43 protein-coding genes (2 of these 43 only partly in view) are annotated in these 57,671 nt (G+C 65.7%); 22 read left to right on the top strand and 21 right to left on the bottom strand.

Features of this window, described 5'->3' with window-relative positions:
• Positions 1-1,703, bottom strand: the beginning of a protein-coding gene (recB, locus tag ACYVGS_RS06500) for an exodeoxyribonuclease V subunit beta (protein WP_460587856.1). It extends 2,116 nt beyond the left edge of the window; only the first 1,703 of its 3,819 coding nucleotides appear in the window; its start codon is at positions 1,701-1,703; its stop codon lies beyond the left edge, outside the window.
• Entirely contained in the window at positions 1,700-5,290 is a 3,591-nt protein-coding gene (recC, locus tag ACYVGS_RS06495) for an exodeoxyribonuclease V subunit gamma (protein WP_460587855.1), read from the bottom strand. The genes recB and recC overlap by 4 nt, the downstream gene beginning before the upstream one ends.
• Positions 5,291-5,528: 238 nt before the next feature.
• On the opposite strand from recC, the gene ACYVGS_RS06490 reads away from it, so the two are divergent.
• The 4 genes from ACYVGS_RS06490 to ACYVGS_RS06475 all read left to right on the top strand — a co-directional run bounded on the left by ACYVGS_RS06490 (position 5,529) and on the right by ACYVGS_RS06475 (position 10,064).
• On the top strand, positions 5,529-6,494 hold the full coding sequence (locus ACYVGS_RS06490; RefSeq protein WP_460587854.1) for a GIY-YIG nuclease family protein: 966 nt from the start codon (positions 5,529-5,531) through the stop codon (positions 6,492-6,494).
• Positions 6,495-6,549: 55 nt separating this feature from the next.
• Positions 6,550-6,978: a host attachment protein gene (locus ACYVGS_RS06485; RefSeq protein WP_460587853.1), complete on the top strand. Its 429-nt coding sequence runs from the start codon at positions 6,550-6,552 to the stop codon at positions 6,976-6,978.
• A gap of 261 nt (positions 6,979-7,239) precedes the next feature.
• On the top strand, positions 7,240-8,868 hold the full coding sequence (locus ACYVGS_RS06480; protein WP_460587852.1) for a flavin-containing monooxygenase: 1,629 nt from the start codon (positions 7,240-7,242) through the stop codon (positions 8,866-8,868).
• A gap of 242 nt (positions 8,869-9,110) precedes the next feature.
• A complete protein-coding gene (locus ACYVGS_RS06475) occupies positions 9,111-10,064 on the top strand; it encodes a hypothetical protein (RefSeq protein ID WP_460587851.1) in 954 nt (317 codons plus the stop codon).
• Between the two features lie 39 nt (positions 10,065-10,103).
• On the opposite strand, the gene ACYVGS_RS06470 is transcribed toward ACYVGS_RS06475, so the two are convergent.
• Complete coding sequence (locus ACYVGS_RS06470) at positions 10,104-11,651, bottom strand: acetolactate synthase large subunit (RefSeq protein ID WP_460587850.1); 1,548 nt, start codon at positions 11,649-11,651, stop codon at positions 10,104-10,106.
• A gap of 216 nt (positions 11,652-11,867) precedes the next feature.
• Here ACYVGS_RS06470 and ACYVGS_RS06465 point away from each other — a divergent pair, with 216 nt between their 5' ends.
• Positions 11,868-12,368: a porin family protein gene (locus ACYVGS_RS06465; RefSeq protein WP_460587849.1), complete on the top strand. Its 501-nt coding sequence runs from the start codon at positions 11,868-11,870 to the stop codon at positions 12,366-12,368.
• A 55-nt stretch (positions 12,369-12,423) separates the two neighbouring features.
• On the opposite strand, the gene ACYVGS_RS06460 is transcribed toward ACYVGS_RS06465, so the two are convergent.
• On the bottom strand, positions 12,424-13,440 hold the full coding sequence (locus ACYVGS_RS06460; protein WP_460587848.1) for a zinc-dependent alcohol dehydrogenase: 1,017 nt from the start codon (positions 13,438-13,440) through the stop codon (positions 12,424-12,426).
• 62 nt (positions 13,441-13,502) lie between these two features.
• Positions 13,503-14,765, bottom strand: a complete 1,263-nt coding sequence (locus tag ACYVGS_RS06455) for an MBL fold metallo-hydrolase (RefSeq protein ID WP_460587847.1) — start codon at positions 14,763-14,765, stop codon at positions 13,503-13,505.
• 210 nt (positions 14,766-14,975) lie between these two features.
• Here ACYVGS_RS06455 and ACYVGS_RS06450 point away from each other — a divergent pair, with 210 nt between their 5' ends.
• The gene (locus tag ACYVGS_RS06450) at positions 14,976-15,737 is read left to right on the top strand and encodes an SDR family NAD(P)-dependent oxidoreductase (protein WP_460587846.1); all 762 of its coding nucleotides are present in this window, start codon (positions 14,976-14,978) and stop codon (positions 15,735-15,737) included.
• 7 nt (positions 15,738-15,744) lie between these two features.
• Here the strand turns inward: ACYVGS_RS06450 and ACYVGS_RS06445 are convergent, their stop codons facing one another.
• Genes ACYVGS_RS06445 through ACYVGS_RS06425 form a run of 5 tightly spaced genes read right to left on the bottom strand, consistent with a single transcriptional unit; the run spans position 15,745 to position 20,540 of the window.
• Positions 15,745-16,758: an LLM class oxidoreductase gene (locus ACYVGS_RS06445; protein WP_460587845.1), complete on the bottom strand. Its 1,014-nt coding sequence runs from the start codon at positions 16,756-16,758 to the stop codon at positions 15,745-15,747.
• Between the two features lie 3 nt (positions 16,759-16,761).
• On the bottom strand, positions 16,762-17,400 hold the full coding sequence (locus tag ACYVGS_RS06440) for a TetR/AcrR family transcriptional regulator (RefSeq protein WP_460587844.1): 639 nt from the start codon (positions 17,398-17,400) through the stop codon (positions 16,762-16,764).
• A complete protein-coding gene (locus ACYVGS_RS06435) occupies positions 17,397-18,227 on the bottom strand; it encodes an enoyl-CoA hydratase/isomerase family protein (RefSeq protein ID WP_460587843.1) in 831 nt (276 codons plus the stop codon). Before ACYVGS_RS06435 ends, ACYVGS_RS06440 begins: the two co-directional genes overlap by 4 nt.
• Positions 18,228-18,268: 41 nt before the next feature.
• Positions 18,269-19,336, bottom strand: a complete 1,068-nt coding sequence (locus ACYVGS_RS06430) for an acyl-CoA dehydrogenase family protein (RefSeq protein ID WP_460587842.1) — start codon at positions 19,334-19,336, stop codon at positions 18,269-18,271.
• Between the two features lie 13 nt (positions 19,337-19,349).
• Positions 19,350-20,540 (bottom strand): acyl-CoA dehydrogenase family protein, encoded by a 1,191-nt coding sequence (locus ACYVGS_RS06425; RefSeq protein WP_460587841.1) that lies wholly within the window; start codon positions 20,538-20,540, stop codon positions 19,350-19,352.
• Positions 20,541-20,709: 169 nt separating this feature from the next.
• Here ACYVGS_RS06425 and ACYVGS_RS06420 point away from each other — a divergent pair, with 169 nt between their 5' ends.
• The gene (locus tag ACYVGS_RS06420) at positions 20,710-21,078 is read left to right on the top strand and encodes a DUF488 domain-containing protein (protein WP_460587840.1); all 369 of its coding nucleotides are present in this window, start codon (positions 20,710-20,712) and stop codon (positions 21,076-21,078) included.
• Between the two features lie 96 nt (positions 21,079-21,174).
• Here the strand turns inward: ACYVGS_RS06420 and ACYVGS_RS06415 are convergent, their stop codons facing one another.
• Both ACYVGS_RS06415 and ACYVGS_RS06410 read right to left on the bottom strand, forming a co-directional pair.
• Positions 21,175-22,032 carry an SDR family oxidoreductase gene (locus ACYVGS_RS06415; RefSeq protein ID WP_460587839.1) on the bottom strand — a complete coding sequence of 286 codons (858 nt, stop codon included), beginning with the start codon at positions 22,030-22,032 and terminating at the stop codon, positions 21,175-21,177.
• Between the two features lie 64 nt (positions 22,033-22,096).
• Entirely contained in the window at positions 22,097-24,397 is a 2,301-nt protein-coding gene (locus ACYVGS_RS06410; protein WP_460587838.1) for a TonB-dependent receptor, read from the bottom strand.
• A gap of 301 nt (positions 24,398-24,698) precedes the next feature.
• On the opposite strand from ACYVGS_RS06410, the gene ACYVGS_RS06405 reads away from it, so the two are divergent.
• A complete protein-coding gene (locus ACYVGS_RS06405) occupies positions 24,699-26,837 on the top strand; it encodes an oxidoreductase (RefSeq protein WP_460587837.1) in 2,139 nt (712 codons plus the stop codon).
• On the opposite strand, the gene ACYVGS_RS06400 is transcribed toward ACYVGS_RS06405, so the two are convergent.
• A complete protein-coding gene (locus ACYVGS_RS06400) occupies positions 26,834-27,766 on the bottom strand; it encodes a DUF1853 family protein (RefSeq protein WP_460587836.1) in 933 nt (310 codons plus the stop codon). The genes ACYVGS_RS06405 and ACYVGS_RS06400 overlap by 4 nt on opposite strands.
• Positions 27,767-27,804: 38 nt before the next feature.
• On the opposite strand from ACYVGS_RS06400, the gene ACYVGS_RS06395 reads away from it, so the two are divergent.
• From ACYVGS_RS06395 to ACYVGS_RS06375, 5 genes are all read left to right on the top strand, one after another.
• The gene (locus ACYVGS_RS06395) at positions 27,805-29,979 is read left to right on the top strand and encodes a TonB-dependent siderophore receptor (protein ID WP_460587835.1); all 2,175 of its coding nucleotides are present in this window, start codon (positions 27,805-27,807) and stop codon (positions 29,977-29,979) included.
• Positions 29,980-30,032: 53 nt separating this feature from the next.
• Positions 30,033-30,311 (top strand): hypothetical protein, encoded by a 279-nt coding sequence (locus ACYVGS_RS06390; RefSeq protein WP_460587834.1) that lies wholly within the window; start codon positions 30,033-30,035, stop codon positions 30,309-30,311.
• The gene (locus tag ACYVGS_RS06385) at positions 30,308-31,957 is read left to right on the top strand and encodes a PepSY-associated TM helix domain-containing protein (RefSeq protein WP_460587833.1); all 1,650 of its coding nucleotides are present in this window, start codon (positions 30,308-30,310) and stop codon (positions 31,955-31,957) included. Before ACYVGS_RS06390 ends, ACYVGS_RS06385 begins: the two co-directional genes overlap by 4 nt.
• A complete protein-coding gene (locus tag ACYVGS_RS06380) occupies positions 31,957-32,295 on the top strand; it encodes a DUF3325 family protein (RefSeq protein WP_460587832.1) in 339 nt (112 codons plus the stop codon). Before ACYVGS_RS06385 ends, ACYVGS_RS06380 begins: the two co-directional genes overlap by 1 nt.
• Before the next feature lie 70 nt (positions 32,296-32,365).
• The gene (locus ACYVGS_RS06375; protein ID WP_460587831.1) at positions 32,366-33,160 is read left to right on the top strand and encodes a glycosyltransferase family 25 protein; all 795 of its coding nucleotides are present in this window, start codon (positions 32,366-32,368) and stop codon (positions 33,158-33,160) included.
• A gap of 165 nt (positions 33,161-33,325) precedes the next feature.
• On the opposite strand, the gene katG is transcribed toward ACYVGS_RS06375, so the two are convergent.
• On the bottom strand, positions 33,326-35,548 hold the full coding sequence (gene katG, locus ACYVGS_RS06370) for a catalase/peroxidase (protein ID WP_460587830.1): 2,223 nt from the start codon (positions 35,546-35,548) through the stop codon (positions 33,326-33,328).
• A gap of 322 nt (positions 35,549-35,870) precedes the next feature.
• On the opposite strand from katG, the gene ACYVGS_RS06365 reads away from it, so the two are divergent.
• Entirely contained in the window at positions 35,871-36,764 is an 894-nt protein-coding gene (locus ACYVGS_RS06365) for an AEC family transporter (protein ID WP_460587829.1), read from the top strand.
• A 13-nt stretch (positions 36,765-36,777) separates the two neighbouring features.
• On the opposite strand, the gene ACYVGS_RS06360 is transcribed toward ACYVGS_RS06365, so the two are convergent.
• The 4 genes from ACYVGS_RS06360 to ACYVGS_RS06345 form a co-directional block, all read right to left on the bottom strand.
• On the bottom strand, positions 36,778-38,127 hold the full coding sequence (locus ACYVGS_RS06360) for a spinster family MFS transporter (RefSeq protein ID WP_460587828.1): 1,350 nt from the start codon (positions 38,125-38,127) through the stop codon (positions 36,778-36,780).
• A complete protein-coding gene (locus ACYVGS_RS06355; protein WP_460587827.1) occupies positions 38,124-39,083 on the bottom strand; it encodes an SDR family oxidoreductase in 960 nt (319 codons plus the stop codon). The genes ACYVGS_RS06360 and ACYVGS_RS06355 overlap by 4 nt, the downstream gene beginning before the upstream one ends.
• Positions 39,084-39,167: 84 nt before the next feature.
• Positions 39,168-41,429: a TonB-dependent receptor gene (locus ACYVGS_RS06350; protein WP_460587826.1), complete on the bottom strand. Its 2,262-nt coding sequence runs from the start codon at positions 41,427-41,429 to the stop codon at positions 39,168-39,170.
• A 75-nt stretch (positions 41,430-41,504) separates the two neighbouring features.
• Positions 41,505-43,274, bottom strand: a complete 1,770-nt coding sequence (locus ACYVGS_RS06345) for an FAD-dependent oxidoreductase (RefSeq protein ID WP_460587825.1) — start codon at positions 43,272-43,274, stop codon at positions 41,505-41,507.
• Between the two features lie 128 nt (positions 43,275-43,402).
• Here ACYVGS_RS06345 and ACYVGS_RS06340 point away from each other — a divergent pair, with 128 nt between their 5' ends.
• From ACYVGS_RS06340 to ACYVGS_RS06310, 7 genes are all read left to right on the top strand, one after another.
• A complete protein-coding gene (locus ACYVGS_RS06340) occupies positions 43,403-43,963 on the top strand; it encodes a nuclear transport factor 2 family protein (protein WP_460587824.1) in 561 nt (186 codons plus the stop codon).
• Positions 43,964-43,984: 21 nt separating this feature from the next.
• Complete coding sequence (locus ACYVGS_RS06335; RefSeq protein ID WP_460587823.1) at positions 43,985-45,958, top strand: oxidoreductase; 1,974 nt, start codon at positions 43,985-43,987, stop codon at positions 45,956-45,958.
• A gap of 116 nt (positions 45,959-46,074) precedes the next feature.
• Complete coding sequence (locus ACYVGS_RS06330) at positions 46,075-46,509, top strand: acyl-CoA thioesterase (RefSeq protein WP_460587822.1); 435 nt, start codon at positions 46,075-46,077, stop codon at positions 46,507-46,509.
• Between the two features lie 187 nt (positions 46,510-46,696).
• Positions 46,697-47,170 (top strand): Dps family protein, encoded by a 474-nt coding sequence (locus tag ACYVGS_RS06325; protein ID WP_460587821.1) that lies wholly within the window; start codon positions 46,697-46,699, stop codon positions 47,168-47,170.
• Positions 47,171-48,763, top strand: a complete 1,593-nt coding sequence (locus ACYVGS_RS06320; RefSeq protein WP_460587820.1) for a Na/Pi cotransporter family protein — start codon at positions 47,171-47,173, stop codon at positions 48,761-48,763.
• Between the two features lie 113 nt (positions 48,764-48,876).
• Positions 48,877-51,030: a PQQ-dependent dehydrogenase, methanol/ethanol family gene (locus ACYVGS_RS06315; RefSeq protein ID WP_460587819.1), complete on the top strand. Its 2,154-nt coding sequence runs from the start codon at positions 48,877-48,879 to the stop codon at positions 51,028-51,030.
• Entirely contained in the window at positions 51,027-53,996 is a 2,970-nt protein-coding gene (locus ACYVGS_RS06310; protein WP_460587818.1) for a diguanylate cyclase domain-containing protein, read from the top strand. The genes ACYVGS_RS06315 and ACYVGS_RS06310 overlap by 4 nt, the downstream gene beginning before the upstream one ends.
• Positions 53,997-54,002: 6 nt before the next feature.
• Here ACYVGS_RS06310 and ACYVGS_RS06305 read toward each other — a convergent pair whose 3' ends face one another.
• The 3 genes from ACYVGS_RS06305 to ppnN all read right to left on the bottom strand — a co-directional run bounded on the left by ACYVGS_RS06305 (position 54,003) and on the right by ppnN (position 57,350).
• The gene (locus tag ACYVGS_RS06305) at positions 54,003-54,437 is read right to left on the bottom strand and encodes an SRPBCC family protein (RefSeq protein WP_460587817.1); all 435 of its coding nucleotides are present in this window, start codon (positions 54,435-54,437) and stop codon (positions 54,003-54,005) included.
• A 7-nt stretch (positions 54,438-54,444) separates the two neighbouring features.
• Complete coding sequence (locus tag ACYVGS_RS06300; protein WP_460587816.1) at positions 54,445-55,914, bottom strand: amidase; 1,470 nt, start codon at positions 55,912-55,914, stop codon at positions 54,445-54,447.
• A gap of 74 nt (positions 55,915-55,988) precedes the next feature.
• Complete coding sequence (ppnN, locus tag ACYVGS_RS06295; RefSeq protein WP_460587815.1) at positions 55,989-57,350, bottom strand: nucleotide 5'-monophosphate nucleosidase PpnN; 1,362 nt, start codon at positions 57,348-57,350, stop codon at positions 55,989-55,991.
• Positions 57,351-57,500: 150 nt separating this feature from the next.
• Here ppnN and ACYVGS_RS06290 point away from each other — a divergent pair, with 150 nt between their 5' ends.
• Positions 57,501-57,671, top strand: the beginning of a protein-coding gene (locus ACYVGS_RS06290; protein ID WP_460587814.1) for a MarR family winged helix-turn-helix transcriptional regulator. 279 nt of this gene lie beyond the right edge of the window; only the first 171 of its 450 coding nucleotides appear in the window; the start codon lies at positions 57,501-57,503; its stop codon lies off the right edge, out of view.

Here is a 57,671-nt window from a genome sequence, read left to right as displayed (position 1 = left end):
AACAGCCAGCCGGTAAGCGCCGCGACCGGCTGGTCCCGCAGCAACCACTGCTCGCGGCGGCCCCGGGCCCGCACCGCGTGAAACGGCAGCGGGTTGTCCTCCGCATGCCCGGACCGGGCAAAGCGGAAAGCGCCCCGCTCGTGGGTCTCCTCGGCCCGCAGGAACAGGTGGTTGACCGCGTTCACCGCCGCCTGGCTGGAGCGGAAGTTGGTATCCAGGCTGTAGTGGCTGCCCCGAGTGGCGTGGCGCGCCGCCAGGTAGGTGTGAATGTCCCCACCGCGAAAGCCGTAGATGGCCTGCTTGGGGTCACCGATCAGGATCAGCGCGGTATCGTCGTCGACCCCGGCGGTGCCCGCGGCCGGCTCGCGCCCGGGCGCCGGGTTACCCACTCCATAGATCGCGGCAAAGATCCGGTACTGAGCCGGGTCGGTGTCCTGGAATTCGTCGATCATCGCCACCGGAAACTGGACGCGAATACGCGCCGCCAGACTCTCGCCCGCGGGGCCTTCGAGGGCTTCCGCCAGACCGCGAATCATGTCGTCAAAGCTCATCTGTGCCCGTGTTTCCAGCTGCTCGGCGAGGCGACGGGAGACCCAGTCGCGGGCATCGGCCAGCACCAGGGGATAGAGCGACCGCTGCAAGTCATCCGCCTCGGCCCGGGCGCGATGCCAGCTGTCGAGATGTTCGAACAGCGGCAGGGCGGGTGGCTCCTCGCGCTGATTCAGTTGCAGCTGACTCCGCGCCAGTTTTTTCACGAAGGCAGTGTCTTTCAGCGGCAGCTCGCCCCGCCCCCAGCGATGCAGCTCTTCCAACCACCCGGCGAAGGTCGCGTCGTCATTCTTGCCCCGGAAGCGGGTGCCGTTCAGGCGCGGCCGCAGGTCCTGCAAGGTCTCCTTCAGCTGGGCGGCATCGCGCGCCCAGGCCTCGCGGGCCCGGAGCTCGGATGCATGCAGACTCGCGCCGCAGGCGCCCAGACGCGCCAGCGGGGCGCGATAGTCTTCACCCTCGAGCGGCTCGCCGGCGTAAACCAGGCTGGCATCATCGCGCTGCAGCAGGCCGCGCAGGTCCCGGTAGAGTCGCTGGGGCGAGGGGAACAGCGCAAGCAGCGCGGCGGCCTGTGCCGCATCCAGGGGGTACACCCGTGTTCGCCAGTAATCGGCGACCGCCTCCAGGGTGGGCTCGGTCAGGTCCTTGACCAGTTCCTGGCGAAACAGGCGGCCGCTGTCGAAGGCGTGCTCCCGGAGCATGCGCTGGGCCCAGCTGTGGATGGTGGAGATGGCGGCATCGTCCATCCACTCTGCGGCCAGCTCAAGGCGGCGGGCGCAGTGGGGCCAGGTCTCCGGCGGAAAGTCCGCCCGCAGCTGTGCCAGCAGGGGGTCGCGCTCCCCAAGGTCGTCGCCCTCCTGCGCCCGGAAGGCCTCCGTCGCCTCCACCAGGCGATGGCGGATGCGGTCGCGCAGCTCGAGACTCGCAGCTTCCGTGAAGGTCACCACCAGAATCTCCGGCGGCACCAGGGTGCGGGAAAAGCCGTTGTCGCGGCCGGGGCTCTCGCCCGTTGGCTGACCGTGGCCAAGTACCAGGCGGACATAGAGCAGAGCAATGGTGAAAGTCTTGCCCGTGCCGGCGCTGGCTTCGATCAACCGCGTGCCGCGCAGGGGCAGGTCCAGGGCAAGGTTCTTGTGGGTGTCCGGCGCCGGGCTCATGACTGCTCCTCCCTCTCAGCACTCACCCACCCATGCAGGTCGGCATACAGTCCCAGGCTCGCGGCGGCAAAATCGGGCGCCGCCAGCAGGGATTCCAGGCTCGGGAACTCGCGAAGCAACAGGGGGTTGCGCTGTTCCAGCCGCTCCCAGGCTCTGCGCCACTCATCGCGCAGCCTGCGGTCCTGCCAGGCTTCCGCCGGCGGCCAGGCGGCCGACTTTCCTGTCGCGGGGGGGTAATGGCCCAGGGTGGGCAGTGCCAGCTCCGGGTGAGTGGGTGTCGGACGGTGCATGCCCCGATGCCAGGCTTGCAGCAGCCGGGTGAGCCAGGTGCGCGCCTGTTCGGCGGGCATGCCGGGCAGCGTCAGGGTCCCGCTCGGCGACACCAGGTAGCTGGGCGCACCCGCCTGCAGCAGTTGCAGGGCGAGGTGGGCCGGCCAGTGACGCAGCAGTTGGCTCCAGCGCCACTCCTTGCCCTGGTGAACGGGGCTGGTCAGCAGCACGATGCGCGCCAGGCGAGGGTCGCCCGCGGAGGTCGCTCCCTGATGCAAACTGTCGAGGCTGCCCTCCAGGGACAGGTCCGCCGCATCCCCCACAGGTTCTGGGACCACTGTTACCTGGGGGGCCACCGACAGGCGCTGGGGATACTCCCGCAGCAGCTCGCGGTAGGCCTCCAGGGTCGACGGCAGCGGCTCGAGCAAGGACTCGCGAACGATGGCCCCCACGGGCTGCGGCGGATAATCGCCGGCCCGCTGACGCTGCGCGACCCGGGCCGAGAAAACCTCTGCCAGGTTCAGCCCGGGTGTCTGCGCCAGCTGCTGGCCGAGAGGTTGCAGGAGAGCGTCCCGCTGCTGCCAGGTGGCCAGGCCATCGAAGTCAAAAGGCTCATCGTCCTCACCCGCAAGGTCAGCCTCGCTCAGTGATATCGACAGCCGCTCGCGGAACAGGGCCGCCACCGGGTCGCGCAGAAAGCGCTCCAGTTGCGCCAGGGTCACCGCGGCCTCCGGCTGCCAGGGCGGCAGCGATTCAGCCGCTTTCACCGCCGGCGCGGCAGGTGTGTCGACAATGCCCTGCCACTCGCTGGCGTAGGTAAACAGGTCTTCCTCGCCACGGAAATAGTCCGCACCGAAGGCTTGCAGGGGGTGTTCCGTGGTCAGCGCCGCGAGGACCGCCTGCATCGCAGCACCGGCCGCGCTGGCACCCAGCGCCTCCAGCGGTGGCTGCCCCTCCAGACGCCAGCCGCGCGCGAGGTGGTCCCGCAGCTGACCGACCAGGACACTGGGGGGCTGCTCGCTGTTGTCCTTCACGCTGCGGCCACACCAGCTGATACCCAGGCGCCGCCGCGCGGAGAGCAGTGCCTCCAGGAAGAGATAGCGGTCGTCATCCCGGCGCGAGCGGTCGCCCGCGCGATAGTGACCGCGCAGCGCCATGAGATCGAAATCCGGCGTATCCACCCTGCGCGGGTAGGCCCCGTCGTTCATGCCCAGCAGATGAATATGCGCAAAGGGTATGGCTCGCATGGGCATCAGGGTGGCAAAGGTGATCCGCCCGACCAGAAAATTCTGGGACAGGCGCGGCTCATCCAGTCGCGCCAGCCAGCTTTCCCGCACAACGGCGAGGGGCAGGGGCACCGCCAGGGCGGCGTCCTCGATTTCCTCCAGCCAGTCCTCCAGGCTCCCGCGAATCATTCCCAGGAGGCTCTCCTCCGCGGGCTGGGTCGCTTGCAGCGTGGCATCCAGCATGGCGGCCAGAGTCTCCCCCCACTCGGCGGCCGTCCGCGGCGCCTGCAAGGCACCCCGGAACTCTTCCAGGGTCAGCACCAGGCGGTAGAGCGGGCCCACCAGGGCCGCATCCAGCCCCGCAACCTCATCGTAGGGCACCACGCCCTGCCAGTCGTCGCCATTGCTGTCGGGCTCGCCCACCGCATAGCCCATCAGCATACGTTCGAGGCCGAAGCGCCAGGTATGCAGCTCATCGTGCAGGGGCAGATCCAGGTCGCTGCGCTGTTCGGCGTCCAGCCCCCAGCGGATATTGGCACCGCGTATCCAGCGCTGCAGTATCGGCAGGTCGCCTTCCGCCAGGCCAAAACGCTCCCGCAGGGGCGGGATTTCCAGCAGGTCCAGCATCTCACTGGCCCGGAATCGCAGCTGCGGCAGGGACAACAGGGTATCCACGGCCACCAGCATCGGCTCACGGTGGCGCTGTCGCTGGTCGGCAACGTGGTAGGGCAGATAGCGCGGCTCTCCGGGCAGGAACTGCCCGAAAACCGCATCGATGTAGGGCGCGTAGTCGTTGATGTCCGGCACCATGACCATCACGTCCCGCGGCTGCAGGTCGGGGTCGGCGGCAAAGGCATCCAGCAACTGGTCGTGCAGGACCTCCAGTTCCCGCTGGGGGCTGTGACAGACATGGAAGCGGATCGACCGGTCCCCGCCCGGCACCAGCGCCGGCCAGTGCGCCTGTGTTTCTGCCAGGGGTCGCAGGGCAAGAATGTCCGCCTGCAACTGCCCCAGCAGCGTTTCGGTATCCGGCGGCGTAAAGACATCCACCGGTTGCTGCAGAGCCGCCAGGGCCTCGGTATCAGTGGCGTCGTACTGTCCCAGCAATTGCAGGTAGTCGCGCCCCTGCTTGCCCCAGGCCGCCAGCAGCGGGTGGGCATGCAGGTGCAGCAATTCTGGGTTGAGATGCAGTGCCGCCGGCATGCCCCGCCGACGCTGCTGGCGATGGTAGCGGCGCAGGGCCTCGCGGGTCTCGATGATCTCGCCCCAGTCGTGCTCACAGGGGTTGAGCAGACACAGGATCACCTCGCTGACCGCGGCCACCCCCGCCAGCACCTCGAGCATCTGTCGGGGCAGCGAGGAAATGCCGAACACCACCACCCGCGGTGGCAGCGCCGCGGGCCGGGAGGGCAACTGCCCAGCGGCCGCCAGGAAGCGCCGGTGTACCGCGCCGCGGTGACTGCCGCTATCCACCGGCGCCAGGGATTCGCCGATATGTCGCCAGAGCGCTGGCTGCCAGCGCTGGTCCGCGGGAACTGGCACCCGCTCCCCCGTCGGCAGCACCAGCTCGTCGCGACCCGCCTCCCAGGCGCTCAGCCAGTCGGCCCGGTAAACCTGGTACTGGTCGAAGAGGTCAGCCAGGCGCTCGGCCAGCTGGTAGTGCTTGCGCAGCGTGTCGTCCCCGATCAGGTAGCGCTCCAGGGGCGCGTACAAGGTGTCCTCCCGAAGTGTGGGAAGCAGCCCCAGCAGGCGCCAGCGCAGACGCGTCTTGTCCCAGGGGGAGGTAGCGGGTACGCGGCCGGGGCCCTCGACGGCCTCGATCACGCTGCGGTAGGCCTGCCACTGGAAGCGGGCCGGGAGCATGACGTCCGTCCCCAGGCAGATGCCGCGACCCGGCGCGCCCTGCAACTCCGCGATGGAGGTCTTCAGCCATTGGGCGATACCGTTGCTCTGGACCAGAAATGCCGTGTGATCCAGGGGGTGCAAGGGCTCCCGCGCCAGCCACATCAGGGCCAGGTCGCGCAGATCCTCCATGCGATTGCCCTGCAGCACGACCAGGCCCTGGGCGTGCGATGGGGGCGATTGTGTCATGCCGGTCCCTCCCTGGCGTCGACTGGTGCGCGGCGTCGGCGACAACTCTACGCCATGCCGCGGCGCGGCGCAGCGCTGTATGCACGAACAGGCCGATTTTTCAGGCAGATGCGCGCGACCCCTGCTGCCGTGTGTTCGATTCGCGGGTAAAACCACTTGGCCTGTCGCGGCGTATCGATCGGGGTGGACAGCGCAATTGCGCCTGTGCCCGATGCCGCGACCATTGGCCAAGGGGATTATGCGCCAGACTCACTATTTTGTGGACGGACAGGCTGTCGATCAGCTTCCCAACAGCCCCGGGGTCTACCGTTTCTACGGCGACGGCCCGGTCCCGCTGTATATCGGCAAGAGCCTGCACATCGCGCGGCGGCTGCGCGAGCACATGAGCGAGGCCGCCGCCTCGGCGCGTCACCGCCGCTTGATGGACAGCACCCAACGCGTCGACTGTACCCTGACCGCCGGCGATATCGGCGCCCAGTTACTGGAGAACCGCGAAATCAAGCGCGAGCTTCCCCTGTTCAATCGGCGCCAGCGCCGGGCCCGACACCCGGTCACCCTGCACCTGGTCGATGCACCGGGGGGCGAAGCGGGCTTCCTGCGCCCGGAAGTCAGGGCACTTTCAGCGGGCAGCCTGCCGGACACTGGCGCCCACTACGGCCTGTTTCGCCAGCGCCGGGGGGCGGAGGACTACCTCATTGATCTCTCGCGCCGCTGCGGGCTGTGCCAGCGAGTACTGGGTCTGGACCGCGGGCGCGGCCCCTGTTTCGCCCATCAGCTCGGGCAGTGTCGCGGCGCCTGCGTGGGGCGCGAGCCCGCCGCGCAGCACAACCAGCGACTGCTCGCCGCCCTGGCGCCAGCGCAGCTGGCGGCCTGGCCCTGGCCCCACGCGGTCCTGCTGCGCGAACAGGCCCCGGAGCAGGGGCGGACCGACTGGCATCTGGTGGACCAGTGGCAGCACCTCGGCAGCTTCCCCTCCCTGAGACATCTACCCCGGCGAGCACTGGCAGCAAGCCCCGCCGCGCTGGACCTGGACGCCTACCGGATCCTGCTGCGCGCCTTCCGACAACCGGACGCTCAGCTCTATGCCTACCGACCCGGGGGCAAGCCACGCGCCGTTCCTCTAACTTCCCCGACATACTCTGTCTGGAGAGCGCCAGCCACCGGGTCCGGTGGGGGCGCCGGGCGCACTCGCGCTGTTGAATAAGCCCCGCAGGCAGCTACACTGGAGCAGAGCACTCGACAACGGAGGGATCGCTATCATGTCCAGCGTCTGGGTCGTCTCTGCCAATAGTTCCCGCGCCACCCTGTATACCGCCAAAAGCCCCGTCGCCCCCCTGGAGCAGCAATTCCAGCTCAACCACCCGGATGCGCGCAAGAAACCGTCGGAACTGCTCACCGATCGCGCCGGCCGGGCCTTCGACAGCCACGGCCAGGGCCGACACGCGATGGACCAGCGAGTGGATGCCCGCGAGCACGAACGCGAGGTCTTCGCCCGGGAAGTCGCCCAGGAACTGGAAACCCTGCGCGAACAGCACGATATCGACCAGCTGGTTCTGGTTGCCGCGCCGGCCTTTCTGGGGTTGCTGCGCAGTGCCTTGAGCGGTCCGCTCAAGAGTCTGATTTCCCTGGAAATCGACAAGGACTACACCAGCCTGGACGCGAGCGCGCTGCGCGCGCGCCTGCCCTGAGCCCCTCCACCCACTGGCACAGGGGCGGGCACAGGCCGCACAGGCACTGCCGCGAACATCCCGGGCAATACGGCGCTCGCGGAATAATCAACACTTGACCTCGATCAAATCTCCCGCTAAAAACTCACTCCTGGCAACTTGCTTGTTTGCGCCTAGCAAGTATAATTAAATCGAATTCAAAAATAGGCTGCAAGAGACTACTATCAAACAGCCAGCTTTCCGGATCCCTGACCTGAGTAAATATAAAGAGGCACACCCGCTATGAGCAGCAAGCAGCAACCCGACTTCGACGTCATCGCCATCGGCGCCGGCTTTGCCGGTCTGGCGCTGATCCACCACATTCGCGAGGCGGGCCTGTCCATTCGCGTCTTCGACAAGGCCGACGACGTCGGCGGCACCTGGACCTGGAACCGCTACCCCGGCGCCATGACCGACAGCGAAAGCTACTACTACTGCCTGACCTTCTCCAAGGAGCTGCTGCAGGAGTGGTCCTGGACTCGCCGCTATCCGGACTGGAAGGAAACCCACGACTACTTCCGTTTCGTGGCCGATCGCTGCAACATGTGGCCGGATATCCAGCTGAACACCGAAATTGTCTCCGCCGAGTACCAGAAAGACAGCGCCCAGTGGAAAGTCACCACCAAGGGTGGCGAGTCCTTCACCTGCAAGTACTTCATCAGCGCCATGGGCATGATTTCCGAGCCGGAGATCCCCCGGATCAAGGGCATGGACACCTTCAAGGGCCCCCTCTTCCATTCCGCGCGCTGGCCGGAAGGGCTGGACTACAAAGGCAAGCGGGTGGGCATCATCGGCGCCGGCGCCACCACTGTGCAGATGCTGCCAGTCATGAGCCAGGACGCGGAAAGCGTCACGGTCTTCCATCGCACCCCCAACTTCATCATGCCGGCGATGCAAAAACCGATGACCCCCGAGTGGGAGGAAGAGATCAAGGCGAACTACGACGAAATCATCGCCAAGTGCCGCAACCACATCTTCGGCATGGCCTTTGACTCGGCCGAGGGTCGCAAGGCGGTCGAAACCTCACCGGAAGAGGTCCAGCGGATCTTCGAGGAAAAGTGGACCGGCAGCTTCCGCTGGGTCTTCGAGACTTTCGAGGACCTGCTCTCCAACCCCGAAGCCAACCGCATGGCCTCGCAGTTCATCATCGACAAGATGCGCGAGCGCATTGACGACCCGGAAGTTGCCGACATCCTGGTGCCCAGCCTGGAGGATTACCCGCTGTTCGCCAAGCGTCCGCCGCTGGATCACGGCTACCTGGAATCCTACAGCCGCGACAACGTGCACCTGGTGGACATCAAGGACAAGGAACCCATCGTCGAGATCACCGAAACTGGCGTGCGCACCACCGAGAACCTCTACGAGTTCGACATCATCGTGCTGGCCACCGGCTTCAAGGCCTATACCGGTGCACTGGAGGCCTTCCCGATTCGCGGCGCCGCCGGCCAGACCCTGAACGAGAAGTGGCAGGAGCAGTCCAAGTCGATCATGGGCGTCTGCGTTGCGGACTTCCCCAACATGTTCATTGTCACCGGTCCCCAGGCCCCCTTCGCCAACCTGCCCACCTCCATCGAGCAGAACGTGATGTGGATCACCAACTGCATCAAGAAGGTGGAAAGCGAGGGCTACGACGTGGTCAAGCCGCGGCATGACGCCGAGGACGAGTGGACCAAGCACACCGCCGAGATCCACGACCAGACACTGATGGCGGAAGGCGACAAGGTGCACTCCTGGATGATGGGTGCCAACCGCGAGGACAAGCCGCCGCGGGTACTGATTTACTTCGGTGGCGCCAACGTCTACTACGACCTGATGGACGAGTCGGCCAACCAGGGCTACCCGGAGCTGGAGTTCGAAAAGCTGGCCTCCTGAGCCCACCCTTCAGAGCCCTCCCCCGGAGGGCTCTCACACAATCCAGGACCTCTCCTTGCGCCCCGCCCCACGGGGCTTTTTTGCAGGACCGGAAACAACCGGCAGCCTTGCCTTATCCAACACAAAGACATATTCTGAAAATGTTGGCTTTTTTGTTGATTTTTCGATTCGGGCGTGCATGGCCGCGCAGGCGAGATTTCCGCCAACGTGTATCAACAATGCGGAAAACCTGAGGGGATACCATGGAGAAGCAAAACAGAATTGGCCTGGCGCTGGCTTGCGTGGCGTGGCTCGGGGCCGCCGGCGCCCAGGCTCAAACCGTAACGACTGCGCTCGGCACGGACTGGTTTTTTACCACCAATGGCGGGACAGACGCCGGCGCCTTCAGCGGCAGCTGTTCCGCCTCGGCCGGCGTGTTACTGAGCGACGCCAACACCGCGGATGGCGATGGTGACATGTACGACAATGCCTGGGGCATCTGGGTGGACGGCACACCGCTGTCGGGAGCGCTCTCAATCTCTGGCTCGATTGCCACTGTCGCCCCACAAACGCTTTCGGGCCTGAGCGTCTCGTCTGAATACCGGTTCTCGGATACCATCGAGGCCTTCCGGCTCCTGGCCAGTTTCACCAACCCCACGGGCAGCCCGATCTCCGTCACCGTGGAAGTACCTGCCAACTTCGGCTCTGACAGCAACACGACCCTGGTCTCCACCTCTTCCGGCGATGCCACCTTCGATCTCGGCGACAACTGGGCCCAGACCTGGGACGCCAGCAGCGAGATAAACACCTCAGTCTTCTATCTCCCCGGTGCGGGCCTGACGCCCTCTTCCTACACCCAGACGGTCTTCAACTGCGCGGGAACCCAGGGCCTCGGTGCCACCTTCGCGCTCACCGTGCCCGCCAATTCCACCCGGCGCCTGATGTTCTTCGCCGGCATTGGCGAGATTGATGGAAGCGGTAGCACGGATACGGCCAACGCCACCGCAAATGCCCAGCAGTTCAACAGTTTTGAAACCATCGACAGCAGCCTGACAGCCGGCATCTCGCCCGCCGAAGCGAGCGAGATCGTTAACGCCACGGCGACGGCAACCGAGCAGCCCGCCGCACCGATCCCGGTGCTGCCTCTGCCCCTGCTGGTTCTGCTGGCCGGTGGCCTGGGGAGCCTCGGACTTCGCAGGCTTTCTACACGCAGGTAGTGCCTCCGTAGCAGGCCGCCCCCGGGGGCTGGCGCCCTGCTACAACAGCACGTCGATCAACCTGGGTCCCGGGGCAGCCAAGGCCTGCTCCAGGGCCTGGTTGAACTCGTCGATCGTGGCGACGGCCGAAGCCGACACCCCCATGCCCCGAGCCATGTCCACAAAGTCCATATCCGGGCTGCCAATATTCAGCGAGCTTGCGGCCTTGGGGCCCGGTGTCCCACCGCGGGCACCCGTGCGCTGAAATTCCAGCTCGAGAATGCCGTAGCGGCGGTTGTTGAAAATCACCACGGTAATGTCCAGATGCTCCCGGGCCATGGTCCAGAGTGCCTGGAGGGTGTACATGGCGCTGCCATCGCCCTCCAGGCAGATGACCCGGCGATCCGGGCAGGCGAGCGCGGCGCCCACCGCAGCCGGAAGGCCCCAACCAATCGCGCCCCCGGTCTGGTTCAGCCAGTCGTGGGGCTGGGCACAGGCGGTCATCGGGAAGCAGGCCATGCCGCCGGTAATACCCTCGTCCACCACAATGGCGTTTTCCGGCAGGTAGTGCGCCAGCGACTGGGCCACGCTGTTGGCATCGAGCTCTCCGCTGGGCAGCTCGGGCAACTCCAGGGGATACACGTCGGGGGAGACATTGACCGCATCCAGCAGCTCCAGCAGACGCTCGAGGGCCTGCTCGATATCCTCCCCGGGTTGCGCCAGGACCAACTCGTCACAGCCCTCGGGTGCCAGGCGCCCCGGCAAATCCGGGTAGGCGAAGAAGGAGACCGGCGACGCCGCCCCGACGAGTATCAACTGCTCAAGCCCCTTGAGCGCATCCAGTGCGAATTCCGCCAGGTAGGGTAGGCGCTCGACTCGACCGGTGCCGGCACCGCGGCGCACTCGTGTGGGAAAGGTCTCCGTAAAGACCCGGGCACCCGTGGCCCGGGCAATGCGGCTGGCCAGCAAAGTCTGCTCGCCACTGACATCGCGCCCACCCAGCATGATGCCGGTACGCTTCCCTGCGGACAGCATGCCCAGCGCTTTTTGCAGGCGCTCCGCCGGCACCGGAGCCGATCCTGGCCATACCACCACAGGGCCCGCGCCGACCGGATTATCCCCCCAGGAAACGTCCGCGGGCAGTATCAAGGTGGCGACCTGACCTGCCGCCGCTCGCCGCACCGCCTCGGCCGCATCCTCGGCCAAATGCTCCGGCCGCTCGCAGGTATGTACCCAGTGTGACACCGGCCCGGCAATGCCGGCGATATCCGAGCTCAGCGGGGCATCGAACTGGCGGTGCGTAGTGGCGTGATCGCCGATGATATTCAGCATGGGCACGTGCCCCTTGCGGGCGTTGTGCACGTTGGCCAGGGCATTCCCCAGCCCCGGCCCCAGGTGCAACAGGGTCGCCGCCGGCTTGCCAGCCATACGCGCGTAGCCGTCCGCGGCACCGCTAACCACGCCCTCGAACAGCCCCTGCACGCAGCGCATGCCCGGGACCTCATCCAGCGCCGCGACGAAGTGCATTTCCGAGGTGCCGGGGTTGGTGAAACAGAGGTCGACGCCATTGGCGACCAGTGTGTTGATCAGGCTCTCTGCTCCGTTCATGTAAGACGTCCTTTTCTGTGAAGCCGGAAATCCAACACTGCACGAGCACAGTGACGGCACCTGGATCACAGTATAGTTGCTGTGGACGGCGCCCTTGCACACAACTCAAGTTTGACTGCCGGCACGGCAACAGGCTCAATGCGCGCCGGCATGCCGCGCACCAAGATGGGGCGCCATGCCGGTTTACTTTGGAGAGTTACTGAAAAGGATTTACTGATGAACGTATTCAAGAAGCTTGCCAGCGCGACCTTGCTCGCGGCATTTACTGGCGCTGCGGTCGCCCAGCCCTACGTGGGCCTCGACTACACCTACCTCGATGCTGACGAGGTGGACCTCGGCGCCCTGACCCTGAAAGGTGGCTATCAGCTCAACGACTGGGCCGCAGTTGAACTGCGCGGCGGCGTCGGTGTGGACGATGACAACTACTATGGCGTCAAGGCTGAGCTGGAACACTATGTCGGCGGTTACTTCCGCGCAGGCCTACCCAATGACAGCGCCATCTACCCCTATGTGATCGCCGGCTATACCCACGCCAAGGTCAAGGCCTCCGTTGCCGGTTTCTCGGACAGCGACAGCGAGGGTGACTTCTCCTGGGGGCTCGGCGCCAGCCTGCGCCTGAACGAGCTGTGGTCAGCCAACGTCGAGGTGATGCGGTACTTCGACAAGAGCAATATCGAGATCGATGGCGTCAGCCTGGGTGTAACCTACACCTTCTGATCCGCAGCGTCCCCTGGCCCCGTGCCTCGGCTCGGGGCACCGCTTGTGTCGCCCATCACCCCCAGGGCGACACAATCACCTTGCAGTCCTCTCCACCCGCCTGCAGTCCGGCAAACGCTTCCGGCAATTGGTCCAGCCCAATCCTTGAGGTAATCATCGCCAGCGGCCGCGTTTCCCCCGCAGCCAACACCCGCACCACGTGTTCAAAATCCCGCAGGCCGTAACACAACGAAAATGCCAGGCTGACATCCTTCCAGGTGGCGAGATCCGGGCGCAGGGTGTCCACCTGATTACCAAAGCCAAGGGATACCACCCGACCCAGGGGCCGGACGTGATTGACCGCCTGCTCCAGCGCGCCGGGAAGACCCACCGCCTCCAGCACGATATCCGGCGCACCCCCCAGCAGTGACTGAACCATCTCTATCTCGTCATCGACCTCGTTGCCGGCGACGAACAACGGCAATCCCATCTGCTCGGCGATCCGCCGGCGTCGATCAGAGCGCGCCAGCACAACGACTTCCGCCGCCCCCAGCGCCTGTGCCCAGAACGCGGCGGCCAGACCAATCGGTCCGGCGCCGGTCACCAGCACACGTTCCCCCGCCTGAAGCGCAGCCCGGCACACCCCCTGCAGGCCTACCGCGAGGGGCTCCACCAGGGTGGCCGCCTCATCGGAAATGCCCTCCGGCACGCGCACGCAGCCCCGGGCGGCAGCCCGGGTGTACTGGCAGTAACCGCGCACGGTCTGGTAATCGACCTGGGGACAGTGGCGCGACAGGTCGGTCAGGCACATCGCGCACTGCCCGCAACCGATAAAGGGCAGCGGCACGACGCGATCGCCCAGCGCAAAATCGCTGACGCCCTCACCCAGGCCCGCGACCCGTCCACAGATTTCGTGGCCCATCAGCGCCCCTTCCAGCCGCTCGGGGGCGTGGAAGCTGGCAGCGTGCAACTCACTGCCGCAGATGCCGACCTTGCGCACCTCCAGCAGCAGCTCACCGGGACCGGGGAGCGGGTCGGGCAGAGCTTCGATCTGCAGGCCACCCGCGGCACTGCGAAATACTGCAGCCTTCATATCGATCCCTCCCCTGGGCATTTCCCAGGAACATGAATGATGCGCCTGTGCGTGCGGAGCCGCTAGGCCTCGAGCGCCCCCTCCAGCAGCCGGATCTGCTCCTCCAGCCAGCCCTCCAGCCAGAAGTTGTCGGCTTGGGCCAGTAGCGCGCGGTGAATAGTCAGCGACAGCTCCACCGCACCGACGTGGCCGGGCTCTACCTTGCGCACCATATCCAGCAGATGCAGGGCTTCCTCGGGTTTGTCCTGCTCGAATTTTTCCTGTGCACGCGCCACCAGGGCGTCGGCTCCGGCCAGTGCCACCACATCGCCGAAAACGGCACTGGCGGGCACGCTGTAAAGCTCCGTGGTGGACTGGTGGTGGAACCAGCCGGCGTAGCTTTCCCAGATCGCGCGCACGCCCCAGGACACCTTGCCATAGCCCTCGCCCACTTCGCATTCCGGGGGCAGCGTGATGGTCTGCATCAGGGTGTGAACGTCAGTACCGGCGTTCATGCCGCGCACGGTTTCATCGTGCACGTGGTGCAGGGCATCCCGGTAGGCGATGAGCTCCTCACGAATCACCTCGCGCCCCTCCACCGGACCGTGGTGCCCGTAGAGAATCACCTCCGGCTCCAGGTCCAGCACGACCTGGGCAGCCCGGGCGCAGACCAGGGCCTCGCGGTAGCGGTCGCCGCGAATGGTGCTGAGGTTGGGGAAGTGGCCGAAGGGGCAGCCAAACAGATTGCCGGTCAGGCAAATGCGCTGCTCGGGCAGCCAGATCACCAGGGAGTCATTGGTTTCGGCGCCGGGGACGGCAATCAGTTCCAGGGTCAGACCACCCAGGGTCAGGGTGTAACGGTCCTCGAAGAGAATGTCCGGCGTGGGCGTGTCCTGGGGATTGATCTCGGTATAACCCTGCTCGGCGTAGTAGGCGAAGTCCTCGACAAAGCGCTCGCGGAAGCGGAAGGCGGAGCGGTTGCCGCGGAAGTCCGCCAGGCGCCTGTCATAGGCCTGGTGCTCGGTGTTGTTGGCCTGGGCGATGTACAGCAGCCCCGGGTTGCGGTCGCGGAAATACTGCACGCCGCCGACGTGGTCGACGTGGCCCTGGGTGGTAATCAGGTAGCGAATCTTGTCCGCCACCGTCGAGTGGGCGCGGTGGTTGGCATCGATCACCGGCGCCTCGAAGCCCATGCCGGCGTTGACCAGGATGCCGCCCTCGGTGGTCTCGATCAGGTAGCTGTTGGAGCAGGCCTCGCTGAGGACGATGAAGTCGTTGATGCGCTCGCCACCAAAGCGGGCGGCGCTCGGCGCCACCGGGCGCGTCTTGTAGATGGGGTTTCTCATTGGGTGTCCTCGGCCAGTCACTTTTAATAGATACTCATTAAAATGGGATCATAGGCGAGCCGGGGCTGGCTGGCAAGACAGAAAAGCAGGCGGGCTGGCACACCATTTATTTATGCTATATATTTTTTAGCCAAAAACGCGTGCAGGTGCGAACGCGCAGCCGCGCTGCATTGCCGCGCCGAGAGTTGTCACAGGAAAAGAGGAATCAGCATGCATAACATAGACCTTAGCGGCAAGGTCGCCCTGGTCACCGGCGGTAGTCGCGGACTGGGGCGCGCCATATGCCTGGGATTGGCAGAGGCCGGTGCCGATGTGATCGTGGTCAGTCGCAAGCTGGAAAATTGCGAAACCGTCGCGGAAGCGATTCGTGGCAAAGGCCGCCGCGCCCTGCCGCTCGCCGCCCACGTCGGGCGGACCGAAGATCTGGATGCAGTGATCGCCGCCAGCCATGAGGCCTTTGGTCATGTCGATATCCTGATCAACAACGCCGGCATGAACCCGGTCGCCGGGGGGCTCTCGGACCTGCAGCCGGAACTGTTCCAGAAGCTGTTCGACGTCAACACCAAAGGGCCCTGGTACCTGGCCTCGCGTCTGGCACCGCGGATGGCGGAACACGGCGGCGGCTCCATCATCAATGTGATTTCCGTGGGCGGTCTCAGGCCCTCGGCCTTCCAGGGCTTCTACGCCGCCACCAAGGCGGCGCTGGACGCACTGAGCAAAGTGATGGCCGCGGAATGGGCTGACAAGGGGATTCGCGTGAACAGCCTGGCGCCCGGCAGCTACCACTCCGACCTGTTCGACACCGCCGCGCAGATGCCCGGTTTCCTCGAGGGCGCCATTGACGCCTCGCTGCAGAAGCGGGTGGCGGAAACCGAGGAAATCATTGGCCCGGTCCTCTACCTGGCCAGCGACCTGTCCAGCTTCACCACCGGCCATACCCTGGTCAGCGACGGCGGCTTTATGGCGAAATAACGGCGTCTTACAGAACCAACTCTGCCAGCTGGCGCAGGAAGGCCTTGTCGCCGTTCACCAGCAGGGTCGTGACCGGTGAACGCCGCCAATCTTCCAGCTTCTCGCGAATCCGCCCCACTGGCCCGCTGAGGGATATCTCGTCGGCAAACTGATCCGGCACCGCAGCGATCGCCTTGTCACGCTCGCCGGCAAAAAACAGTTCCTGGATCTGCTCCGCCTCGTCGGCGAAGCCCATCCGCGCCATCAGGTCCTTGTGGAAGTTGTTCTTTTTCGAGCCCATGCCGCCGATATAGAACCCGAGCATGGCCTTCACCGGATACAACGCCTGCTGCAGATCGTCGTGAATGTTGACCATCACCGTGGGGGCAATCTCGAAGCCCGGGCCAGCGGCGGTGAGCTGGCTGGCGTAGACTTCCTGGCGATAGGGGGAGTAGTAGAGCGGCAGCCAGCCATCGGCAATTTCCGCCGTCTGGGTGACATTCTTCGGGCCCTCTGCGCCAATCAGGATCGGCACATCGGCGCGCAGGGGATGGGTAATCGGTTTCAGCGGCTTGCCCTGTCCCCAGGCGTTCGGGCCGTGGTAGGGCAGCGGGTAGTGCTCGCCGTCATTGGTGACCGGTTCCTCCCGCGCCAGAATCTTGCGAATGATGCTGACGTATTCCCGGGTGCGTGCCAGGGGCTTGCCGTAGGGCTGGCCATACCAGCCCTCCACCACCTGGGGGCCGGAGACTCCGAGGCCCAGCATCATGCGCCCGCCGGACATGTGATCGAGGGCGAGGGTGGCCATGGCGCAACTGGCCGGGGTGCGCGCAGAAAGCTGGGCAATCGAGGTACCCAGGCGGATACGCGAGGTCTGGGCCCCGATCCAGGCCAGCGGGGTAAAACAGTCATTGCCCCAGGACTCCGCGGTCCACACCGAGTCAAAGCCCAGCTGCTCCGCCTCCTGGGCCAGCTCGACAAAATCCGGTGGCGGGCTGGCAAACCAGTAACCCAGTTGCAGTCCCAGTTTCAGTGTACTCATCGCTCAGCTTCCTTTTATGATTATCAGAATACGCTCAACGCAATCGGTGAACACCGCCCGCGCGCTTTTTTGCTTCAAGTGCTGCACCACCTCGGCCATCAGTGCCGCATCCTCTTCCGGCAGGCTGCGCAGGTCCGAGGCACTGACCCGGGAGCCGGAGCGCCGGGCGGCAATTTCCATGTAGACCGCCGAGATAATGGTACTGGAAACCCACTGCACCGCATCCGCCAGCGCCCGCCCCTTCAGTCCCGCACGCTGTAGAATACGCGCAAGCCCGGCCAGCTGGCTCAGCCAGGGACGGGCCACATGCTGCTGCCAGCCGAGAATGGTGAACAGCGCCGGGTTCTTGAGAAAATAGTCGCGCATGGCGAAGGCCCAGGCGCTTAGCTGGGTCTCCCAGTCGGCGTCTGGAATCTTCGGGTTCAGGTCACCCAACAAGCGTTCCGCGACGGCCTGCAGCAACTCGTCCCGGTCCGCCGCGTAGCGATAGATGGCCATCGGGGTGATCCCCGCCGCCCTGGCCAGCGCATTCAGCGAGAGGGGCCTGTCCGGCTCGGCGGCCATCAGTTCGATGGCCTTGTCCACCAGGTCCTCCAGGGAGGTCTTGGGCGGGCGCCCCCGGCGGGGCCGCGGCGCGCTCACAGCTTTTTCCACTGCGGTGCGCGCCCTTCCTGGAAGGCCTGCATGGCCTCTTCCATGCAGCCCGTGAAATAGCCCAGTACCTGGGTGCGGTTCTCCAGCTCCATGACGTGGCGCAGGCTGGCGGCATCCTGGTTGATGCGGAGCCCCTTGCGGGTCATCCACACGCCGTATTCGCTGTTGGCGCGGATTTCCCGGGCGACACCCAGGGCGGTCTCAAGCAGGACTCCGGCTTCCACCACCCGGGACACCAGCCCCAGTGCCCGCGCCTGCTCTGCCTCGATCACCCGGCCGGTCAGCATCAGCTCGCTGGCGGCGGACACGCCGACCACCCGCGGCAGCAGGTAACTGGTACCCACGTCGCAGGACGACAGCCCGGTCTTGATGAAGACAGCGCCAAATTTTGCCGCCGGCGAGGCCAGGCGGATATCGCAGGCCAGGCTGATCGCCAGTCCACCGCCCACCGCCGCACCCTGCACTGCCGCGATCACCGGCTTGTCGCACTCGTGGATCGCCAGCACCATGTCGGCCAGATATTCCTGGTACTTGTAGACATAGCCCAGCTGGCCCATGCCCTCGGTGCCGGGCACCGAACCCGGCGCGGCGTCCGAGGCCTTGAGATCGGCCCCGGCGCAGAAGCCCTTGCCCGCGCCGGTCAGGATGACCACCCGGGTGTCGCGGTCGCGGTTCAGGCCACGGAAGACCTCGGTGAGTTCGCCGATCAGGCGTTCGTTCAGGGCGTTGAAGCGCTCGGGCCGGTTCAGGCGCACTTCCAGTACGCCCTCTTCCAGCACCTCCAGCTCAACGGTCTCGTAGTTTGCGCGTGTCATGGTCTGTCTCCGGTCTTTTCCATCGCTTGCAGCGCGTGCTCTTAAAGCAATGCGGCCTCGGGGTCGCGGGCAATGCAGCGCCCCAGCTGCTCCAGTGCATGCCCCAGACCACCAGACTCCATCTCGTACTGCCGCGCCCACACTGCGTAGCGCCACAGGGGATAGTCCTTGTCATGGCCGAGGCCGCCGTGCACATGCTGGGCACTGGCCAATACCCGGTGACCGGCCTCCGCAGACCAGGCCTGTGCGCTGCGCACCGCCAGCTCCGCGTCTTCCTGCTGATCCAGAGCCACCACAGCGGCTTCCGCGGCCATGCGCAGATTCATCATGTCCGTCCAGGTGTCTGCCATGCGGTGAGCAACAGCCTGGAAGGAGCCAATTTTCACGCCGAACTGCTCCCGTTCACAGACGTGCTCCCGGGCCAGCTGCAGCGCGGCGTCCACCACGCCCACCTGGGCCATGCAGTGGGCCGCTGCCTGTCGCTGCTCCAGCCAGGCAAGCATGGCGGCGTCGCCCAGGATCTCCACCGGCGCACTATCGGCCTGCAGCAGGCCCCGGGGTTCCAGGCCAGTGCTGACCTGGGCCTGCCAGCTCAGGCCGACAGCATCACGCTTCACCAGGCAGAGAAACCAGTCATCGCCCTGCCGCGCCGGCAGCACGACCGCATCGCTGCCTTCGCCATGGGCGATGGCGCCGAGCTGACCCGACAACCGTCCATCGTCAAGACGCAGAGTGTTGCCCTCGTGCCGGGTGCTGCAAGCCAGCCAGCCCTCGCCCTCCAGCTGCGACGCGGCCAACTCGTCACCCGAGGCCCGCTGCAAGGCCATGGCCGCCAGGGTGTGGCCGATCAGGGGCACCGGCGCCACATGGGCGCCCAGCTGCTCGAACACCAGCCCGGCTTCCTGAAAGCCCAGTCCCGCACCGCCGGCTGTTTCCGGCAACGGTATGGCCGTCAAGCCCGCGGACTTGAGCTCCGCCCACAGCTGCCGATCCAGGCGCTTCCCGCTGGCCTCGAGGGCGGACAACTGCTCCGGCCCCGCGTGATCACGCAACAGCTGCGCCGCCAGCGCGCGGATTTCCAGCTGCAGTTCACTCCATGCAAAGTTCATCGTTGCATCCCTCTCAGCGTTTCGCGCGCGGCAGACCGAGGCCGAACTGGGCAATCAGGTCGCGCTGGATCTCGTTGGTGCCACCGGCAAAACCGTAAACCGGTACCGAGCGATAGATCAGCTCCAGCTGCCCCTGCAACAGGGCCCCGGGTGACCCGCGCTTGAGCACACCATCAGGGCCCAGCACTTCCAGCATCTGTCGGTAGCAGTCGAGGAAGGCCTCGTAACCGTAGACCTTGACCGCGGAGGCGTCGGCAACATCCAGGGACCCCTGGGCAATCGCCCAGGCCTGCTTGCGGCAGGCCAGCTGCAACACCCGGAGCTGGCTGTACACGCTGGCCAACAGGCGCTGCACCCGGGGCGTCTCGATCAGCAGCGCGCCACTGCTATCGCGGGTGTTGCGGGCGTGCTCCACTGTCTGCTGATAGAGCAGATTGGCGGTCCCGGGGTTCATCAGCGTCAGGCGTTCGCGGTTGAGCTGGCCGGTGACCACCTGCCAGCCGCGGTTCTCCTCGCCGATCAGGTTCTCCATCGGGACGCGCACGTTGTCGTAATACGTGGCATTGGTCTCGCCGTCCCCGACCGTGTAGATCGGGGTGAAGGAAAAACCTTCCGCGCTGGTGGGCACCAGCAGGATGGAGAGGCCCTTGTGCCGCGGCAGTGTCTCGGGGTCTCCGGTGCGCACGGCCAGGAACACGTAGTCGGCAATATGGGCCAGGGAGGTGTAGACCTTCTGCCCATTGATCACGTAGTGATCGCCATCGCGTTCCGCTCGGGTGCGCAGGGCCGCCATGTCGGTCCCGGCGTGGGCTTCGGAATAGCCGATCGCCACCACCAGCTCCCCGGCGAGGATTTTCGGCAGCAGCGCCTCGCGAATCGCCGGGCTGGCGAACTCCGCAATCGCCGGACCGATGGACTCGGTCGTGAGGTAGGGAAACGGCAAGCCGGCCCGGGTCACCTCCTCGATAAAGATGTACTGCTCAATGGGGCCGTAACCGCGGCCGCCCCATTCCCGCGGCCAGCCCAGCCCAATCCAGCCATCGCTGCCCATCTGGCGCATGGCCTGACGCCACAGGGGGCCGCCGCCCTCGTTGGCCAGGGGCTGGGCCAGCTCCTGCCGCAACTCGGGGGTCATGATGCCGCGCATGTAGGCGCGAAATTCGTCGCGCAGGGCGCGTTGCTCGGGGCTGAAGTCGACGTCCAATCCGGGGCTCCTCTGGATCATTTAATATATAATTTATATAAATAATAGGGCAGCACGGCGGTGCATGGCAACACGCTATTCATGCTGCGACGAGAAGCTGCGCAACAGCACCGGTGTTCGGCCTCGACTACAGTTGCCGCAAAGGCTTCAACCCAGGGAGGAAACCGGCATGCAACAGCCTCGCCACATCCAGTGCAAACGCGTTTACGAATCCCCCGCCAGCAGCGACGGTTTTCGCGCCCTGGTCGATCGCGTCTGGCCCCGGGGCATCAGCAAGGATGACCTCGCCGCCGACGGCTGGTATCGGGACCTGGCACCCTCGAATGCGCTGCGCAAATGGTTCGGCCACGACCCGCAGCGCTGGGCCGGCTTTTACCAGAAATACCACGCGGAGTTGCGCGAGCGGCAGGACGACCTGGACCAACTGCTGGAGGACTGCAACGGACGAATGCTCACGCTGCTCTACGCCGCGAAGGACACCGAACACAACAATGCGGTCGCGCTGAAGATGTTGCTGGAGGGGAAAAGCCAACCTTGACGCCTTGTTTGACATTGCATCGACGGCATACCTATCGGTGATCCGTGGGCATACCCACGCCGAAAGCCTTGCGTCGAGCCCGGTACGTCCCCGCAATCAAAGCGGATACTGGAAGCCCACGCTTTCCTCGCTGATCTGCCACAGACGCTTCGCGGCCTCGTCGTCCCGCGCCCAGGGTTTGGGTCTTTTCGGCTTGCAGTTGACGAAGTATTCGCCCGAGGTATCCGCGACGGCGTCGCTGGTGCAGAGGTACAGGGAAGTCTCCGCGCCCTGCTCGGGCGACTTGAAGAAGGGCTTGAGCAACAGCGGCATCAACCGGCTGGCAATACCCCCGTTCTGCGAACCGAGCGAGGTGGTCACGGCACCGGGGTGCAGGCAGTTCACGGTGACATCCCGCCCGGCAAGACGCCGGGCCAGCTCGCGGGTAAACAGGATATTGGCCAGCTTGGAGCGCCCGTACTCCCGGAACATCCGGTAGCCACGCTCGGCTTGCAAATCATCGAACTGCATACCGCGCACGAAGGCGTGGGCGGCCGAGGCCACGTTGACGATACGCGCCTGCGGCGCCCGCAAGATGGCCGGAAGCAGCAGGCCAGTGAGCAGAAAAGGGGCAAAGTGGTTCACCGCCAGGGTCTCCTCGAAACCGTCGACGGTCAGCTGGCGACGCGTGTAGATTGCACCGGCATTGTTCAGCAGGATGTCGATCGGGCGATCAAGGCTCAGGCAGTCGGCGGCCGCTTGCCGCACGCTGGCGAGGGACGCCATATCCAGGGGAACCACCCGCGGGGTGCAACCGCCCCTGGCGACAATCTCGTCAGCCAGCGCGGAGGCTTTTTCCGGGCTGCGGCAGAGCAGGGTGAGGTCAGCCCCATCGGCGGCCAGGCTCAGCGCACTCGCGCGCCCGATGCCCGCCGTAGGGCCGGTGATGACAATGTGTTTGCCTTGCAGGGTCATGTTCCGTCTCCAGACGCGTTATTATCCTGTCGGATTGTACGCGCCCGGAGACCGATCAGTCGCCTCAGTACTCGTACATCACATCGATACCGAAGCTGCGCGGCTCGCCGTAGGTGTTGATGGCGTGGCCGATGGCGCCGAAGTCGATGCCGTACTCGCGGTACTCCTTGTCGGTCAGGTTGCGACCCCACAGGCCGGCCCGCAGGCTGCCGGCGGCAACCGGGATGTCCGCCAGGTTCAGTCGTGCATTCAGCAGGTTGCGGCTATCCGCCGAGTCATGCTGGAACTGCCGCGGGTTGAAGCGGTATTCGTCCGTGTACACCGATTCCAGCGAGGCACTCAGGGCACCGAAGCGCGTCGGCTCGAAATCGTAGTTCACCATCAGACGTGCCGTGTGGCGCGGCGCATTGGAGGCGCGTGCCGTGTCCGAGACATCCACCGACACGCCGTCCAGAGTGACGAAATACTCGTTATAGTCGTAATCCAGATAGCCGTAGGTCAGGTCAACCGTGAGGCCGGGGAGCGGCAGCGCGGTCACCTCGAACTCGAAACCGGTCAGATCGGCCTGACCCGCGTTGGTGACCACCGTGGAACCCGACTGGAAGTCGGCGATCTGCAGGTCGGTATAGTCATAGAAGAAAGTCGCCGCGTTCACCCGCAGACGACGGTCCAGCCAGTCCGACTTGATGCCCAGCTCGTAGTTGACAATTTCCTCCGGGTCCGCGGTCAGGTTGAAAGCGGCCTGGCTGGAGGAGCGGATCGGATGGCTGCCCGCGGTGTAGCCGGTAGCCACCTTGGCGTAGACATTGGTGTCATCGTTCCACTGGTAGTCCACGGTCAGCGAGGGATTGAAGCTGTCCCACTCTTTCTCCACCGTCCAGGGCTCCGCCCCGGTATCCAGGATCGACGCGGCTTTCTCATCCCAGGTCTGGCGCAGGCCGAGGGTGATGCCGAGGCGGGAATCCAGCCACTCGGGGGTGTAGGTGGCCTGACCGAAGACGGCGTAGGAGGTGTTGTCGACGGAGTAGCTTTCGCCCAGGCCCGCGGGCGCGGGGATAAAGCGGGTGGACAGCAGTGTGCCGTTGAAAGGCACCAGCGCATCCCAGAGGCTGTTGAACTCTTCGCCTTCGTCCTCGTAGTAGTACAGCCCAACGATGTACTCCAGGCGATCGTCCATGGCACTGCCGAGGACCTGGAACTCCTGGGACCACTGCTCGTGGTCCTTCTGGTTGCCACCGTTGCGCTCGGTCGCGTTGTGGAAGACCGGTACGCTCCAGGCGCCGCCGTCATTGTCCGTGCCACCCGGGGAAACGCGAATTTCCATTTCCCGGTAGCCGGTGATCGACTTGATGTCGAAGTTGTCGGCACTCCAGGTCAGGGTCAGGCTGTGGCCGCGGATGTCGTAGCGCTCCTCGCCGACGTTGTCGAGGTTGAACCACTTCTTGCGGTCGTCAGTGATGCCGGACTCGATCATCTGGCGGAAGGGGTGATTTTCCGCCCCCGGCAGAATCACGCCGGTGGGAGAAACGACCGGCAGATTGACGTAATCGGGATTGGCGTAGCTCAGCTGGGACGGGCGCGAGGTACCCTCACCCCAGGTGCGGTCCAGGGAGTAATCGGCGGTCAGGCGGTCCGACAGCTCCCAGTTCAATGCCAGGCGGTAACCGCTGGTATCATCGCGGCCGAGTTCACGCGGGCCGCGGGGGTTGCTGTTGCGCGCCCAGCCCTCGTAGGAGCGGTCCAGGTAGGACAGTTTTGCAGCCAGGCCACCCATGCGCGGCAGGTCCAGTGTGGTCTGCGAGCGGGTGCGGCCAAAGCTGCCCAGGGTCAGCTTCTGCTTGAAGCCGAATTCCCCCAGGGGCCGCGCGGTAATGATGTTGATGGCGCCGCCGGTGGTGTTCTTGCCATACAGCGTGCCCTGGGGGCCGCGCAGGACTTCGATGCGCTCGAGATCGGCGATGTCGAAAATGGCACCGGAGTTCTTGCCAATGTAGACACCGTCCAGGTAGAGCCCGACCTTGGCGTCCTGGGCCAGGGACGGCTCGTTGGAAGAGACACCCCGCACCGAGGCCGACATGCTGATGTTGCTGCTCGGGGTGGTCAACAGAATGGTGTTGGGGACGCGGCCGGTAATGCCGGAGACATCCACGATGCCCAGGTTCTCCAGTGATTCACTGGTGAAAGCGGTGACCGCCACGGGTGTATCTTGCAAGCTCTCCTGGCGCTTCTGCGCCGTCACGATCACCTCTTCCAGGGCGACCGCGCGACCGGCACTGTCCTGTGCTGTCGCGGGCAGAGCCAGGGCAGCCGCCAGGGTGACCAGACTCGCGTGCTGCAAGCTACGTTGAATTATTGCATGACTCATGAGCAGCCTCTTCATACGGGGGTGAGAAAAACGCCCGGAGCCTAGCCGCTTTGAACACTTGATTCAATCACATGCCCCTCAGGAAGCGGCCCGTGGTTCAGCTGCTTGATCCGCACTGGCTTCCCGGGCCGCCGACACCGGTCTGACTATGCGTACTGCCCGGTCACTGCCGCTTTCCCGACAGGGACAGGCGTACTACCATGGCGCCCGGTCGTGGCCGACCCCGGTCCGCCCTTCGTCTCACCACCGATTTCGAGCGCCCCAGCCGGGGCGATAACTCGGACGCCAGAGAGAGCCTGTCATGAGCAACCCCGCCTTCAAGACCCTGCTGTCACCCACCCGCATCGGCAAGCTGGAGCTGAAAAATCGCATGGTGGTGACGGCCATGGGCGCAAACTTCGCAGAGCCCGACGGCAGCGCCAGCGACCGCATCATTGCCTACCACGAAGAACAGGCCCGCGGTGGCGCTGGCCTGATCATCACCGGTGCCACCGGGGTGGCCTTGCCGGTGGGACGCGTACAGGGCTGGCAGGTGGGGATCTCCGAGGACCGTATGATCCCCGGCCTGCTGCGGCTCACCGAGGCCGTGCATCGCCACGGGGCCAAGATCGCCGCGCAGCTGCACCACGGTGGCCTGGTGGCCGGCGACAGCGCCCGGGACGGCCTGCCCCTGTGGGCACCGGCTGTTCCCTCGCCGGTGAAGGACGCCGACTTCCTGAGTTTCTTCCTCGAGAGTGAGCTGGCCAAAATGGCCGAGGGCATGAGCGGACCGCCGAAGGTCAAGGTCCTCGAGAAGGATGACATCCAACTGGTGGTACGCCAGTTTGCCGACGGTGCTCGCCGCGCGCGCCAGGCGGGCTTCGATGGCGTGGAAATCCACGGTGCCCACGGTTATATCCTGTCCTCCTTTCTGTCACCCAAGGCCAATACCCGCACGGATGAGTACGGGGGCAGTCACGAAAACCGCGCCCGCCTGCTGCTGGAAGTCATCGCCGCCGTGCGGGCGGAAGTCGGGCCCGATTTCCCGGTGTGGGTAAAGCTGGATTCACGGGAAGTCGGCAAGAAGGGCGGCATCACACTGGAAGACGCCAAAATCACCGCACAACTGGTGGAAAAGGCGGGCGTGGATGCCATCACCGTCAGCGCCTACCACGAGACCGCCTACGGCAAGCTGCACTCGGAGTCCAACATCCCCCAGGTTCCGGCCGCCATGCTGCCGGCGGCCGCCGCAATCCGCCAGGTGGTCAAGCTGCCGCTGATCGCCTCGGGCCGCATTGAGCTGGATCTGGCCGAGGCCGAACTGCAGAAGGGCACCTTTGACCTCCTCGGCATGGGCCGCAAACTGCTGGCGGACCCCGCCCTGCCCAACAAGATTGCCTCGGACCGCGCCGAGGATATCCGCCCCTGTGTCTACTGCGTCACCTGCGCCAGCGCCATCTACACCCGCGACCCCATGCGCTGCGCGGTGAACCCGGACATCGGTTTCGAGCACCTGCGCCGCTCGCGGCCGCGCCCTGAAAACCAGCGCAAGGTGGCGATCATCGGCGGCGGCCCCGGGGGCATGGAAGCCGCCCGCCTGTTGGCCGCCGATGGCCATACGGTCACCCTGCTGGAGCGCGGCGCGCGCCTCGGCGGCACCCTGCAGTTCGCCTCCCTGGCCTACGAGCCCAACCAGCGCCTGCTGGAGTGGCTGCGCCGCCAGGTCGCGCAGGCGGGCATTGAGGTGCGCCTGAATACCGAGGCGAGCCCCGAGTTGCTGCGTGAGCTGGCCCCCGACTTGGTCATCGTCGCCGCCGGTGCCCGCCGCGACCTGCCAGAGATTCCCGGCAACGAGCTGCCCCATGTCTTCAGCGGCGACGACATGCGCAAGCTGGTCCTGGGCGAAAGCTCGGAGCGCCTGAAAACCAAGACCTCCTGGTTTACCCGCCTGGCCACCCGGGTGGGTGCCGCCAGCGGGATCAGCGGCAACCTGGACCTGGTGCGCAAGGCCACCCACACCTGGATGCCCCTGGGCAAGGAGATCGTCATCATCGGCGGCGAACTGGTGGGGGTGGAACTGGCGGAGTTCCTCCACGAACGCGGCCGCAAGGTGACCGTGGTCGACGAGGCGCCCCGCTTCGGCGCCGGCCTGCCGATCGTGCGCCGCATGCGGCTGCTGACCGAACTGCGGGAACACGGCGTGTCCCTGCAAGCCTCGGCCAGCGACATCCGGATCGAGAAAAGCGCCGTGCATTTCAACGATAGCGAGGGCACGCCAGTGGTCGCCCGTGCCGACCAGGTGATTGTCGCCAAGGGTGCCAGCGCCAACCCCGACGCCGCGGATAGCCTGCGCAGCGCGGGCTTCCATGTTATCGAGGCGGGGGACTGCACCGGCGTCGGCTACATTGAAGGCGCCATGCGCGACGCCCAGCGGGCGGTAGACAACGTCAACGCGTTCTAGCCGGCTGTCTCCGGCCACTGTTCCGGGACCAGGAAGAAGCGTTCCACCTCGCGCCAGTCGCCCCTCTCCGGGCTCTGGCGCAGACGAGCGAATAGGCGCGGCGGTCCCCCCGCGGCGATTCGCTCGGCAATCCCACCTGCCAACGCGGGCTCAGGGGCCTCGACCTGCCCCCAGGGCCCGATCCAGTGGGGCTTTTCCAGCGGCACCACATTGATCATCTGGTCGGGCGCCATGCTCGCCGCCCGTACCCAGGAGCCACGCAGGTGGTCCGCGGCCACGCCCGCCGGGGCTGCCAGCCGCTGCTCGCGGGGATAAAACAGGTAACCGGGCATCCACACCCGGGCGCGGGCGGGCTGTGGCAGGCCCAGCCGAGCCAGGGTCGAACGGGTTGCCGACAGCTCGCTGAGTCGCGCCTGGTGGGTCAGCAGACGTCCCGCCTTCAGATCCAGCCGGTCGCGGCTGTTGGGGCCGTACCAGCGAGTGGCCGCGTCCCCCGCTGCCCGGTATCCCAGGTAAAACTTGATGGCGATTTCGTGGTGTTCCACCCGGCCGTCAAGGGGATTGCGTACCAGAAAGTCCAGTTCCCCCAGGGTGCGCCCTCCCTCGCGTACCGGCAGGTTGCGGGCAATGACCTCCCAACCCAGTATCTCCTGCAACAGGCAGGCGTAGAGGGCCTCGAAATAATGGCCCAGGCGGCCAGTGGCCGCGGCTTCGAGAGTCGCCAGCCGATCGGCCCGCCCGGCAACAGCGGCCAGTCGCTCCGGCCAGTCCGTCGGAAGCCAGTGCGCAGGCGCCAGCTCATGCAGCAAAGCGGATTGCCCATCAGCCGGCCCCGGCAGCGCCAGCAAAGAGGGAGCAGTACAGAGCCACCTCAAATGCCGAAGAGCAGGCGAGCCCTGCACGCTGTTGCTAATGATAGTCGTTATCATTAAGATTGTGCTCTCAAATAACTTCAGGGGGTTTCCGCATGCTTTTCTCTCACGTCCCGTCCCGCCGCACCTGCCGCGGGGCCTGGCTGCCCGTTGCCTGTCTCACCCTCTCCGCCCTGGCCCAAGCCCAGAACAGCCCCCAGACTCAGGGTAACCGCGCGGAAACGCAAGGGCGCCTGGAGGAGGTGGTCGTCACGGGCCGCTACACCACCAACGAGCGCCTCGACTCGGCCACCGGCCTGGGCCTGACACTCTACGAAACCCCGCAGTCGGTCAGCGTGATGACGGCACAGCGCATCGCCGACCAGGGCCTGCGCTCCCTGAGTGACATTGTCATCAATGCCTCCGGGGTCTCCGCCCGGGCCCAGGACAGCACCCGCTACACCTTCTCCGCCCGTGGTTTTGACATCAACAACTACCAGATCGACGGTGTCCCCATCTACTGGCAGCCCGGCAACAACGCCGGCGAGACGGAATCGGACATGAGCCTCTACGAGCGCATTGAGATCGTCCGCGGCGCCACCGGCCTGCTCACCGGTGCCGGCAACCCCTCCGCCGCCATCAACCTGGTGCGCAAGCACGCCGACAGCCGCGAGCTGACCGGCAGTGTGGACATCACTGCAGGCCGCTGGGACCGCCTCGGCGTCACCGGCGACGTGGGCAGCGCCCTCAGTGCGGACGGGCGGCTGCGCGGCCGCCTGGTCGCCCATTATCACGAGGGTGACGCCTTCCGCGACCTGGCCGGCGAGCAGCGCCAGGTGTTCTACGCCACGGTGGACTACGACCTCACGGCGCAGACGCTGCTGCGGGTCGGCGCCAGCTACCAGGACAACCAGCCCACGGCATCCACCTGGGGTGGCCTGCCGGTCTGGTATGCCGACGGCAGCCGCACCGACTGGGATCGCTCGAAAACCACCGCGGCGCGCTGGACCGCCTGGGACTCGACAGTGGAGAATTACTACCTTGACCTGGTGCATGAATTCGACAACGGCTGGAGCGCCAAACTGAGCCTCAACAACAACATCAATGCCTCTGACCAGAGGCTGCTGTATCTCTCCGGCAGCCCCGACCGCGAAACCGGCCTGGGCATGAACGCCTCGCCGCGCAACGCCGCCACGGAGCGCGAACAGCTCAGTCTCAGCCTGCATGTGGACGGCGAATACGCCCTCTTCGGCCGGCAACACGAGCTGACCTTCGGGGTGGTGGACCACGAGGAAGACAACGTCGCCACCTCCCGCTCGCGTACCGGTGTCGCGCCCGTGGGCAATTTCCTGACCTGGGATGGCAGCTATCCCCAGCCGGTCTGGGGCGCCAGCAACCTGGATATCGACATGACCACCGAGCAATTCGGTGTCTACGGCGCCACGCGGTTGTCCCTGAGCGACCAGTTCAAGGTGATTCTCGGGGCGCGCGTCGCGGACTGGGAGCAGCGCGGCAGCAGCTATGGCGTGAGCCGCGACTTTGGCGACGATGACGTGGTGATTCCCTACGCCGGGCTGCTCTACGAGATCAACGGTCAGCACAACCTGTATGCCAGTTATACCGAGATTTTCCAGCCGCAAAATCTGCAGGATCGCAATGGCGACTTTCTCGACCCGATCATCGGCGAGAGCCAGGAGGTGGGCCTGAAAAGCCAGTTTTTCGACGGCGCCCTGCAGACCACTGTCGCCGCCTTTGACATCCTCCAGGATGGCCTCGGTCAGGCCGACGGTGATTTTATCGTACCTGGCACGGTGAACAGCCAGGCCTACTACGAAGCCGAGGGCAGCGAGAGCCGCGGCTACGAACTGGAAGTGGTCGGCCGCGTCACCCCGGCCTGGGATGTCAGTCTCAGTTATACCCACTTTTCCGCCGAGGATGCCGCGGGCCGCGACGTCAACACGGAACACCCGCGGGAGATGCTCAAGCTCTACACCACCTACCGGTTTGACGGGGAGCTGTCCGGGCTGACCGTCGCCGGTGGGGTGAACTGGCAGGGTCGCAACTACACCGACACCACCAATCCAGTCACCGGCGAGGCGGAACGCCTGCAGCAGGATGCCTACAGCCTGGTCAGCCTGATGGCACGCTACGACCTGACACCGCAGCTGTCACTGCAGGTGAACGCCGACAACCTGCTGGATGAAACCTACTACAGCCAGATCGGCTTCTACCGGCAGCTGGAATTCGGGCAGCCGCGCAATGTCACCGCCTCGGTGCGCTATGCCTTCTGAGGCCCGGTGCACGGCATCGCCCGGTCCCAATTATCACGGGGGACCCTGAGCATATGGGCGTACACGGCTGGCGGCTGGTTTCACTGTTCGCGGCGGCCCTGCTCGGGGGTTACTGCCTGGCAAATGCCCTGGGTATCTTCCTGGCCGGCGCGCTGCCCCTGCCCCGCGGCCAGGCGGTGGTGGCGGGTCAGCTGATCGGCCTCGCGGCCCACGCCGCCATCATCCTCTGGGTATTCCATCTGCGTCGCCCGGTGCTGGTGTGGGGCATTCTGCTGCCGGCCAGCGCGGCGCTGGCGGCGGCGGGCATGCTGATGGGAGGAAGCTTGGCGTGAGGCATGACAAGGCGGTCGAGCGACACCAGGACCCGCCCCAGGGCGGCTTCCGCCAGGCGATGGCCTGGCTGCATACCTGGGCCGGCCTGGCCCTGGGCTGGGTACTTTTCTTCGTCTTTGTGACCGGGACTCTCGGCTATTTCGACACCGAGATCGATCGCTGGATGCAGCCGGAGCTGCCGCCGTCACAGGCCGGCCTGCCAGCTCGCGAGGTGGCGCCCATGCTGTTGACGCGACTGGCTGCCCAGGCCCCGGGCGCCGAGCGCTGGCAACTGCGCCTGCCGGTGGACCGCAACCAGCCCTGGCCGGTCATTCGCTGGCAGGGCGCCGATCCGGACGCGGGGGCGACGGCCGCCAACGGCGAGGAAACCCTGAACGGGCGTAGCGGGCTGCCCCTCGTGGCGCGGGAAACCGGCGGCGGACAGCACCTCTACCAGATGCACTGGCGCCTGCACTACCTGGGCCGGGGGATCAGCGACTGGATTATCAGCCTGGCGACCCTGTTCATGCTGGTGGCGCTGATTACGGGGGTGGTCGTACACCGGCGCATCTTCCGCGACTTCTTCACCTTCCGGCCAGGCAAGGGCCAGCGTTCCTGGCTCGACGCCCACAACCTGCTGAGCGTCGTCAGCCTGCCTTTTCAGCTGATGATCACCTACTCCGGTCTGGTTTTCATGGGTTTTTCCTTCATGCCGCTGATCGTCGCCGCCCATTACGGCGTTGACCGCGAAGGCCGCCAGCAGTTCTTCGATGAGGTCTTCGAGGCGCCCGGTCTGGTCGCTCCCGCCGCTGAGCCGGCACCCCTGGTGCCCCTGGACGGGCTGCTGGCGGAGGCCGAGGCGCGCTGGGGCGAGGGACGCATCCGCTTCGTCGACATTCGTCATCCCGGCAACCGCAATGCCCGGGTCATCCTGCGGGAGTCGCGGGACGCGTCGGTCGCCAGCGGCGGGCGGCTGCTGGTCTTCGACGGCGTCTCGGGCGAGCGCCTCCACAGCGGCGACGGCAGCGGCAGCGCACGCACCGTCAGGGACACCTTGACCGGACTGCACGAAGGCCTGTTTGCCGCGACCGGTCTGCGCTGGCTGTACTTCTTCTCCGGCCTGCTGGGTTGCGGCATGGTCGCCACGGGCCTGGTGTTGTGGGGCGTCAAGCGGCGCCAGCAGGCGCAGCGCAGGACGGGCGCAGCGCCCCTCGGCCTGCGCCTGGTGGAACGCCTGAACGTGGGCACGGTGGCCGGCCTGCCGGTCGCCATTGCCGCCTACTTCTGGGCCAACCGGCTGCTGCCACCGGGCCTCGCCGAGCGCGCCGCCTGGGAAGCCCACGCCCTGTTCCTCACCTGGCTGGCGCTCATGCTGCACGCCCTGTTGCGCAAGCCCGGCCGCGCCTGGGTGGAGCAGCTCAGCCTGGCCGCAATTGCCTGGGGCACCCTGCCCCTCCTGAACGCCCTGACCACCGACCGCCACCTGCTGCACAGCCTGCCCCGGGGCGACTGGGCCCTGGCCGGCATCGACCTGGTAGCGCTGGTTTTCGGCCTGGGCTGCGCCACCCTCGCCGCCTGGCTGAGGGCCCGCCACCTGTCACGCCAAGCACTGTCCCCCGTCGCACCGCAAAGGCCGGCCTCCGAACGCCAGTGGGGGCAAGCCTGATGCCGACGCTGCCACTGCTACCCGGCCTGCTGCTGGGCACCACCGCTCTCGCCTGCCTGTGCCTGTCCCAGCCGCGTTACGCCCAGCGTTCAATACCTCCGCTGGCTTGGCCGGGGCAGCGCCTGTTACGTGTGGGTGGCTGGCTGCTACTGGGTCTGCTGTTGCTGGTATCCGGACCCGACGGTATTGGGCTGGTACAGGCCTTCGGCAGCCTGAGCCTCGCTGCCCTGGTGGTAGCGGGTGTCGCGACCTGGTGGCCCTCGCGGCTGCCAGCACTTTGCCTGTCAGGGCTTGCCGGCAGCCTGGCGCTGATCGCAATGACGATAGCAGCGCCCTGACCGCAAGGCTTCCCTCCGGCCCAAGCCTGTTTTATGTTTAATGGTGGGGCAAGTACTTGAGGGCAAGCCGGTGTCCAGCGCCATCTATGTCATCACCCTCGACCCGGACTCCAGCCGGGTCCAGGAACTCCTCGGGCAATTGCGGGAGCAGGGCCTGACGGGTGAGATCTTTCGCGGCGTGGACGGGCGCGGCGGCATGCCGGCTTTGCGACCGGAAGAGCGCTTCTGTCGCTGGAAGGCACTGGCGCGGCACAAGCGCTGGCTCACCAGCTCCGAGGTGGGCTGCTATCTGTCGCACCTGCGGGCCATTCGCCGGGCCTGGGAGGCGGGGCATGATCGCGTCTGCATCCTGGAAGATGATGTGGTGCTGGAGCCTGGCTTCGCACAGGTGCTGACTGAACTCGGCGGCGACCCTGAACTGGAGCTGGTGCGCTTCATGGCACTGCGCCTGCGTCCACGCACCGTGGTCCGGCCACTCGCGGACAGATACCGGCTGGTGCGCCCAAAGCGCGGCACCGTCGGCACCCAGGGATACCAGCTCAACCGGGCCGGCATGGCCAGGCTGCTTGCCCATGGCAGTTGTCTCTATGAGCCCATCGACAAGGTCATGGATCATTTCTGGTTGTACGGCCTGAAAACCTTCCTGGTGGAACCACACCTTATCTGGGAGCGGCCCTCCCCCTCTTTCGTGCAGCGCCCGGCAACCCCATCGCGCGACCCCAGTTGGCTGCAGCGGGTCATCCACCCTCTTTTCAAGCTGTACCACAGCCTGCGCCGGCACCTGTACCTGCTGGTTCACCGCCGCGAGTTTGCCGCCGCATCACTGCCTGACAGCAGCGTCGGCAAGACCCCTCGCCTGCACTGAGCGGACAGGCCACCCCGGCGCCACCTCGAACCTTCGCGGGGGCTCCGGCAGCAGGGCCACTGGCCGTGCTGACGCCACGAAAAAGGCCGACCCGTCACCGGGTCGGCCTTTCAAAGGGTAGGCTTGCCTTTCCGGACCGGCCAAAACCGGCCCGGAACGCCTCAATCAGCCACGCTTGAGCTCGAAGCGGTCGGCGGTCATCACCTTGACCCAGGCGTCGATGAAGTCTTCGAGGAATTCCTCTTCGCCATCTTCCGCGGCATAGGCCTCTGCTACCGCACGCAGTTCAGCGTTGGAGCCAAAGATCAGGTCCACGGGTGTGGCGGTCCACTTCAGCTCGCCCGAATCGCGATCGCGACCCTCGTAGATCCCCTCCTGGTCGGACGCCTTGGACCAGACCGTGGACATGTCGAGCAGGTTGACGAAGAAGTCATTGCTCAGCGTTCCCGGCTCGTCGGTCAGGACACCGTGATCGACACCGTCGGTGTTGGCATCCAGCGCCCGCATGCCGCCGATCAGTACGGCCATCTCCGGCACCGTCAGGTTGAGCAGGTCCGCGCGATCCACCATGGCATCGGCCGGCGACAGACGGTTGCCTTCACCATAGTAGTTGCGGAAGGCATCCGCCGTGGGCTCCAGCTTGCTGAAGGAGTCGACATCCGTCTGTTCCGGGGTCGCATCCACACGGCCGGGCGTAAAGGGTACCTCAACATCGTGGCCGGCTTCCTTCGCCGCACGCTCGATGGCAGCGGCACCGCCCAGGACAATCACATCAGCCAGGGAGACCTGGCGGTTGCGGCCCTGGAAGTCCTCGCGAACCTCTTCCAGCGTGCTCAGTACGCGCTGCAGCTCGTCGGGGTCGTTCACCGGCCAGTCCTTCTGGGGAGCCAGCCGCACCCGGGCGCCGTTGGCACCGCCGCGCATGTCGGAGTTGCGGTAACTGGACGCCGAGGCCCAGGCCGTGCGCACCAGCTCCGCGTTGCTCAGATCGGTATCCAGGATCGCCTTCTTCAGCTTGGCAATGTCGCGCTCGCCAATCGGCTTGTGATCAGCCTCGGGCAACGGGTCCTGCCAGAGCAGGGCCACATCCGGCACATCCGGGCCCAGGTAGCGGGCCTGGGGGCCCATGTCGCGGTGGGTCAGCTTGAACCAGGCGCGGGCGAAGGCGTCCTCGAACTCCTCCGGGTTTTCCAGGAAGCGCTTGGAGATCTTGCGGTATGCCGGATCCTCCTTCAGGGAAAGGTCGGTGGTGAACATGATCGGCGCGTGGAACTTGCCCTCCACATGCGCATCCGGCACCGTGCCGTCGGCCGCACCGTCCGCGGGCACCCACTGGATGGCGCCGGCCGGGCTGCGGGTCTGCTCCCACTCGTGGGCGAACAGGTTCTGCAGATACATCATGGTCCACTGGGTGGGAGCCGCCGTCCAGGCACCTTCCAGGCCGCTGCCGGTGGTGTCCTCGGAATGTCCCTTGCCACACTTGTTCTTCCAGCCCAGCCCCATTTCGGTGACATCGGCGGCCGCCGGTTCGGGGCCGACACACTCGGAAGGCTTGTGGGCACCGTGGGTCTTGCCGAAGGTGTGGCCACCGGCGATCAGGGCCACGGTCTCTTCATCGTTCATGGCCATGCGGCCAAAGCTCAGGCGGATCTGCTCGGCTGCCGCCAGCGGATCGGGGTTGCCACCCGGGCCCTCCGGGTTCACGTAGATCAGGCCCATCTGGGTTGCCGCCAGGGGGTTCTCCAGTTCACCGTCATCGCTGTAACGCTCGCGCCCCATCATGTCGGCTTCCGGGCCCCAGTAGACGATGTCCGGCTCCCAGTCATCCGGGCGGCCACCGGCAAAGCCGAAGGTCTTGAAGCCCATGTCCTCCATGGCCACGGTGCCCGCCAGGACCATCAGGTCAGCCCAGGAGATATTGCGACCGTACTTCTGCTTGACCGGCCACAGCAGGCGGCGCGCCTTGTCCAGGTTGACGTTGTCCGGCCAGCTGTTGAGCGGGTCGAAGCGCTGTTGGCCACCGCCCGCACCACCGCGGCCATCGGCCTCGCGATAGGTACCGGCACTGTGCCAGGCCATGCGGATAAACAGCGGCCCGTAGTGGCCGTAGTCGGCCGGCCACCAGTCCTGGGAGTTGGTCATCAGCGTCTTGAGATCTGCCTTGACCGCGGCCAGATCCAGCTCGGCAAAGGCTTCGGCGTAGTCAAAGTCCTCGCCGTAGGGGTTGGAGGAAGGGCTCTGGTCCCGCAGCGGCTGCAGGTTCAGCTGGTCCGGCCACCAAAAGCTGTTGGGCTTCGCCTTTCCCTGCATCATGCCGGAGGAAGAGGCGGCCACCGGCGTCGCCACAATGGCGGCCAGGACGGCGGCGGAGAGGGTCTTCTTCAACATGGGAGTAAGCTCCTTCTTGACTGTTTATCGATTCACGGAGTGCCGAAGCACTCCCGGAAAAACGTATAACGAAGGCCTCAGCAACGCTGACGCGATCGATGGAAACACCCTGATCCTGACACGCATGCGCAAGGCAAACATTGATACTGATCAGGAACCTCTTTCATCCTAGACGCCGAATTCCCTGCCTGCCACAGGGATTTATCAATTATCATGTTCGGAAAATCCGATCGCCCGGGGAAGATATCCAGGCCATACCCGATCAGAAGCAGGATCAGGTAGTCCGTCTGCCGGGTCAGAGAACTGAACAGGGAACGCCGCAATGCCAGTCGACATGGCAATACTGACCCGTATTGCCGCCATCCTGTTTCCCATCGTGGCCATCGTGTTGGTGGGCTTTGTCTACGGTCGCCGCCACGACCCCGAAATGGGGGTGGCCAATCGCATCAACATGGACATTTTCGTGCCGGCACTGATCCTGGGCGCCATGGCCAGCAAATCCTTTGAGCCGGAACGCTACCTCGGCCTCGCGGGTGGCGCCGCCATCCTGCTGCTCTGCTGCGGCCTGCTGGCCTGGCCGGTAGCTCGCGCGCTGAACATCGACTGGCGCAGTTTCGTGCCTCCGATGATGTTCAACAACTCCGCCAACATCGGCATCCCGCTGGCGGTGTTGACCTGGGGCGAGAGCGCACTTCCGGCGGCCATCATCCTGTACACGGTGTCCAATGTGTTGCACTTCTCGATCGGCGTGCACATGCTCGACAGCAGCGCCAGCTGGCAGACCCTGTGGCGCAACCCGACCCTCCTCAGCGCCGCATTGGGTATCAGCATCGCCCTGCTGGGCATTCCAGTCTGGGAGCCCATCGTGACCGCCCTGCAACTGCTGGGCAACGTGGCCATCCCGCTGTTGCTGTTTGCCCTGGGTGTGCGCATGCGCCATGTGCGTTTCAACGATCTGGCGGCGCCCCTGCTGGGGGCCTTCCTGCGGCCGGTCTTCGGTATGGCGCTGGCCTGGATGCTGGCCGGCCTGCTGGGCCTGAATGCCCGCGACAGCGCCATGCTGCTGGTGTTTGGCGCGCTGCCGCCGGCGGTGATGAACTTCCTGTTTGCGGAGCGCTACCAGCAGGACCCGGCCCGGGTGGCGGCCATCGTGCTGATTGGCAACCTGGCGGCCATCCTGGTGCTGCCAGTGGCGCTGACCCTCGTCCTCACCTAAACCGGGGCAAATACTAGGCCGGACTTTCGAGAAGCCGGCGGTAGGGCGCCAGGGCGCGCAGGAACAGCACCGCGGCAATCGCGGCCACCGTCAGGCCAACGATGGCCAGGGACCAGCCCACCTGGGTGCGGTCCTGAACGATGAAGTCGGTACACAGGGCGATCAGGGTGGGGCCGAGCCCCATGCCGACACCGCTGGTCATGACCACATACATGCCGGCAATCAGGCCGCGCATGTTCCCCGGGGTGATCGTCTGCAGGGTCGAGGCCGCCAGGGCGAGCGGCAGGGTCACCAGTACACTCGCCACGATCACCGCCAGCAGGGCCAGCTCAACCGCGGGCGCCATGGCCACCACCAGCAGTGCCGGGCAGACGCCGAAGCAGGACCAAAGGCCCAGACGCAGCGGGTAATCGTGCACGCCGCGGGCATCCAGCCAGCGACCGACCACCGGGCCCGAAAGCACGCCCGCGGACCCGGAAAACAGGGCCACGAGACCGTAGATCAGGCCGGCATCCTGGACCGACATGGCGAAGCTGCGCACCAGCAGGGAAGGCACCCAGGCCTGCAGCCCGTAGAGCACGATCATCAACAGCGGTATTGCAATCAGCAGGGCCGCATACACCGGCGCCTTTTCCCGCAGCACAGCGACGACATCGCGGGTGTCCGGACGAGCCGCCGGCGTCGGGTCTACCGGTTCAGGGGTCGACGGGGCGGCCACCTTGCGCGCCGGCTCCATCACGCGCAGGAACAGTGCCGCGACCAGAACCCCGGGCAAGCCCACCAGCATGAAGGTTACCTGCCAGGGCCGAAACTCCCCCAGCAATGGCACGGCCACGGTCTCCATGTCGGCCATCATGCCCATCACGGCGCCACCCGCGATCATCGACAGGCCGGCCCCGAGATAGGGGCCCATCAGGAAAATGCTCACAGGGAAGCTGCGGCGCTCCGGTGGAAAATAATCCGCCATCATCGACCAGGCCGCGGGCGTCAGGGCGGCTTCCCCCATGCCCACCGCTGCCCGCGCCACAAAGAGTTGCTTGAAGCTGTTGGCCAGGCCGCAGGCGGCAGTCGCCAGACTCCAGAAGAAGACTCCCCCGGCGACAATGAACTTGCGGGAATGCGTGTCTGCCAGGCGGCCCAGGGGGATGCTGAACAGGATATAAGTGATGATAAAGGCAAAGCCCTGCAGCAGGCTGACCTGGGTGTCGCTGATCTGCAGGTCCGCCTGGATCGGGTCCACCAGCAGGTTGACGACCTGGCGATCCACGAAGGACAGCATGTAGGCAACCGTCAGCAGCAGGGTGACCCGCCAGGCCACACCACTGGCGGGGTAGTCGTCAGATACGGCGTGCGATTCACTCATGAGGCTTGTCCCGCTGATTGTGGATGACGTGCTCCACCTGTCGGGATGTATTCCTGTGACAGGGGATGCGCTTTCGCCCAGGTTTCCACCGTTTGCAATTCCAGGGAGTAGCGCGACAGGAATTCGCGCATGTCCACCGTAAAGGGTGATGGCACGGACTCGTTGTACCAGCGATATACGGCGGCCAGGTCCCGCTCGATACGCGCGGCTGTGGCCGGATCATCGGGTGCGAACAACTGCCCCATCTGGCGTGCGAACTGCGCGACCGGCAGACTCTCAAAGCGAATCGGCCGCCCCCAGGCCCGCCCCAGGGCCGCGGCGGTCTGCTCCCCACGCAGTGCCTCGGGGCCGCCGACCACCAAGCGCCGGTTAACCGCGGCGGGATCGGTGGCCACCGCCAGCATGATCCGCGCGACATCGGAAAGGCAGATCCAGCTGACCGGCAGATCCGGGTTGTGGGGGTAGCTGAGCACCTGGCGATCCCGCAGGGAAGGCAGTGCCCAGCCGCGCAGCAGGTTGTCCATGAAGATCACCGGGCAGACCGCCGTGGCATCGACGCTCGACGCGAAGAGCCTCTCAATGATCCGCAGCCGCGTGTCGTGGGCAACATGGCCCGTCTCACTCGGCCCGACATACAGGCTGGCGTTGAACACGATCCGGGAGATGGCGGCCTTCTCCGCCGCCTTCAGGAAGTTCTCGAAGCCCTGCAGGATCCACTCGGGGTCATTGAAGGAGGCCGAGGGCAGATTGAGAAACACGGTATCCACCCCGGCAAGTGCGGGCGCCAGGGTTTCCGGCGCGTGCAGATCCAGGGGGACACTGTCCACTCCCGGGGAAATCCTGGGATCACCCGGCTGCCGCACTGCCGCCACCACTGGCCACCCGGCCGCCCGCAGTACATCGACCTGGGCGGCGCCCTGGTCACCGGTGGCACCGATTACCAGCACCCCTTGCATAAGCCTCTCCCGCTGCCCTGTTTACGCCCTTGGAAACGCACACACCTCCCGGGAGCCCTGCGGCCCCGGGAGGTGATGGCGACCTCAGAAACGTGCCGTGACTTCGACACCATAGGTGCGCGGAACCCCACCCCAGACGGCGCGGTGGGTGCCGCCGTCGAAGCCGAAGTCGTGGAACTCTTCGTCGGTGAGGTTGCGACCGAACACGGCAATCGACCAGCCGTCGACATAGCGGTCATAGGTAATGCTGGCGTCCAGCAGGCCGTAGGCATCCACGGCAATGCTGGGGCTGTTCAAGGTATCCACAAAGTGGTCATCGCGCCACTGGTAGGCCACGCGCGAGTTCAGCTCAGCGGACTCGCCCATCGGATAGCGGTGCTGCAGGCCCAGGGTGTACTCGAACTCGGGCACCCGTTCGAACTCGAGATCTTCCGCGGCCGGGTCGTCGATGCCCGGCTCGTAGACCCCGTTGCGGTCCGCATCAATGCCGGGGAACTCGTCGTACTTGGCATCCAGGTAACCGAAGGTGAAGTCGGCGGTCAAATTATCGGTCAGCATCAGCGAGCTCTCGACCTCGATGCCACTGATGGTGGCCTCCGCGGCGTTGCGCAGAACCTGAGCGACCTGGGGGTTGCCGTCGACGATGATGGTATCCGAGATCGTCCGCTGGATGTCGTCATAGGCACTGTGGAACACGGCCACGTTGAGACGCATCCGCCCGTCCAGCAGCTCGGACTTCACACCCGCTTCCCAGGTCACCACTTCTTCCTCGTCGACCGGACCGAGCACCTCCGGACGCGGCGCACGAATGTTGAAAGAACCCGAGCGGAAGCCGGTGGACCAGCTGGCGTAACCGAAGATGTCCTCGGCGATGTGCCAGTTCACACCCACCTTGGGCGAGAAACTGGTCCAGCTTTCGTCGTCAGAAATCGGATTGGCGCAATCGCCCATGGACAGAGAGGAATACACAGTGGCATCGAAGGAGAAGGGGCAGAACAGCACTTCCTTGTCCTCCTGGGTGATACGACCGCCAAACAGCAGGCTGAAATCATCGGTCAGGTGCCAGGTGGCCTCACCGAAGGCCGCCACCGACTCGTCGTCGGTCTGGGCCAGGCCCACTTGCTGCACAATGGTCGGATCCGCCGGCGTCCCGCCGACAAAGATCTCCCGCCGCTCACCGATGTCGTACTCCTGGGTGAAGTAGAACAGGCCGGCGGTGAAGTCGATCACATCCGAAAACTTCGACGCGTAGCGCGCCTCGATGGAAAACTGCTCCTGGTCCTCGCGGTTATCGGGGAACTGGAAGACGGTGAACGGGGACCCATCGAAGTCGGTGGACGAGTCGTAACGCACCTCGCGGGCACCGGTTATTACGGTAAAGATGCCGTGATCCGCCTCGTAACTCGCATCCAGAATCAGCATCTTGGTTTCCGCGTCCACGTAGCCCTGGTTCTCGTGGCGAATGTCGTACTTGTCCGAGGGCGGCGTGTAGTCGAAGACCCGCTGCACGGTGGCCGGTCCGGCAACCCGCGGATCAATACGGCTGTCCAGGTTCTGGGCCGCGGAGGACCCACCGCGGCTGCGGTAGTACTCGCCGATGGCGGTGACGGAGATGCGGTCGGTGGGCGTCCACAGCAGCGAGGGGCGCAGGATGTCGTAATCGACCTCCGCCTTGGTCAGGCCGTTTTCCAGGTTGTCGTAAAAGCCATCCTGGGAGCGGCTGGTACCGGCCATGCGCAGGGCGAGATCATCCGTCACCGGCAGATCGACGGCACCGGTCACCTGGACGGTGTCGTAGTTGCCCAGCTGGAACTTGGCGTAGCCGCCGAAGTCCTGGCTCGGGCGCCGGCTGGTCACCGACACCGCGCCGCCGGTCACGTTCTTGCCGAACAGGGTGCCCTGGGGCCCGCGCAGCACTTCCACCGACTGGAAGTCAAAGGCCGCGGCGATCGAGCTGGGACCAAAGCCCACGTAGATGCCGTCAAAGAAGGCACCCACTGCCGGATCCTGGGAACGGGTCGTGTTGCTGAGACCGACGCCGCGGATGAAAAAGTTGGCGAAGCCAGGATAGGTGCCCGCCTGGTTGAGCTGCACATTGGGGGCCATCCGGCCCACATCGGTCAGATCCACGGCGAAGGCCTCTTCCAGCGCGGCACCGCTGTAGACGGAAATCGCGGTGGGGACCTCCTGGACATCCAGGCTGGTAGCCCGCTTCTGGGAGGTAACAACCACTTCCTCGAGCATCTGCGCCTGGGCGTGGGTGGCGGCGAAGCCAACCGTGGAAAGGGCGGCGATGGCGACAGCCAGCCGGGACTTGCGGGGGAACAAGCGTGCGGAATGGTTCATGATCTGACCTTTTTATCGACTATTACTGGATTTAAACTTTATTAAAGTTAAAGTTAGTTGCTTGACGCAAACATGTCAATACTCTGTCGCGGAAATTTTGTGATCCGCCAGGACCGCGTTGCCGGCGATATGACCGAAGGCGATCGCCGGCCCGATCGTTCCGCCCGCCCCGAAGTAGGCCTCCCGGGTGGGGGACGCCACGCAGTTGCCCGCCCCATACAGTCCGGGAATCGGCGCGCCCGCCGCATCCAGCACCCGGGCGCTGGCGTCGATCATGGGACCGGCACTGGTATCCAGGATTCCCGGCGCCAGGATGACGGCATACAGCGGGCCGGTGGTATCGATGGGGTACATGGTCGGGTTGGGCATCGTGGCCAGGGGGGCATCCGGCTGCCGGTGGCGACGGGAAAAGTGCGCCTGCCAGTCCACCTCTGACACATGCCCCCCGCGCTGGAAGTCCTCGTCGACACCGCGTCGGGCAAAGCCGTTGAAGCGCTCCAGGGTGGCCTCCAGCGCCGCGGCAAAGTCATCACCCAGGCTGAAAGCGATGCCGTATTGCGCACGCAGGCTGTCGAGGCGCGCCTGCAGCGCCCCGGCCAGTGCTTCCGGCGATGGTGCGCGCACCAGGTGCGGGGAGTCGCCGGGCTCAATCGGCAGGGGCGGATTGCCGGCGTAGGTTTCCACCGTGCGCTGGTCCATCACCAGAAAGAGGAACTGATTGGGGTACTCCACCGCCACCGGATCCCAAACCTGATGCACCCGGCTGCGATCGTTGTAGTTGCGCTTTTCGTTGGCGACCCGCACGCCGTGCTTGTTGACGATAATCATCGAGTCCCCCGGCGGAATGTGCACGGGCCCGCCCACGCGGCGCTGTTGCAGTGCCTCCTCGAGGACCACCTGGGTTCGCCAAGCGGTCTGCATGTCCCCCGGCATCGCACCCGCAGCCGTCGCGGCGACCAGGAAGTCCCCGGTGCCACCCGGGGGCGCACAGGTGCCGTAGGCCATGCGCTGGTAACGCTCGAGAAGCTCCGGCGCGTGGGCAAAGCCGCCAGTGGCGGCAATGACTCCCAGCCGCGCACGAATCCGCCGCTCGCCCGCGGGTGTCGACAGCCGGGCACCCTGTACTCGCCCCTCTTCCAGCAGCAGCTCACTCAGTGCATGTTCCATATGCACCTGGGCACCGCGCTCGCGCAACCAGGCCACCATGCCGTCAACCAGCCCCGCCCCGCGGCCACCGTGGGGGGCGTCGGGTCGCGGCCAGACCGAGCGTCCACGGGGCGTGCGGTTCTCCGGCAAATGCGCCGCGTAATCCGGCGATGGCCCCACGCCGCCGGGCAGCTCGAACTGCATCAAGCGGCTGGCACCCAGGGCTTCAAGCTGCTCGACCGCGCGATAGCCATTGCGATAAAAGGCTTCCAGCAGGGCATAACGCGCCGGGTCGAGACCAAAAGTGGGGTGATCGTCGCGGAAGCACTCGGGGTAGGCATAGCGCACCATGTAGCGCAGGCAGTCGCGCTCCGGGTCGCTCTTGCCGCTGGCCCGCAGCCAGGGGTTGTTGGGAATCCAGGCCACCCCACTGGCCATGCGCGTGGTGCCCCCGGGGGCAACCGCCTTGTCCACCAGCATCACTCGTGCGCCCCCTGCGGCAGCTGTCACGGCGGCGGTGCAGCCCGCCGCCCCGCTGCCGATCACCAGCACATCCACCTCGCTGTCGTAGGTGGTTCCCGGAGCGCCGCCGTCACTGGCCATCGCCGCCGGCACACCCAGTGCGCCAGCCCCGGCCAGTGTCGCCGTTGCGCGCAGGAAATCCCGGCGCCCCCCACGTGCTCTGTCGCTGTTTGTCATCCCGTGTCTCCTGTTTGTTATGCCGCGGCGCACCGCAGGTTGCACACCCGGTGTTATTGACAGGCCGGCGAGGCGCCGCCTACTATCTTTATTGAATTTAATATAATTCAAACAAAGAGGCAAAGCCCATGCACGAACATTCCCTCGAGTCGCGTATTGCCAGGCTGGAAGCCCGGGATGCCATTCGCGAACTGGTCGCGCGCTACGGCCTGGTCATCGACGACCACGACCTGGCGGGTATCCAGGCCCTGTTCACCGCCGACGCGCACTTTGCTTCCCGGGACGGGGTCATGGCGGCAAGCGGTCGCGACGCCATCGTCGAACAGTTCGTCGGCCGCTTCCAGGTACTGGGTATCAGCAATCACTTCACCCACGATCACATTATCCAATTCGATGATGCGGACCCCGCATCCGCCAGCGGCCTGGTCACCTCCCACGCCGAAGTCTGGCGCAATGGTCAGGCACTTATCGGTGCCATGCGCTACCACGACCAGTACCGGCTGGACGCTGGCACCTGGCGCTTCCAGTCGCGGGAGCTGGCCTTTCTCTATTACCTGCCGGTCACCGAATACGCGGACGGGCTGGGCAGCACGCTGCGCCAACGCGCCTATGGCGACCAGCGCCCCGCGGACTACCCGGAGTCCCTCCCCGGGTGGCAGGACTACCGCTCGACAAACACCCCCGAATAACACGCTACAGGACCCCCGCCCATGCACGCTTCCCCGGCAAAGCCCCACTTCCCGCACCTGTTCCAGCCCCTGAAGATTGGCACGCTGGAACTGCGCAACCGCACCACCAGCCCGCCCCACGCCTCCGCCATTGGCAACATTTATGGCAGCGAGGACGAAGCCCTGCAGAACATCGCCTATTTTGACGCGCGCGCCGGCGCGGGGCTGGCCTGGGTGGGCGCTCTCTCCACACTGCTGGGCAATCACCTGATTCCCGGCTTTGATCCCACGGGGGTCGGCGCCACCACTCACGGTTTCTTTCGTCTGCCGTGGTTCGTCGAACGCATCCAGCAGTTCTCCGACGCCATGCACCGCCACGGCACCCGCGTCACCGTGCAGATGGTGCACCAGGGTGGTATGCCCCACGCCCCCTCCCCCGTGATGAGCGCCCCGGTGATCAACCTGATGCCACATGTCATGGACCAGGCGGACATCGACGCCTTCATTCGCGAATACGCAGCCTCGGCCCGACTGGCCGCCGAGGGCCGCGCGGATGGCGTGGAGATACACCTGAACCACGACGACCTCCACGAATGGTTCCTTTCCCCGGTGACCAACCAGCGCAGTGATCGCTACGGCGGCTCCCTGGAAAACCGCTGCCGCTTTACCCGGGAGGTACTGCAGGCCATTCGCGAGGCGGTGGGTGACAACTTCACCGTGGGCGTGCGCATGAACCTGCGCGAAGAGCACCCCCGGGGCTACCAGGTCGAGGGCGCCATTCAAATCGCCCAGTACCTGGAATCCACGGGGCTGATCGACTATGTCCACGGCGTGGTGGGCAACCCCTGGGGCAACCCCAGCTACATCCAGCCGGACTACTTCCAGCCCGCCCAGTGGTCGCAGCTGGCCGGCCAGCTGCGCAGCGCCATCGGCCTGCCGGTGGTCTATACCGGCAAGGTCAACAGCCCCGAAGTCGCCGAGTCCGTACTCGCCAGTGGCCACGCCGACGTGGTGGGTCTGGCCAGGGCGATCATCGCCGACGGGGAGCTGATCGCCAAGGCCGAACGCGGCGAGTCGGACCAGGTTCGCCCCTGCATCGGCTGCAACGAATGCATCAGCCGTCGTTATGTGGAGGGCATTCCCTTCAGTTGCACCGTCAACCCGACTGCGGGCCAGGAGCGCTGGCGCCCGGCACGTACCGATCGTGCACAGCGCCGGCTGTTGGTTGTCGGCGGCGGGCCCGCTGGCCTGGAACTGGCAGCCAGCATGGCCGAAGCCGGTGTTCAGGTAACGCTGTGGGAGGCGGAGGACCAGCTCGGGGGGCAGTTGCGCTACGCAATGCAGGCACCCGGCAATCACCGCTACACGGAGTACCTCGACTGGCAGACCCGCCGGCTCGATCGCCTCGGCGTCGAACTGCGAACCGGTTTCCGCGCAGACGCTGCAGAGGTCCTCGAGCGGGAGGCCGACTGGGTGGCCTTCGCCACGGGGGCCACGGCGCGCCGCCCGAACATCCCTGGCGTCGACCAGGACTGGGTGCTGGAGGCCCGCGATGTGCCGGCGGGGCGCGCGCAGCCCGGTCAGCGGGTTGCCATTGTGGCCCAGGATGATCATCTGCCACCCCTGCTGCTGGCCGATTTTCTATCGGAACGTGGACACGAGGTCACCCTCATCTACGGCACCAACGGACCCGCCCAGTTGATCGGTCGCTACACCCTCGGCGCCATCATGGGGCGCCTGGACGCCCGGGACGTGACCATTCACACCATGCAGGAAGTCACTGCCATCGGCGACCACAGCCTCAGCCTTCGGCATGTCTATTCGACCCGCGAGCGGGATCTGGGCCCCTGGGACTCGATTGTCCTGGCCTGTGGCGGCGTATCGGTCACCGAGCCCTACAACAGCGTCAAGACGCAGCGCGACGGGGTGCATGTTCTGGGCGACGCCTATGCCCCGCGGCGAGCGGTTTTCGCCACCCGGCAGGCGCACGCCCTGGCCCGCTCCCTGCTGAGCTGAGCGCCGGGGCAGGCTCCAGCCGGCAAGCGGGTGCAGCGGGCGCCCCCCATTTGGCTGTGTCGCGGCGTCGCCGCGGGTAGTATGCTGGCGCCCCCAGGCCAGAACCCGAGGCACGCATGTCCCGCAAGACCATTGAACTTCCGCTCAGCTTCGCCTTCAGCACCAGCTACGACGTGCTCTACACCGACGTCAACGCCTCCAACCACGTCGGCGCCGACCGCATGCTGTCAATCGCCATGGAGGCCCAGCTGCGCTTTATTCGCCAGCTCGGCCACAGCCAGGCCGTGGCCTTCGAGGAGGCCGGCCTGATCATGGCGCACGCCGAAACGGCCTACCTGGCAGAAGCCGAATACGGCGAGCAGCTGATTATCGAGCTGGGCGCCCGGGAGTTCCAGCGCAGCAGCTTCCAGTTCGTCTACCGGATCAGCAAGGCGGCAAGTGGAGAAGAAGTGGCGCGGGTAGCCACCACCCTGCTGTTCTTTGACTACCAGGCACGCCAGGTCATCCCCCTGCCCCCGGGCTTCCGGGACCAGATCGAGGCGCTGGGCTAGCGCGGGCGGCCCGACCCCAGCAAAACATCCTTCAGTTTTCTGAATGGCGACGGTCGACCCAATGCGATGTCACTGCAGGTCTCAAATGACTATAGTTTGAGACGAGAAACTGGCAACGGGAACTGCTGGTCCTTTACTGCAGGGGCCCGTTAGAATGATTTCGGCATCACGAAGGAGTGTGAACACCATGGGCAAGAGCAAGATCGATATCGGTATCAACGAGAAAGACCGGGGCGCCGTGGCCGACGGGCTGAAACGGCTACTGGCGGACTCCTACACCCTGTACCTGCAGACCCACAACTTCCACTGGAACGTGACCGGGCCACAATTCCGCGAACTGCACCTGATGTTCGAGGAACACTACACTGAACTGGCCACCGCGGTGGATGAAATTGCCGAGCGTATCCGCACTCTCGGGGTCTACGCACCGGGCACCTACAAGGCCTTCGCCAAGCTCAGCGCGATCAAGGAAGTCGAGGAGATTCCCGAGGCCGGCGAGATGGTCAAGCTGCTCACCCAGGGCCACGAGCAGGTGGTCAAGACCTGCCGCAAGGCGCTCAAGCTGGCCCAGGATGCCGAGGACGAATCCTCCGCCGCGCTGATTTCCGACCGCATGCGGGTTCACGAGAAAACCGCCTGGATGCTGCGCGCCCTGCAGTAAGTGAGCTGGGAGAGTCTCGGCCTGTCCCTGGGCGGCCTCGGGCTGCTTCTGCTGGGGATGGGCATGATGACCGACGGCCTCAAGGCCGCCGCCGGCGACACCCTCGCGACGGTCCTTGAGCGCTCCACCCGGACGCGCCTGCGGGCCGCGCTTACCGGTTTCAGCATTACCGCACTCGTGCAGTCCTCCAGTGCGGTGATTGTCGCCACCCTGGGCTTTACCAACGCCGGCATGCTGCGGCTGAAGCAGGCGGCCTGGGTGGTTTTTGGCAGCAACGTGGGCACCACGATGACCGCCTGGATCGTGGCCCTGGTCGGACTGCGCATCAAGGTGGACCTGGTGGCACTGCCACTGATCGGTGCCGGCATGCTGGTCAGGCTGGTCGTCGGCCAGTCCCGCGGCACCCACATTGCCACCGCCCTGGTCGGTTTCGGGCTGTTGTTCTTCGGCCTCGGCATGCTGCGCGATGCCTTCATCGACGTCGCCGATCTGATCCCCATCGAACGCCTCGGCGCTTCGGGCGTGCCCGGCATTCTGCTGGGCGTCCTCTTCGGCGCCCTGCTCACCGCGCTGATCCAGTCCTCCTCGGCCTCCCTCGCCATCATTCTGACTGCCTCGGTGACCGGTGTGCTGACACCCCTTCTCGGGGCCTCCCTGGTTATCGGGGCCAACATCGGCACGACCGTCACCAGCCTGCTTGCCAGTATCGGCGCCACCGCCAATGCCCGGCGCCTGGCCCTGGTCCACGTGACCGAGAAAATCTTCACCGGCCTGATCGCGCTGATCCTGCTGGTCCCCCTGTGGTGGGTTTCCGAGCAGCTGTCGGGCGGCGACACCCGCACCAACATCAGTACCGGCCTGGCCCTCTTCCACACCCTGTTCAACCTGCTGGGTCTGGCGCTGATGTGGCTGCTTTCGGATGCCCTCTTGCGCCGGGTCGAGCGCTGGATCCGCCAGCCCGAGCTGGCCTCGGAAAAGCCGCGTTACCTGGACGACACCGTGCTGGCCCTGCCGGCCATGGGCGTCGCCGCCCTGCACTCGGAGCTCAAGCGGGTGTTCAAGCAGCTGCTGGGACGCGGACGCCTGATTATCGCCCCGGACAGCGGCCCGCTGGAGGAGGATCTGCGTACGGGCCTGCTGCTGGCGCATATTGCCGAGTACAGTAACCGCATCGGCGCCCAACGGTTGAGCGCCGAGCAATCGGAGCAGTTTCTCGGCCTGACCTGGGCGCGGGAGGAATGCAGCCAGTTGCGGGAATCCCTGCTGGAGCTCGCCCAGTTGCCAGCCGTGGATGTCGACGCGGCCCTCAATCACGAGCTCCGGGAACAGCTACTGCAGCTGCTGCGCTCCGGCGAGCTGAAAGCCCGCAATCAGGCGGATCGTCAGCGGGCGCTGGACCAGCTCAAGCACTTGCGCCGACAGCGGCGCGCCGCCCTGCTGGAGGACATCCGTGCCGGCCGCATCCCGGCACCCGAGGCCACCCGGCGCCTGCATGTGGTGGCCCTGTTGGAGGAAAGTGCCAAGCGCATCCTGCATATTGCCGAAATCATCTACCCCGACGCGCCGGCAGACGACCGGGCACAGGAAGCGTGACCGGGTTCAACTATCGACACTGTCTCCGGCACTGCAATCGACCCGCGCGTGGCAGTCGCTTTGGCGTTCCTGCTAAAGTGGGGAGTTTCCTTGTCCCGATGCAGAGAATAATCATGCGCAAGATCCTCCTGCTGTGCCTGCTGGCCGCCCTGGGGCCCGCCAGCCTGGCCGCACCGGTTACCCCGGAACGAATGCTGCAAGCCGAGACCAACGGCGACCACTGGCTGAGCCACGGCCGCACCTGGAGCGAACAGCGCTTCTCCCCGCTGGACCAGATCAAGGACAGCAACGCCGCGGAACTGGGCCTGGCCTGGTATTTCGAAACCAACACCAAGCTGGGGCTGGAAACCACCCCACTGGTGATCGACGGGGTCCTCTACTTTACCGGTGCCTGGAGCACGGCCTGGGCCCTGGATGCAAAAACGGGAGAATTGCTCTGGAAACACGACCCCGAGGTGCCCCGGGAGGCCAGCATCAAGGCCTGCTGCGGCGTGGTCAATCGCGGCATGGCGGCCTGGGGCAATCGCCTCTTCCTGGGCACTATCGACGGGCGCCTGATCGCCCTCGACCGCGATACCGGGGAGCAACTCTGGTCGCAACAGACCACCGACCCCAATGAGCCCTACTCGATCACCGGGGCCCCGCGCGCCGCCAAGGGGCTGGTCTTCATCGGCAACGGCGGCTCCGAATTCGGCACCCGCGGCTATGTCAGTGCCTACGATGCCGAAACCGGGCTGCTGGTCTGGCGCTTTCACACCATTCCCGGCAACCCGGCCGACGGCTTTGAAAACGAGGCCATGGCGATGGCCGCGGAAACCTGGAACGGCGAGTGGTGGAAGTACGGTGGCGGCGGCACCGTCTGGGACAGCATTGTCTACGATGCCGAGCTCGACCAGCTCTACATCGGGGTCGGCAACGGTGCGCCCCACAACCGCCGCATCCGCAGCCCGGGGGGTGGCGACAATCTCTTCCTGACCTCCATCGTCGCCCTCGACCCCGACAGCGGCGAATACCTCTGGCACTACCAGCAGGTGCCGGGCGAAGCCTGGGACTACACCGCGACCCAGCAGATGATTCTGGCGGAGATTCCCTGGGAGGGGCAGCCGCGCAAGGTCATCCTGCAGGCACCCAAGGCCGGGTTTGTCTATGTGGTGGATCGCGAAAACGGCGAGCTATTGTCCGCCGAGCCCTTCACCACAGTGACCTGGGCCAGCCACTACGACATGGAAACCGGCAGGCCGGTGGAGGTCGAAGGGCAGGACTACGACGGCGAGCCGGCCTGGGTTTATCCTTCGCCAATTGGCGGCCACAACTGGCACCCCATGGCCTGGAGCCCGGACACCGGGCTGCTGTACATCCCCGAACTGGACATGGGCATGCTGTTCGATGAAATCCTGCCCGTGGACTACAAGCATCTGAAGCGGCACTTCAATACCGGCTACGACATCAGCAGCGACGCCCAGTCTTCCCAGCGCTTTACCCAGGCCATGCTCAAGCACCTGCCCAAGGCCCATCTGCTGGCCTGGGACCCGGTCAAGCAGGCCCCCGCCTGGAAATTGCCGCACCCCAACATCCACAACGGCGGCGTGCTCGCCACCGCCGGCAACCTGGTTTTCCAGGGCACCTCGGATGGTCGCTTTATCGCCGTGCGCGCGGACGATGGCGAAGTCCTGTGGACTTTCCCCACCCAGACCAGCACCATGGCGGGACCGGTGACTTACCGGGTCGACGGTGAGCAATACGTGGCCGTCGCGGTGGGTCGCGGTGGCGCCCTGAATATGGCGATGGGCAAGAACTTCCCCGTCGGCAACCCCAACAATCGCATCATGGCCTTCAAGCTCGGGGGCGTGGCCACCCTGCCGCCGATGCCGGTGGTCGACATCCCGCCACCGCCGCCGCGCATGGAAGCCACCGAGGAAGAACTGCAGCAGGGCCGCGAGCTGTTCAATCGCTACTGCGCCCGCTGCCACGGTGCCGACGCCGTCGGGGATGGCTCGATCCCGGACATGCGCCGCCTGGACCCGGTCTGGCACGAGAATTTCGAGGCCATCCTGCTGGAGGGCCTGATGGAGAAGGCTGGCATGCCCCGCTTCGACGACGTACTCGACAAAAAAGACGTCCGCAACATCCACGCCTGGATCATCGAGCGGGCCCACGAGGACCAGGCCCTGCGCGAGGAAGGCGGCTGGTTGGCGAGCATCCGCCAGAAGGCCACGGACACCATTGCCCGGGCTACCGCCTGGCTGATCCGGGTAACCACTGAGTGAGAGCGAGGACCATCAGGCAAGCGGGGCAGCGCTGCATCGCGCGGCTGACGCTTGCACTGATGGTCGGCGCCGGCAGCCTCTGGCCTCTGGCGGGCGAAGCCCTGGACCCGGAACGCGCGCCCAGCCAATACCTCTACGACCGCTTCGGGCGCGACCAGGGCATGCCCTCCGACACGGTCTGGGTCGCGCGCCAGGATCCCGACGGCTATCTCTGGCTGGGCACCAAGAATGGTCTAGTGCGCTTTGACGGCAAGCGCTTCACCCTGTTCAACAAGCAGAACCAGCCCGCCATGCGCTCCAACGATATCCGCGATATCGAAGTGGCGGAGGATGGCAGCCTCTGGCTGGCCACCTACGGCGGCGGCGTCCTGCACCGGGACGGGCGCGACCTGAGCGTGCTGGACAAAACACACGGCCTGGCGGATGACATCGTTCACGACATTCACCTGAGCGCCAATGGCGACATCTGGTTCGCGACCTCGGGGGGCGTTTCGCGTTTGCGCGATGGCGAGTTCGCCAGCTGGCATCACGCCGACGGGCTCACCGACAACCGGGTCTTTCGCATTGCCGAGGATGCCGGGGGCGGCCTGTGGTTCGCCACGCTCACCAATGGTGTCAGCTACTTCGATGGCAAGCGCTTCCGCAATTACACCGAGGGCCAGGGGCTCGACTCCACCCAGGTTCACCTGATTTTCGACGATCCCGAGCTGGGGCTGACCTTGAGTACCATCACCGGCAGCCTCTACAGCTTGCGCGATGGCGAGGTCTCCCCTTTGCAACACCCCCTGCAGGGGCGCTTCCCGGTTCACTCCACCCTGCGCGACAGCGACGGTAACTTGTGGCTGGGAACCTATGCCAAGGGCCTGTGGCGACAGTCCCCCGATGGCGAGGTGGTGGAAGTCCCCCTGGAGAGCACCCAGCCCGGCTATGTCTTCGACCTTTTCGAGGACCGCGAGGGCAACCTCTGGGCCGCCACATTGAACGGCGTCTATCGCCTGCGCGACAGCGCTTTCCTGCCCTGGGGGGCGCCGGAAGGCCTGGCGGATGCAATGTTCGTGGTGACCCAGAGCCCGACGGATGACGCCATCTGGGCCGGCTCCGAGGGCAGCGGCCTGTTCCGGCTGACCCCCGCTGGCGAGGTGACCCGTTTCGATACCCGCGACGGCCTGTCCAACCACAATATCTCGGCGCTGTGGGTGGACGCCGACAATACCGTCTGGGCAGGCACCTTCGGCGGCGGCCTCAACCGCCTCTCCCCGGATGGCAGCGTCACCCACTTCACCCAGGACGACGGCCTCCCGGACAATCACATCATGGGCCTTCACCGTGCCGACGATGGGCGCTTGTGGATCAGCGCCGACGGCGGCATCGGCTGGCTGGATACCCAAGGCAGCTTTCACCGGCTCGAGCAGCTGCCCGACACGCTCTACCGTCAGGTCAACGAAGACAGTCGGGGGCGACTCTGGATCGCCAGCAACAATGGCCTGCTGCGCATGCAGGGCGATCATATGCAGTGGTGGAGCCAGGAAGCGGGGCTCGAGAGCAGCCTGATCTCCACCACCTACGAAGACGACGACGGCATGCTCTGGATCGGCAGCCGGGAATCCGGGCTCGCGCGCCTCGATGGCGACCAGCTGTTTCAGTTCACCGAGAAGCATGGGCTGCCCCAGCTCTCGGTGCTGGCGATTCTGGAAGACCGCCTGGGCAACCTCTGGATGAGCGGTGCCGACGGCCTGGTCAAGATTCCGCGGGCACAGCTCAATGCCGTCGCCGAGGGCCGCTCCGAGCGGGTCAATGCCCGCCTCTACAATGAGCGCGACGGCCTGCGCTCGGCACAGTTCCTCGGCGGCTACCAGCCCGCGGGCTGGCGCGCCGAAGACGGGCGCCTGTGGTTTGCCAACAATCGCGGCTTGGTGGCCTTCGACCCCCGCGACCTGAGACAGGACGCCGGCTATTTCACCCCACTGATTGAAGCGGTGCGCGTGAATGGACAGAGCGTGCCGCTGAACACCACAACACCATTACAGCTTCCCCCCGAAGCCTCCAGCCTGGAGGTGGACTACACGGTTCCCCGGCTGGGCAACCCCACCGACCTGCAGTTCCGCTACCGCCTGGAGGGCATGAGCGATGACTGGCAGTATGCGGGCAATCGCCGCACTGCCTTCTTTACCGGCCTGCCAGCAGGCGACATGCGCCTGTCGATTGAAGCGGTCACGGCCTCGGGCAGCTTCGCGGCCAACAGCCCGGCACAGGCAAGCCTGGCGCTGTACCACCAGCCACACTGGTACCAGACCTGGTGGTTCCGCCTGATTGCCGGCGTAAGCGCTCTTGCCATCATCCTCGGGCTCTATCGGCTGGCCCTCTACCGGGTGACCCTGCGCCAGCGGCAACTGGAGACCCTAGTCAACCGGCGTACCCGGGAGCTGCAGATCGCCCTCTCGCGGGTCGAGGCGATCTCGCGCATGGATGGCCTGACCGGCATCGCCAACCGCCGCTACTTCGACGAGAACCTGGCCTCGGCCTGGAGCCAGTGCGCCGCGCAATCAGCGCCCCTCAGCATCATCATGCTGGATATCGATTTCTTCAAGCAATACAACGACGGGCTCGGCCACCAGGCCGGGGACGATTGTCTGCGCCAGGTGGCCGAAGCCCTGGAGCAGGGTGTGCTGCGGGAGGAAGATCTGATCGCCCGCTACGGCGGCGAGGAGTTCATCGCCCTGCTGCCGGGGGCCGACAGCGAGGCTGCCACCGCGATTGCCCGTCGCATCCAGTCGAAAATCCGCCAGCTGGGGCTGCCGCACCCGGACAGCCCCCTGGGCGACGCGGTTACCATCAGCCTCGGCTGTGCCACCGCCTGGCCGTCAGCGGAAGCGGGGCCGGACACCTTGCTGCAGCGGGCCGATCACGCGCTGTATCGCGCCAAGCACCGCGGGCGCAACCGTCTCGAGGTGGCGACCGCGGACTGAGGCCGCTCAGGCGCGGGCGGCTGCCGCCATTGCCTCGAGCATGCCGTCATAGGTGTCGCGCATGACCTGAGTCATGTCCTCCGGGCTGACGCCGTCGACGGCGACACCGGAAAACGCAGCCTGCCAGATGGCACGGGTCTTGTCAGGCCCCGCCTCCTGCAGGCTGGCAACGACCCGGTAGTCACGCAACACGTTTACCGGGCCCTCGAGTACCGCGTACTCCAGGGTGTGACTCTCCGGGTCCAGCGCCAGCAGTTTTTCCTCCACCGGGGCGTCCATGCCCGGCATGTAGATGCGGCGCACCTGGCCCACACCGGGCCCACCCACTGCCTCGGAACGCTCCGCGCCCGGAAACCAGTCCAGGTTGGCAAAGTCCGCCACTACCCGCCACATGCCGGCGACAGGCGCATCCACGATCTTTTCCACGGTAAATTCATGCATTGGCTTTTCAGCTCCTCTCAATGGCATAGCCCGGTGGGGCAACGAAGGCCCGGTGATGTCCCTCCAGCAGCCGGGCGACTGCCAGGGAAGTACGGTCCCCCAAATAGCGCGAGACCACCTGCACCCCCACCGGCAGTCCGTCCAGGGTCAGACCCGCCGGCACTGCCGTGACCGGCAGCAGGGCATTCAGGGTCAGGCCGGCCCAGCGCAGCAGGTTGGTGTAGGGTTGCGGCCCGCCGTTGACCTGCAGGCGACGCTGCTGCAGGTCGGGGGTGTGATCGTGGGGGAATGCCGCTACCGGGGCGCAGGGGCAGATCAGGACATCCCAATCCTCGAAAAAGCGCGCCCAGGCCGCCCGGGTGCGCTCGCGGATCTCCCGCTGGCGCAGCCATTCGCCGTGCCCCAGGGCAAGCCCGCGCATCTGCAGCAGCGGTTCACGCATGTCCTCCGGGTCCGCGGCGGCCACCGCCTCGGCGGCGGCCTCGCGCACTTTGGCCGGCATGCCCGGCGCCATCACGGCCATCATCAACTGGGTGTAGTTGTGGTGGTTGGCCTCCGGGTCGATAGCGGGTCGCGCGTCCATATCAACCGTCGCGCCCAGTTGCTGCAGGGAACCGGCGACCAGCTCCACACAGCGCAGCACCTCCCGGTCCACCGGGCAAAAGCCGTCGTCCGCCCATACCGCCACCCGCAGTTGCGACACGTCGCGGAATGATGGCGGCGGCAGTTGCAGGCGCCAGGCACTCGCCGCGTCCCCCTCCGGCCCCGCCAACAGGTCCAGTGCGCGCTCGAGGTCTTCGACGCAAGTTCCCAGGGGACCGACCACCGACAGGTCGGGTTCCGAGAGGACCCCTTCCCCGGGTGGGATGTGGCCACCATGGGGAACAATACCGTAACTGGTCTTGTGGCCGAAGACGCCGTTGAAATGGCAGGGCGTGCGGATCGACCCGCCGATATCGCTGCCCAGCTCCAGTGGCGTGAGGCCGGCCGCCAGGGCCGCCGCCGCACCGCCCGAGGAGCCCCCCGAGGTGCGCCCGGTGTTCCAGGGATTGTTGGTGGCGCCATAGATCTCGTTGTAGGCCTGCAGGTCCGCACTCATGAAGGGCACGTTGGTCTTGCCGAGAACAATGGCACCGGCATCGATATAGCGCTGCACCGCCGGTGCAGTGACCTCGGGCATCGCGTCGCGGCGCCGGGGGTCACCGCCGGTGCTCACCAGCCCCCGGGTGCAAAAGGCGTCCTTGATGGTCACCGGCACCCCGTGCAGGGGACCCCAGAACTCGCCCCGGGCCACCGCCTGGTCAGCGGCCTCCGCGCGCGCCCGGGCCCCCTCCGTATCGAGTGCCACCACCGCATTCAAGGCCGGATTGAGGCGCTCGATACGCTCGAGGAAAAACGCCACCACCTCCCGGGAGCTCAGCCGTCCTTCGCGGATATCTGCGGCGAGGGCAAAGGCACTGCGATAGAGAATCTTCATGGCGGGGCCTCCTCGGCACCTGTCGGCGGCAGCACAGTCTGTCGGGCACGAGCGCCGCCGCTCGATTTAGGTTATCAGGCTGCGGCAATACGATAGCAGGGCCGGTACTCGCCTTCACCCTCCCCGAGCTTCATGCGCTTCTCGCGTACCAGCATACGCAATAAACGGTCGGTCGCCGCCAGCAAATCCCTTTCCCCGTGCAGAGTGTAGGGGCCGTGACGACGTACCTGCTCAATGCCGTAGCTTTTTACATTGCCCGCCACCATGCCGGAAAACGCCCGTCGCAGCTGGCTGGCCAACTGATGACAGGGCAGCCCGCGATGCAGCTCCAGGGCCGCCATGTTGGCGTGGGTCGGCAGAAAAGGCTCCTGCAGGTCCGGCGCGATCTCCAGCTCCCAGTTGTAGTAGTAGGCCTGCTGGCTGCGCCGGCGCCGGGCATGGACATCCTGAACGGCCGTACGCACCGCCTGCCCCACCCGGTGCGACTCGCCGAGTACCACCTGGTAGTGCTGCCGAACCTCCTCCCCAAGACAGGTGACCAGGAAGCGCTCCAGCTCCTGAAAATATTCCGCGCAATGGGCGGGCCCGGCAAAGACCAGCGGCAGGCTGTGGCGGTTGTCGGGGTGCATGAGGATCGACAGCAGGTAGAGCACCTCTTCCACGGTCCCCACACCGCCGGGAAAGACGACAATGGCGTGGGCCAGGCGCACGAAGGCCTCCAGGCGCTTTTCTATGTCCGGCATGATCACCAGCTGATTGACGATCGCGTTGGGCGACTCCGAGGCAATGATCCCCGGCTCGCTGATGCCAATATAACGCCCGTCCTTGATCTGCTGTTTGGCGTGGCCCACTGCCGCGCCCTTCATCGGCCCCTTCATGGCACCGATCCCGCAGCCGGTGACGATATCCAGGCCACGCAGGCCGAAGGCGTAGCCGACATCCTTGGCGTAGTCGTACTCCTCGCGGGGAATGGCGTGGCCGCCCCAGCACACCACCAGCCGCGGCGGCACGTCGGGCCGCACAATGTCGGCATTGCGCAGTATGCGGAAGACCTGGTTGGTGGCGTCCAGGTGCCCGTTGTGGGCGTCCACGGACATCTTCATGTCGGTGTAGACGATGTCCCGCAGGGCGGCGAACAGGTGCTCCTGGATGCCGCGGATCATGCGCCCGTCGACGAAGGCCTGGGCCGGGGCATTGAACAGCTCGATGCGCAGGCCCCGCGGCTGGGGCACCAGCCGCAGATCGAAATCAGCGAAATTCGCGTAGATCTCCGCCGCGTCGTCCTGGTTGCTGTCGGTGTTGAGGATCGCCAGTGCGCAACGCCGATAGAGGTCAAACAGGTCCTTGCGGGTGGTGGTGAAGGCCTCGATCTCCGCCCGGGACAGGAGGTTCAGGGACTTGATCGGGTTGATGGTGGCGCGGGCGATCTTTTCCATGCTTGCGGCGTTCTCCGGGCTCTTTCGGGGAACACGACTGTAGCAGATTCAGGCCCGGTCACGCCGGAAAAGGCACAGCCGACAGCTTCGGGCTTGCCAAATTAGTAAGCATGCTTATAATAAGCGTACTTTCAATTAAGGGAGTCCGGAATGCCCACGGTTCGGGAAACCGCCTCGCAAATGACCATGGAGCTGCACCAGGCAGCCCGCCTGCTGCGGCGGACCTTCGATCGCTATGCCAAGGAACACGGCCTGAGCACCTCGCGCTGGCAGGTGCTCTACCAACTGACCCGGGAGCAGGGCCTGAAGCAGTCCGAACTG

This window comes from Haliea atlantica (assembly GCF_054779855.1).
This window is presented reverse-complemented; position numbering and strand designations above follow the sequence as displayed.

What these genes read in the sequence shown, in the direction of transcription:
- recC (WP_460587855.1), bottom strand. Translation starts at nt 5,290, where the DNA reads ATGACACAATCGCCCCCATCGCACGCCCAGGGCCTGGTCGTGCTGCAG.
- ACYVGS_RS06490 (WP_460587854.1), top strand. Translation starts at nt 5,529, where the DNA reads ATGCGCCAGACTCACTATTTTGTGGACGGACAGGCTGTCGATCAGCTT.
- ACYVGS_RS06485 (WP_460587853.1), top strand. Translation starts at nt 6,550, where the DNA reads ATGTCCAGCGTCTGGGTCGTCTCTGCCAATAGTTCCCGCGCCACCCTG.
- ACYVGS_RS06480 (WP_460587852.1), top strand. Translation starts at nt 7,240, where the DNA reads ATGAGCAGCAAGCAGCAACCCGACTTCGACGTCATCGCCATCGGCGCC.
- ACYVGS_RS06475 (WP_460587851.1), top strand. Translation starts at nt 9,111, where the DNA reads ATGGAGAAGCAAAACAGAATTGGCCTGGCGCTGGCTTGCGTGGCGTGG.
- ACYVGS_RS06470 (WP_460587850.1), bottom strand. Translation starts at nt 11,651, where the DNA reads ATGAACGGAGCAGAGAGCCTGATCAACACACTGGTCGCCAATGGCGTC.
- ACYVGS_RS06465 (WP_460587849.1), top strand. Translation starts at nt 11,868, where the DNA reads ATGAACGTATTCAAGAAGCTTGCCAGCGCGACCTTGCTCGCGGCATTT.
- ACYVGS_RS06460 (WP_460587848.1), bottom strand. Translation starts at nt 13,440, where the DNA reads ATGAAGGCTGCAGTATTTCGCAGTGCCGCGGGTGGCCTGCAGATCGAA.
- ACYVGS_RS06455 (WP_460587847.1), bottom strand. Translation starts at nt 14,765, where the DNA reads ATGAGAAACCCCATCTACAAGACGCGCCCGGTGGCGCCGAGCGCCGCC.
- ACYVGS_RS06450 (WP_460587846.1), top strand. Translation starts at nt 14,976, where the DNA reads ATGCATAACATAGACCTTAGCGGCAAGGTCGCCCTGGTCACCGGCGGT.
- ACYVGS_RS06445 (WP_460587845.1), bottom strand. Translation starts at nt 16,758, where the DNA reads ATGAGTACACTGAAACTGGGACTGCAACTGGGTTACTGGTTTGCCAGC.
- ACYVGS_RS06435 (WP_460587843.1), bottom strand. Translation starts at nt 18,227, where the DNA reads ATGACACGCGCAAACTACGAGACCGTTGAGCTGGAGGTGCTGGAAGAG.
- ACYVGS_RS06430 (WP_460587842.1), bottom strand. Translation starts at nt 19,336, where the DNA reads ATGAACTTTGCATGGAGTGAACTGCAGCTGGAAATCCGCGCGCTGGCG.
- ACYVGS_RS06420 (WP_460587840.1), top strand. Translation starts at nt 20,710, where the DNA reads ATGCAACAGCCTCGCCACATCCAGTGCAAACGCGTTTACGAATCCCCC.
- ACYVGS_RS06415 (WP_460587839.1), bottom strand. Translation starts at nt 22,032, where the DNA reads ATGACCCTGCAAGGCAAACACATTGTCATCACCGGCCCTACGGCGGGC.
- ACYVGS_RS06410 (WP_460587838.1), bottom strand. Translation starts at nt 24,397, where the DNA reads ATGAGTCATGCAATAATTCAACGTAGCTTGCAGCACGCGAGTCTGGTC.
- ACYVGS_RS06405 (WP_460587837.1), top strand. Translation starts at nt 24,699, where the DNA reads ATGAGCAACCCCGCCTTCAAGACCCTGCTGTCACCCACCCGCATCGGC.
- ACYVGS_RS06400 (WP_460587836.1), bottom strand. Translation starts at nt 27,766, where the DNA reads ATGATAACGACTATCATTAGCAACAGCGTGCAGGGCTCGCCTGCTCTT.
- ACYVGS_RS06395 (WP_460587835.1), top strand. Translation starts at nt 27,805, where the DNA reads ATGCTTTTCTCTCACGTCCCGTCCCGCCGCACCTGCCGCGGGGCCTGG.
- ACYVGS_RS06390 (WP_460587834.1), top strand. Translation starts at nt 30,033, where the DNA reads ATGGGCGTACACGGCTGGCGGCTGGTTTCACTGTTCGCGGCGGCCCTG.
- ACYVGS_RS06380 (WP_460587832.1), top strand. Translation starts at nt 31,957, where the DNA reads ATGCCGACGCTGCCACTGCTACCCGGCCTGCTGCTGGGCACCACCGCT.
- katG (WP_460587830.1), bottom strand. Translation starts at nt 35,548, where the DNA reads ATGTTGAAGAAGACCCTCTCCGCCGCCGTCCTGGCCGCCATTGTGGCG.
- ACYVGS_RS06365 (WP_460587829.1), top strand. Translation starts at nt 35,871, where the DNA reads ATGCCAGTCGACATGGCAATACTGACCCGTATTGCCGCCATCCTGTTT.
- ACYVGS_RS06360 (WP_460587828.1), bottom strand. Translation starts at nt 38,127, where the DNA reads ATGAGTGAATCGCACGCCGTATCTGACGACTACCCCGCCAGTGGTGTG.
- ACYVGS_RS06355 (WP_460587827.1), bottom strand. Translation starts at nt 39,083, where the DNA reads ATGCAAGGGGTGCTGGTAATCGGTGCCACCGGTGACCAGGGCGCCGCC.
- ACYVGS_RS06350 (WP_460587826.1), bottom strand. Translation starts at nt 41,429, where the DNA reads ATGAACCATTCCGCACGCTTGTTCCCCCGCAAGTCCCGGCTGGCTGTC.
- ACYVGS_RS06345 (WP_460587825.1), bottom strand. Translation starts at nt 43,274, where the DNA reads ATGACAAACAGCGACAGAGCACGTGGGGGGCGCCGGGATTTCCTGCGC.
- ACYVGS_RS06340 (WP_460587824.1), top strand. Translation starts at nt 43,403, where the DNA reads ATGCACGAACATTCCCTCGAGTCGCGTATTGCCAGGCTGGAAGCCCGG.
- ACYVGS_RS06335 (WP_460587823.1), top strand. Translation starts at nt 43,985, where the DNA reads ATGCACGCTTCCCCGGCAAAGCCCCACTTCCCGCACCTGTTCCAGCCC.
- ACYVGS_RS06330 (WP_460587822.1), top strand. Translation starts at nt 46,075, where the DNA reads ATGTCCCGCAAGACCATTGAACTTCCGCTCAGCTTCGCCTTCAGCACC.
- ACYVGS_RS06325 (WP_460587821.1), top strand. Translation starts at nt 46,697, where the DNA reads ATGGGCAAGAGCAAGATCGATATCGGTATCAACGAGAAAGACCGGGGC.
- ACYVGS_RS06315 (WP_460587819.1), top strand. Translation starts at nt 48,877, where the DNA reads ATGCGCAAGATCCTCCTGCTGTGCCTGCTGGCCGCCCTGGGGCCCGCC.
- ACYVGS_RS06305 (WP_460587817.1), bottom strand. Translation starts at nt 54,437, where the DNA reads ATGCATGAATTTACCGTGGAAAAGATCGTGGATGCGCCTGTCGCCGGC.
- ACYVGS_RS06300 (WP_460587816.1), bottom strand. Translation starts at nt 55,914, where the DNA reads ATGAAGATTCTCTATCGCAGTGCCTTTGCCCTCGCCGCAGATATCCGC.
- ppnN (WP_460587815.1), bottom strand. Translation starts at nt 57,350, where the DNA reads ATGGAAAAGATCGCCCGCGCCACCATCAACCCGATCAAGTCCCTGAAC.